This is a genomic window from Methylobacterium sp. Leaf118 (genome assembly GCF_920984675.1).
Taxonomy (GTDB): domain Bacteria; phylum Pseudomonadota; class Alphaproteobacteria; order Rhizobiales; family Beijerinckiaceae; genus Methylobacterium.
On the sequence record NZ_CAKLBV010000032.1, the window covers coordinates 1 to 49,125 of the forward strand.

41 protein-coding genes and 1 pseudogene are annotated in these 49,125 nt (G+C 70.9%); 24 read left to right on the forward strand and 18 right to left on the reverse strand.

Features of this window, described 5'->3' with window-relative positions; genetic code table 11:
* Both LW587_RS14430 and LW587_RS14435 read left to right on the forward strand, forming a co-directional pair.
* The coding region (locus LW587_RS14430) for an extensin-like domain-containing protein (RefSeq protein WP_232630288.1) at positions 1-565 on the forward strand (565 nt) is incomplete at its 5' end.
* A gap of 79 nt (positions 566-644) precedes the next feature.
* Complete coding sequence (locus LW587_RS14435; RefSeq protein ID WP_232630289.1) at positions 645-1,724, forward strand: L,D-transpeptidase family protein; 1,080 nt, start codon at positions 645-647, stop codon at positions 1,722-1,724.
* 122 nt (positions 1,725-1,846) lie between these two features.
* Here LW587_RS14435 and LW587_RS14440 read toward each other — a convergent pair whose 3' ends face one another.
* From LW587_RS14440 to LW587_RS14450, 3 genes are all read right to left on the reverse strand, one after another.
* Complete coding sequence (locus tag LW587_RS14440; protein ID WP_232630290.1) at positions 1,847-2,833, reverse strand: DUF2336 domain-containing protein; 987 nt, start codon at positions 2,831-2,833, stop codon at positions 1,847-1,849.
* A gap of 129 nt (positions 2,834-2,962) precedes the next feature.
* Positions 2,963-3,757 (reverse strand): exodeoxyribonuclease III, encoded by a 795-nt coding sequence (xth, locus tag LW587_RS14445; protein WP_232630291.1) that lies wholly within the window; start codon positions 3,755-3,757, stop codon positions 2,963-2,965.
* A gap of 66 nt (positions 3,758-3,823) precedes the next feature.
* Entirely contained in the window at positions 3,824-4,501 is a 678-nt protein-coding gene (locus LW587_RS14450; RefSeq protein ID WP_232630292.1) for a class I SAM-dependent methyltransferase, read from the reverse strand.
* A 288-nt stretch (positions 4,502-4,789) separates the two neighbouring features.
* Between LW587_RS14450 and LW587_RS14455 the strand changes: the two genes are divergently transcribed.
* The 3 genes from LW587_RS14455 to glpX all read left to right on the forward strand — a co-directional run bounded on the left by LW587_RS14455 (position 4,790) and on the right by glpX (position 8,181).
* On the forward strand, positions 4,790-5,308 hold the full coding sequence (locus tag LW587_RS14455; RefSeq protein ID WP_232630293.1) for a hypothetical protein: 519 nt from the start codon (positions 4,790-4,792) through the stop codon (positions 5,306-5,308).
* Positions 5,309-5,712: 404 nt separating this feature from the next.
* Positions 5,713-7,035 carry a homoserine dehydrogenase gene (locus LW587_RS14460; RefSeq protein ID WP_232630294.1) on the forward strand — a complete coding sequence of 441 codons (1,323 nt, stop codon included), beginning with the start codon at positions 5,713-5,715 and terminating at the stop codon, positions 7,033-7,035.
* Positions 7,036-7,185: 150 nt separating this feature from the next.
* A complete protein-coding gene (gene glpX, locus LW587_RS14465) occupies positions 7,186-8,181 on the forward strand; it encodes a class II fructose-bisphosphatase (protein ID WP_232630295.1) in 996 nt (331 codons plus the stop codon).
* Between the two features lie 52 nt (positions 8,182-8,233).
* Here the strand turns inward: glpX and LW587_RS14470 are convergent, their stop codons facing one another.
* From LW587_RS14470 to purE, 4 genes are all read right to left on the reverse strand, one after another.
* Positions 8,234-8,608: a response regulator gene (locus LW587_RS14470; RefSeq protein ID WP_232630296.1), complete on the reverse strand. Its 375-nt coding sequence runs from the start codon at positions 8,606-8,608 to the stop codon at positions 8,234-8,236.
* A 102-nt stretch (positions 8,609-8,710) separates the two neighbouring features.
* The gene (locus LW587_RS14475; RefSeq protein ID WP_232630297.1) at positions 8,711-9,580 is read right to left on the reverse strand and encodes a tetratricopeptide repeat protein; all 870 of its coding nucleotides are present in this window, start codon (positions 9,578-9,580) and stop codon (positions 8,711-8,713) included.
* 235 nt (positions 9,581-9,815) lie between these two features.
* The gene (locus LW587_RS14480; protein ID WP_232630298.1) at positions 9,816-10,940 is read right to left on the reverse strand and encodes a 5-(carboxyamino)imidazole ribonucleotide synthase; all 1,125 of its coding nucleotides are present in this window, start codon (positions 10,938-10,940) and stop codon (positions 9,816-9,818) included.
* A gap of 22 nt (positions 10,941-10,962) precedes the next feature.
* Positions 10,963-11,460 (reverse strand): 5-(carboxyamino)imidazole ribonucleotide mutase, encoded by a 498-nt coding sequence (gene purE / locus LW587_RS14485; protein WP_232630299.1) that lies wholly within the window; start codon positions 11,458-11,460, stop codon positions 10,963-10,965.
* A 267-nt stretch (positions 11,461-11,727) separates the two neighbouring features.
* On the opposite strand from purE, the gene LW587_RS14490 reads away from it, so the two are divergent.
* Positions 11,728-11,904 carry a DUF3606 domain-containing protein gene (locus tag LW587_RS14490; RefSeq protein ID WP_232630300.1) on the forward strand — a complete coding sequence of 59 codons (177 nt, stop codon included), beginning with the start codon at positions 11,728-11,730 and terminating at the stop codon, positions 11,902-11,904.
* 82 nt (positions 11,905-11,986) lie between these two features.
* On the opposite strand, the gene LW587_RS14495 is transcribed toward LW587_RS14490, so the two are convergent.
* Positions 11,987-12,208: a YdcH family protein gene (locus LW587_RS14495; RefSeq protein WP_232630325.1), complete on the reverse strand. Its 222-nt coding sequence runs from the start codon at positions 12,206-12,208 to the stop codon at positions 11,987-11,989.
* Positions 12,209-12,459: 251 nt separating this feature from the next.
* On the opposite strand from LW587_RS14495, the gene LW587_RS14500 reads away from it, so the two are divergent.
* Positions 12,460-12,639, forward strand: a complete 180-nt coding sequence (locus tag LW587_RS14500) for a YdcH family protein (protein ID WP_232630301.1) — start codon at positions 12,460-12,462, stop codon at positions 12,637-12,639.
* A 200-nt stretch (positions 12,640-12,839) separates the two neighbouring features.
* The gene (locus LW587_RS14505) at positions 12,840-14,765 is read left to right on the forward strand and encodes a propionyl-CoA synthetase (RefSeq protein ID WP_232630302.1); all 1,926 of its coding nucleotides are present in this window, start codon (positions 12,840-12,842) and stop codon (positions 14,763-14,765) included.
* Between the two features lie 12 nt (positions 14,766-14,777).
* Here the strand turns inward: LW587_RS14505 and LW587_RS14510 are convergent, their stop codons facing one another.
* The 3 genes from LW587_RS14510 to LW587_RS14520 all read right to left on the reverse strand — a co-directional run bounded on the left by LW587_RS14510 (position 14,778) and on the right by LW587_RS14520 (position 16,527).
* Complete coding sequence (locus tag LW587_RS14510) at positions 14,778-15,659, reverse strand: DUF6456 domain-containing protein (RefSeq protein WP_232630303.1); 882 nt, start codon at positions 15,657-15,659, stop codon at positions 14,778-14,780.
* 138 nt (positions 15,660-15,797) lie between these two features.
* On the reverse strand, positions 15,798-15,992 hold the full coding sequence (locus LW587_RS14515) for a hypothetical protein (RefSeq protein ID WP_232630304.1): 195 nt from the start codon (positions 15,990-15,992) through the stop codon (positions 15,798-15,800).
* A gap of 97 nt (positions 15,993-16,089) precedes the next feature.
* Positions 16,090-16,527 (reverse strand): MucR family transcriptional regulator, encoded by a 438-nt coding sequence (locus LW587_RS14520; protein WP_232630305.1) that lies wholly within the window; start codon positions 16,525-16,527, stop codon positions 16,090-16,092.
* A gap of 384 nt (positions 16,528-16,911) precedes the next feature.
* On the opposite strand from LW587_RS14520, the gene LW587_RS14525 reads away from it, so the two are divergent.
* Positions 16,912-19,065: a S9 family peptidase gene (locus LW587_RS14525; RefSeq protein ID WP_232630306.1), complete on the forward strand. Its 2,154-nt coding sequence runs from the start codon at positions 16,912-16,914 to the stop codon at positions 19,063-19,065.
* A gap of 167 nt (positions 19,066-19,232) precedes the next feature.
* Positions 19,233-21,434 carry a calcium-binding protein gene (locus tag LW587_RS14530; RefSeq protein WP_232630307.1) on the forward strand — a complete coding sequence of 734 codons (2,202 nt, stop codon included), beginning with the start codon at positions 19,233-19,235 and terminating at the stop codon, positions 21,432-21,434.
* 176 nt (positions 21,435-21,610) lie between these two features.
* On the opposite strand, the gene prfB is transcribed toward LW587_RS14530, so the two are convergent.
* The 3 genes from prfB to gntA form a co-directional block, all read right to left on the reverse strand.
* Positions 21,611-22,739 (reverse strand): peptide chain release factor 2 gene (prfB, locus tag LW587_RS14535; RefSeq protein ID WP_232630308.1). Its coding sequence is split into 2 segments (ribosomal slippage): positions 21,611-22,669 and positions 22,671-22,739, totalling 1,128 coding nucleotides; the frame shifts between segments, so codons are not numbered across the junction.
* Positions 22,740-22,905: 166 nt separating this feature from the next.
* Complete coding sequence (locus tag LW587_RS14540) at positions 22,906-23,523, reverse strand: DUF1989 domain-containing protein (protein WP_232630326.1); 618 nt, start codon at positions 23,521-23,523, stop codon at positions 22,906-22,908.
* Between the two features lie 199 nt (positions 23,524-23,722).
* Positions 23,723-24,463, reverse strand: a complete 741-nt coding sequence (gntA, locus tag LW587_RS14545) for a guanitoxin biosynthesis heme-dependent pre-guanitoxin N-hydroxylase GntA (protein ID WP_232630309.1) — start codon at positions 24,461-24,463, stop codon at positions 23,723-23,725.
* A 420-nt stretch (positions 24,464-24,883) separates the two neighbouring features.
* On the opposite strand from gntA, the gene LW587_RS14550 reads away from it, so the two are divergent.
* On the forward strand, positions 24,884-27,034 hold the full coding sequence (locus tag LW587_RS14550; protein ID WP_232630310.1) for a molybdopterin-containing oxidoreductase family protein: 2,151 nt from the start codon (positions 24,884-24,886) through the stop codon (positions 27,032-27,034).
* A 65-nt stretch (positions 27,035-27,099) separates the two neighbouring features.
* On the opposite strand, the gene LW587_RS14555 is transcribed toward LW587_RS14550, so the two are convergent.
* Positions 27,100-29,427, reverse strand: coding sequence for a Tex family protein (locus LW587_RS14555; RefSeq protein WP_232630311.1), 2,328 nt, complete (start codon positions 29,425-29,427; stop codon positions 27,100-27,102).
* 225 nt (positions 29,428-29,652) lie between these two features.
* The gene (locus tag LW587_RS14560; RefSeq protein ID WP_232630312.1) at positions 29,653-30,390 is read right to left on the reverse strand and encodes a hypothetical protein; all 738 of its coding nucleotides are present in this window, start codon (positions 30,388-30,390) and stop codon (positions 29,653-29,655) included.
* A gap of 200 nt (positions 30,391-30,590) precedes the next feature.
* Here LW587_RS14560 and LW587_RS14565 point away from each other — a divergent pair, with 200 nt between their 5' ends.
* The 6 genes from LW587_RS14565 (at position 30,591) to LW587_RS14590 (ending at position 38,183) form a co-directional block, all read left to right on the forward strand.
* Positions 30,591-30,884: a hypothetical protein gene (locus LW587_RS14565; protein ID WP_232630313.1), complete on the forward strand. Its 294-nt coding sequence runs from the start codon at positions 30,591-30,593 to the stop codon at positions 30,882-30,884.
* On the forward strand, positions 30,881-31,507 hold the full coding sequence (locus tag LW587_RS14570) for a TetR/AcrR family transcriptional regulator (RefSeq protein WP_232630314.1): 627 nt from the start codon (positions 30,881-30,883) through the stop codon (positions 31,505-31,507). The genes LW587_RS14565 and LW587_RS14570 overlap by 4 nt, the downstream gene beginning before the upstream one ends.
* On the forward strand, positions 31,504-32,727 hold the full coding sequence (locus LW587_RS14575) for an efflux RND transporter periplasmic adaptor subunit (RefSeq protein WP_232630315.1): 1,224 nt from the start codon (positions 31,504-31,506) through the stop codon (positions 32,725-32,727). The genes LW587_RS14570 and LW587_RS14575 overlap by 4 nt, the downstream gene beginning before the upstream one ends.
* A gap of 40 nt (positions 32,728-32,767) precedes the next feature.
* Positions 32,768-35,899: an efflux RND transporter permease subunit gene (locus LW587_RS14580; RefSeq protein ID WP_232630316.1), complete on the forward strand. Its 3,132-nt coding sequence runs from the start codon at positions 32,768-32,770 to the stop codon at positions 35,897-35,899.
* A gap of 234 nt (positions 35,900-36,133) precedes the next feature.
* Positions 36,134-37,810 carry an adenylate/guanylate cyclase domain-containing protein gene (locus LW587_RS14585; protein ID WP_232630317.1) on the forward strand — a complete coding sequence of 559 codons (1,677 nt, stop codon included), beginning with the start codon at positions 36,134-36,136 and terminating at the stop codon, positions 37,808-37,810.
* Positions 37,811-37,937: 127 nt separating this feature from the next.
* The gene (locus tag LW587_RS14590) at positions 37,938-38,183 is read left to right on the forward strand and encodes a hypothetical protein (protein ID WP_232630318.1); all 246 of its coding nucleotides are present in this window, start codon (positions 37,938-37,940) and stop codon (positions 38,181-38,183) included.
* 196 nt (positions 38,184-38,379) lie between these two features.
* Here LW587_RS14590 and LW587_RS14595 read toward each other — a convergent pair whose 3' ends face one another.
* Positions 38,380-38,925, reverse strand: a complete 546-nt coding sequence (locus LW587_RS14595; protein ID WP_232630319.1) for a TetR/AcrR family transcriptional regulator — start codon at positions 38,923-38,925, stop codon at positions 38,380-38,382.
* Between the two features lie 108 nt (positions 38,926-39,033).
* Between LW587_RS14595 and LW587_RS14600 the strand changes: the two genes are divergently transcribed.
* The 4 genes and pseudogenes from LW587_RS14600 (at position 39,034) to LW587_RS14615 (ending at position 42,709) form a co-directional block, all read left to right on the forward strand.
* Complete coding sequence (locus tag LW587_RS14600) at positions 39,034-39,822, forward strand: SDR family NAD(P)-dependent oxidoreductase (RefSeq protein WP_232630327.1); 789 nt, start codon at positions 39,034-39,036, stop codon at positions 39,820-39,822.
* A 40-nt stretch (positions 39,823-39,862) separates the two neighbouring features.
* Positions 39,863-40,882 carry an NADP-dependent oxidoreductase gene (locus LW587_RS14605; protein ID WP_232630320.1) on the forward strand — a complete coding sequence of 340 codons (1,020 nt, stop codon included), beginning with the start codon at positions 39,863-39,865 and terminating at the stop codon, positions 40,880-40,882.
* Positions 40,879-41,742: pseudogene (locus tag LW587_RS14610) on the forward strand (alpha/beta fold hydrolase); the annotation flags it as partial. The gene LW587_RS14605 and the pseudogene LW587_RS14610, both read left to right, overlap by 4 nt.
* A 19-nt stretch (positions 41,743-41,761) precedes the next feature.
* Complete coding sequence (locus LW587_RS14615) at positions 41,762-42,709, forward strand: hypothetical protein (RefSeq protein ID WP_232630321.1); 948 nt, start codon at positions 41,762-41,764, stop codon at positions 42,707-42,709.
* A 134-nt stretch (positions 42,710-42,843) separates the two neighbouring features.
* Here the strand turns inward: LW587_RS14615 and LW587_RS14620 are convergent, their stop codons facing one another.
* Positions 42,844-44,976, reverse strand: coding sequence for a sodium-translocating pyrophosphatase (locus LW587_RS14620; RefSeq protein ID WP_232630322.1), 2,133 nt, complete (start codon positions 44,974-44,976; stop codon positions 42,844-42,846).
* Positions 44,977-45,426: 450 nt separating this feature from the next.
* On the opposite strand from LW587_RS14620, the gene ybeY reads away from it, so the two are divergent.
* The 3 genes from ybeY to lnt are packed head-to-tail and all read left to right on the forward strand — an operon-like array spanning position 45,427 to position 48,786.
* Complete coding sequence (gene ybeY / locus LW587_RS14625; protein ID WP_232630328.1) at positions 45,427-45,864, forward strand: rRNA maturation RNase YbeY; 438 nt, start codon at positions 45,427-45,429, stop codon at positions 45,862-45,864.
* Positions 45,865-45,909: 45 nt separating this feature from the next.
* Positions 45,910-47,061, forward strand: a complete 1,152-nt coding sequence (locus tag LW587_RS14630) for a hemolysin family protein (protein ID WP_232630323.1) — start codon at positions 45,910-45,912, stop codon at positions 47,059-47,061.
* 39 nt (positions 47,062-47,100) lie between these two features.
* A complete protein-coding gene (lnt, locus tag LW587_RS14635; RefSeq protein ID WP_232630324.1) occupies positions 47,101-48,786 on the forward strand; it encodes an apolipoprotein N-acyltransferase in 1,686 nt (561 codons plus the stop codon).
* Positions 48,787-49,125: the final 339 nt, after the last annotated feature.

Consider the following 49,125-nt stretch of genomic DNA (forward strand, 5'->3'; position numbering starts at 1 on the left):
GGCGCTCGCCCTCGCCGTGTCGGCGCCCGACGACACCGCCTGCCTGCGCCGGCTGGAACGCCTCGGCGCCCGCTTCGCAACCGCGACGGCGCTTGCCAGCGGCCAGTGCAGCGCGCCGCGCCCGCTGACCGTGACGGCCCTCGCCGACGGCATCGCCCTGGAGCCCGCCGCGACCCTGACCTGCGGCGCCGCGGAGGCGCTCGCCCGCTGGACGACGGAGGTGCAGGCCGCGGCGCAGCGGGAACTGGGGGAGGGGCTGACAAGTCTCGCGCTCGGCGGCACCTATGTCTGCCGCGGGCAGAACCACGACGCCGACGCCAAGCTCAGCGAGCACAGCTTCGCCAACGCCATCGACGTGATGGGCTACGGCTTCGCCAAGCGCGGGCCGCTCAAGGTGACCGCCGCGACGGCCGGAACGCCGGAGGCCGCTTTCCTGGCCGCGACCCGGACGAGCGCCTGCCGGTTCTTCCGCACGGTGCTGGGCCCCGGCAGCGACGCCGCCCACGGCAACCATCTGCATCTCGACGAGCGCGAGCGCACCGCCGGCCATCGGCTTTGTCAGTGAGCGACCGCGCGTCCGGCGGAACGGCGATGCTTCCTCGGCGCTTCTCCTGCCTCATGGCGGCGGGAGCTACGGGCGGAAAATGGTGGGGATCTGGGTGCGGAGCGGCCTCGCGGCGCTCGTTCTCGTCGGTGCAGGCGGGCTCGCCCGGGCAGAGGACGGCCCGGCTTTGACCCGCGACGCGATCAACGGCGCGACGTTTCGCGAAAGCGAGGGCGAGAAGCCATCGGGGACGAGCAGGAAGAAGGAAGGGGCCAAGGACACCGCAAAGGCGGCGTCCAAGCGACCGGACCCGCTGCTGGTGAAGGTCCAGGTGCTGCTCGACCGGGCCCGCTTCTCCCCCGGCGCCATCGACGGGCGCGACGGCGAGAACCTGCGCGGTGCGCTGAAGGCCTACGCCCTGGCCCAGGGGCTGCCCGCGGAGGGCCAGCTGACCCGCGCGATCTTCGAGAAACTCCAGGCGGGCAGCGCCGAGCCGGTGGTGACCGAGGTCACCCTCACGGAGGCCGACGTGACCGGCCCGTTCGTGGAGCGGATGCCGGCCAAGATGGAGGAGCAGGCCGAGGTCGGGCCGATGCGCTACACCAACACCCGCGAGATGCTGGCCGAGCGCTTCCACATGCAGCGCGACCTCCTCTCGGCGATGAATCCCGACGTGCCCCTCGACAAGGCGGGGGGCCGGTTGATCGTCGCGGCGGTGCCGCCGACGGGCGCGGGCAAGGTCGAGGGCGCGCCGCTCGAGCCCAGGGTCACCCGGATCGAGGTCGACACGCGGACGAAGCGGGTGCGGGCCTTCGCCGGCGATGGTCGGCTCACCGCCGATTACCCCGCCTCGATCGGCAGCGAGGAGAAGCCGGCGCCCGACGGCGAGGCGAAGGTCAAGGCGGTGGCCTTCGACCCCTGGTACACCTACAACCCGAAATACCGCTTCAAGGGCGTCAAGGCGACCAAGAAGTTCTCGATCCAACCCGGGCCGAACAACCCGGTCGGCCTCGTCTGGATCGACCTTTCGATCGAGTCCTACGGCATCCACGGCACGCCCGAACCGGAAAAGGTCGGCAAGACCGAGTCGCACGGCTGCATCCGCCTGACCAACTGGGACGCGCGCGACCTCGGCAGCCGGACCGCCAAGGGGGCAAAGGTGACGTTCCTCGACAAGTGAGCGGCGCCGTGCGGCCCGCTCAGAGCCGTGCCCGGTCACGTTGAAACGTGAGCACGGCTCTCAGTCTTTGTTTTGTGGCGCTCTCTTCAGCCGAACCGGTTTCCACTTCGGCGGAAAGCGCTCTAGCTCGTCCGGCGCAGGCGGGTCGAGAAGATCGAGCGCGCAGCGCCGCGCTCGGCCGACGGGGTGCGGGGCTTGGCGGTCTCGGGGCCGTGGAAGGGCCGGTGCTCGCCGCCCGAGCGCTCCAGCACGGGTGCGTCGAGGATGGCCCCGAGGAGGTCGCGGGCGCAGGCGCGGCTCGTCTCGCGGAACAGGGTGACGAGGGCGAAGACCCGCTCGACCGAGCGCGCCACGGCGTCGTTCAGGGTCAGGAACACGAACACCGCCTCGCCCTCGCGCAGGTCGGCGGCGCGGAGCGCGAGGGTCAGGAGCTCGTAGCGGGCCGCCGGGTCGGGGGCGGCGTTGAGGTAGTCGTCCGGCAGGCCGAGGCCCCGCCCGAGGGCGGCGATGAAGCCCCCCACGTCGCGGGCATGGGAGCGCTCGACGAGTTGCGAGGCGAGGGCCCGCGGCGCGGGCGGGCAGGGGCGCAGGGCCGCGGTGGGTTCGAGAGCCACGGCGATCGCCCGGCGGGCCTCCGCCTCGGCATGCAGCCAGAGCGGCGCGAGGTCGGCGGGGGGGATGTCGGGCCGGGCCAGCAGGATGCGGGCGAGGTCGGGCTCCCGGCGGGCCTGTTTCAGCAGGCGCTCCAGCACCCGCGTGCCGATCAGCGCGCCGGGATTCGCGGCGAGCGCCCGGTCGGCCTCCGCCTCGCTCACCGGCGGCGCCACCGCGATGCCGCGGGCGGCGAAGGCGGCGCGCACGCCGTCGGGAAGGTCGGGGCAGCCGTCGAGCTTGGTCGCCACGGTCCGGGCGGTCGCGTCGTCCACGGTCGGGATCAGGCCGGAGGCGAGGGCGTCGAAGGCCTGGATCATGGCGCGGTCGCGGCCGGGGGCGGCGACGAACATGTCGGTCTGCACCCGCAGCACCACGGGCTTCAGGTCGAGCGTGGGATCGCGCGACAGCGCGGTGAGGCCGGACAGGTCCGGCGCGTCGGCGACCGATGCGGGCATGGGACTCGTTTACGCAGAACGCTACGGGTTCGGAGTAAACCGGGTCTGCGTGAATCGACCTTTAAGGGCGGCCTCCGCGACCTGTCCCGGGATCGGGAAGGGGGACGGGATAAGAGTCGGGATCTCGGCTCAGCCGTCGCTGAGTTCCACCGTCACCGGCACGTGGTCGGACGGCTTCTCCAGTCCGCGCAGGTGGCGCTGCACCGAGGCCGAGACGAGACGGTCGGCGGCCTGGGGCGAGAGCAGCAGATGGTCGATGCGGATGCCCTGGTTCCGGGGCCAGCAGCCCGCCTGGTAATCCCAGAAGGTGTAGAGGCCGGGGCTCGGATCGCAGGCGCGCAGGGCCTCCGTGAGCCCCTCGGCCAGGAGGGCCCGGAAGGCCTGTCGGGTCTCGGGCAGGAACAGGGCGTCCTGGGTCCAGGCGGCCGGGTCGGCGGCGTCGAGCGCCTCCGGGATCACGTTGAAGTCGCCCGCGAGCACCAGGGCGTCCTCGGCCGCCATCAGGGCACGGGCATGGGTCCGCAGGCGCTCCATGAAGGCGAGCTTGTAGGCGTATTTCGGCCCCGGCGCGGGATTGCCGTTGGGCAGATAGATCGAGGCGATCCGCACCGGCGCGACGCCCTCGCCGTGCACCAGCGCCTCGATATAGCGGGCCTGCACGTCGTCGGACCCGCCCGGCAGGCCGCGCAGGACCTGGGTGTGCAGGAGCGGCGCCCGCACCAGCAGGGCGACGCCGTTATAGGCCTTCTGCCCAAGGGTCTCGACCGCGTAGCCCGCCGCCTCGACCTCGGCGCGGGGGAAGGCCTCGTCCTGGCATTTCAGCTCCTGCAGGCAGATCACGTCGGGCCGCGCCTCCTCCAGGAAGCCCAGCAGGTGGCCGATCCGCTGCTTGATCGAGTTGACGTTCCAGGTGGTGATCCGCATGGGGCCTTTTCGCGGTTCGCGAGGATGAGGCGGCGTCCCGCCGAGCCACCCGGAGAGGGGCCGGCCTCAGGCCGGCCGCAGCGCGCCGTCCGGGTAGAGCTGCCGCTTCCGGCGCGACAGCTTCGAGAGGAAATAGCCGTTGTGCCAGTCCCCGTTCTCGCCGGAGGCTTCCGCGTGGGAATTGTCGAGGGTGGTGCGGATCTCGATCGCGTAGTCGATGGCGAAGCCCGCCGCCTCGATGGCGTCGAAGGTGCCGTGCCGGACCGGCTGCCAGTTCCAGTCGTCGACGATGAAGTAGACGTCGTCGTCGAGCGCCGGATCGTAGAGGGCGAGGCCGTCATACTGGTCCTGGCGCTCGTGCGGCCCGTCGAACAGGTAGATGTTGTAGCGGCCGATCTGGGTGGTCTCGACCGCCCGGAAATCGTTCTCGATGAAGCCGAACTGGATGTCGTTCGTCATCACCGAGGCGACGTTGTGCATGAAATGGTCCTTGGGCCCGCCGAACTGCGACCAGTTGTCGATGCAGGTCACCCGGGCGACGTTCCGGTGCATCGCCGAGCAGGCGGTCGAGCCGGCCCAGGAGCCGACCTCGAGGTAGCGGGCCTCCGGCGTCATCCGCACGAGGTTGTTGATGAACATCCGGTAGCAGCGGCCGGACATGCCCGGCATCGCCAGGACCGCCTCGCCGACACAGCTCCGGCGCGCCACGGCGCGGTCGAAGGCGATGGCGAGGACTTGCGTCATCTCGTCCCTGCTCGCGAACCCCGTCCGCGTCACTTGCAGAACGTCCGCCATGCCGATCCCCCCGGGCGCCCGCCACCGCTCCGGCGCCACTCCGGGCGTGCGCGCGTTCCGGATGTGTAGTGCAAGCCCGCCCTCCGAGGTAGCGCCCTCGCCGCGGCGGCGGCGCCCGCCGCACCCCTGGTGCCCGCGGGCCACACCGGCTGCCGGCACGCGGGATCGGCAGATGGGATCGGCAGATGGGATCGGCAGGTGGGATCGGCAGGTGGGATCGGCAGGTGGGATCGGCAGGTGGGATCGGCAGGTGGGATCGGCTCCTTCCTGTTCCACACCCTGGCCAACCGCTGGTCGATGCTGGCCGACGTGATCCCGATTGCCGTGTTCATTCACGGCTATTTCGGGCTCGCCATGGTCCGGTTCTTCGGCTTGCCGATCGGGACGGCGGCGCTCGCGACGCTGGCCTTCGCCGGACTCGGCTTCGGCCTGTCCCCGGCCCTCGACGCGCTGACCGGACTGGACAGCGCCGCGCGGACCAACGGCTCGATCGATTATCTCCCGGCGGTGCTGGCGCTCCTCGGCGTCGGGCTTGCCCTGGTCCCGCGGTCCCCCGCGGCCGGCCGCGCGCTGCTGGCGACGGGGGCCCTGTTCCTCGTCTCGCTGGCCTTCCGCACCCTCGACCGGCAGGCCTGTGCCGGGCTGCCGCTGGGCACCCATTTCCTGTGGCACGGGCTCAACGCCCTCGTGCTCTACCGCCTGCTCGCGGTGGCGACCCGCCTGCGAGGTTCCGTCGGGCCCCCGGCGAGGGCGTGAATCTCCTTCCGGCGGCCTCTCCGGGCGTGCCGAGCGGGCCGCCCCGTGACAATCCCCGCGTCGCGTCATGCCGGGGCACGGGGAGACCTCGCGATCGCTCGGGGCCGACCTCCCCCGGGACGCCCGGCCCGGACCCGGGCGCCCCCTCGCGGGCCGGATGCCCGCGGAGCCTCGCGTCCCCGGCACGGCGAGGCGGCCCGACCGACCGGGGCGGCCCCGTTCCGAGGCCCGGAGCCGGGCCCCGTTTTCTTGCGCCCCTGCCGAAATCGTTGCAGAACGACGCGCCGTTTCCGGACACGCCCCGTGCCGCCCGCGGCCTCCCCCCCGAGGGCTCTCGGAGGGAGGTGCGCGGATGACACCGACCGCCGGTCCGGCGGTTCCGAGACAGCCAGGTTGCCAGACCCATGACCCAGACCCTTCGCCTCGGCATCGCCGGGCTCGGCACCGTCGGCGCCGCCGTGGTCGGCATGGTCGCCCGCCGCGCCGAGGCGCTCGCCGCCGCCACCGGCCAGAGCGTGCGCGTCACCGCCGTCTCCGCCCGCGACCGCGGCCGCGACCGAGGCTTCGACGCGTCGGGGCTGGACTGGTTCGACGACGCCGTCGCCCTGGCGCAATCCGAGACGATCGACGTGTTCGTCGAGCTGATCGGCGGCGCCGAGGGCACCGCCAAGACCGCGGTGGAGGCGGCGATCGCCGCCGGCAAGCACGTGGTGACGGCCAACAAGGCGCTGCTCGCCCGCCACGGCGCGGCCCTGGCCGCCGCCGCGGAGGCGAAGGGGGTCGTGCTCGCCTACGAGGCCGCGGTGGCCGGCGGCATCCCGGTCATCAAGGCGATTCGCGAGGGGCTGTCGGGCAACGCGGTCTCCCGCGTCTACGGAATCCTCAACGGCACCTGCAATTACATCCTGTCCCGCATGGAGGCGGAGGGGCTGACCTTCGAGGCCTGCCTCAAGGACGCCCAGGCGCTCGGCTACGCCGAGGCCGACCCGACCTTCGACGTCGAGGGCTTCGACACCGCCCACAAGCTCGCGATCCTGACGAGCCTCGCCTTCGGCATCGAGATCGACGCCGACGGGGTCTCGGTGGAGGGCATCTCGGCGATCCAGCCCCTCGACCTCACCATGGCGGACGAGCTCGGCTACCGCATCAAGCTGCTCGGCGTCGCCCAGGCGACCGAGACGGGCATCGAGCAGCGGGTCCACCCGACCATGGTGGCCAAGGCCTCGGCCATCGCCCAGGTGATGGGCGTCACCAACGCCGTCACGGTGGATGCCGACGCGGTGGGCGAATTGACCCTGATCGGCCCCGGCGCGGGCGGGCAGGCGACCGCCTCGGCGGTGGTCGCCGACATCGCCGACATCGCCGCGGGCCTGCGCCGCCCGACCTTCGGCCGGCCCGTCGCCGGTCTCGCGGCGCCCCGCCGGGTCGAGATGCAGCGGCACGAGGGCGGCTACTACATCCGCCTGACCGTCCACGACCGCACCGGCGTCGCCGCCGGCGTCGCCACCCGGATGGCCGAGGCCGGCATCTCGATCGAGAGCATCGTGCAGCGCCGCTCCGCCAAGGCCGCCTCGACCGACCCGCAGGGGCTCTCGGGCCAGCCGGTCCCCCTCGTCCTCATCACCTATGCGGCGACCGAAGGCAGCGTGCGCGAGGCCCTCGCCGCCATCGACCGCGACGGCCTGCTCGCCGAGGCGCCCCAGCTGATCCGCATCGAGCGCGACTGAGCCCAGCAAATATGGGGGACGCGGAACCGGCAGAATCGTGCCAGGGCTTGCGGCGGCCGGAACTTACTCCATGAACTCTTTGTCATTGGGGGAGGGCCCGGCACCGGCTTAAGAACCGGCCGTGTCTCGTCAAACGGGGAAACAAGCGCGATGTCGGTGGCCAATACCGGGATCTTCAGCGATCCGACGGCGCGGGGCCTGACCCTCGAGCTCGTGCGGGTCACGGAGGCCGCCGCCATCGCCGCGGCCCGCCTGCGCGGCCAGGGCCGCGAGAAGGAGGCGGACCAGGCTGCCGTCGACGCCATGCGGGCGGAGCTGATGGTCCTGCCCATCGACGGCTGCGTCGTGATCGGCGAGGGCGAGCGCGACGAGGCGCCGATGCTGTATATCGGCGAGCCGGTCGGCACCGGCGCGGGGCCCTCGGTCGACATCGCCGTCGATCCCCTGGAGGGCACGACCCTCTGCGCCAAGGACATGGCGGGCGCCATCGCCGTGATGGCCCTGGCGGAGCGCGGCACGCTGCTGGCCGCCCCCGACGTCTACATGCAGAAGATCGCCATCGGCCCCGGCTACCCGCCCGGCACGGTCGATCTCGACTGGAATCCGGCCCAGAACATCGCCTCGCTCGCCCGCGCCAAGGGCGTCGAGCCCTCGGGCCTCACGGCGATCATCCTCGACCGTCCCCGGCACATGGACCTGATCGCCGCCGTCCGCGACACGGGGGCGGGCATCCGCCTGATCTCCGACGGCGACATCGCCGCGATCATCCATTGCACCCAGCCCGCCGAGACCGGGGTGGACATCTACATGGGCACGGGCGCGGCCCCCGAGGGCGTGATCGCGGCCTCGGCCTTGCGCTGCATCGGCGGCCAGATGCAGGGCCGCCTGATCCTCGATTCCGCCGACAAGCGGGCGCGGGCGACCAAGATGGGCATCACCGATCCGGGTCGGAAATACGACATGCACGACATGGCCCGCGGCGACGTGATCGTGGCGGCGACCGGCGTGACCACGGGGGCGCTGCTCACCGGCGTGCGCTTCCACCCCAACCGGATCGAGACCGAGACGGTGGTCTACCGCTCCAACACCGGCACCGTGCGCCGCATCGCCAGCGTGCACCGGAGGAGCGAGAACCGGGCGGGGTAAGGACGCCGCCGACGGCCGCCCCCGTCGCGGGGGCGATCCGCATCGAGGGGGATCAGGCCGCGCTCGATCCGAACAGGATCTCGGCCAGGCGGGTCGCCTCGACCGGCTTCTCGCAATGGACCGCGTCGCGCAGATGGGGCGGGATCGCGGTCTCCTCGTAGCCGGTGGCGAACACGAACGGCACGCCGCGCGCCCGCAGGGCCTCGGCCACCGGAAACACCATCGTCTCGCGCAAGTTGATGTCGAGGATCGCCCCGTCGATGCGCGGGGATTCCGAGATCACCGCGAGAGCGTCGTCGACGCTGCCGACGGGGCCGAGCACCTGGGCCCCGTTCCGCTCGAACACGCGCCGCATGTCGTCGGCGATGAAGTACTCGTCCTCGACCACGAGCACGGTCCGTCCGTCGAGCAGTCCGGATCGGTTCATCGGGCAATCTCCGCGTCCCTTGGCCGCCTCGACACTACAGCGGATCGGGCCGGTGTCACGAACCATCCCGCGCCTGTCGCGAAGCCGTGACCGCGGGGGCCGTCAGAACAGGCCGCCGCCGCCCTGGGTGCGGCCGATGCCTTGCTTCGCGAGGGCGTTGTTGGGGTCGAGCCGCGCCGCCTGCTGGTAGCTCTCGGTGGCTTCCTTGCGGCGGTTGGTCTTCTCGTAGGCGAGACCCCGATAGGCCCAGGACGCGGAATCCTTGGAGTTCACGTTGAGGGCCGCGTTGAAATCCTCGATCGCCTTGTCGTACTGCGACTGGGCGATCAGGCTCTGGCCGCGGGCGGCGTAGGGGGCGGCGACGAAGGGGTTGCGGTCGATGGCGGCGGCGAAATCGCCGATCGCCTCGCCGTGGTGCCCCTGCTTCTGCCGCACGAGGCCGCGGGCGTGATAGGCCTCGGCCGATTCCGGCGCGAGGCGGATCGCGGTGTTGAGGTCGTTGAACGCGCCGTCGAGGTCGCCCTGGGCGCGGGCGAGATTGGCCCGGCCGATATAGGCGGCGGAGAAATTCGGATCGGTGGCGATGGCCTTGGAGAAGTCCTGCATCGCCGCGTCGCTGCGGCCCGTCTGGCGATAGGCCAGGGCGCGGTTGTTGTAGGCGGAGGCCGAGCTCGGATCGAGCTGGATCGACTTCGAGAAGTCGCCGATCGCGTCGCCGAACTGGCCGGAGCGGGCATAGGCCGCGCCGCGGGTGTTGTAGGCCCCGGCATCCGACGGGTTGCGGGCGATCACGTCGCTGAGCGAGGCGATGTTGACGTTGGTCGCCCCGGTCGTGTCGGTCTCGACCACCGCGAATTGCCGCGGCGCCGACGTGGCGGAGCCATAGGTCTCGCAGCCGCCCAGCGCCGCGGCCGTCAGAGCGACGGCGCCGACCAGCCTCGCCTTCGGTCCCTGCAGCGTCATCCCGATCATCCTCGTCACTCCCCCGCGCCCGCTGCGCGGATCCCGGCCCCGGCCCGAGCCGGTTCCCTGTCCGGCGCGCACGCTGCCGCATCACAGTGAACGGGCCCTTAAGGCGATCCCGCCTCGTCTGCTGAAACGGCGCGATGTGGCGAAGGTGTGGCCCGTCCGGTCACCGGTCCGTGGGATGGCCCGAAGCGGGCCCGTGCGCGCGCCGCTGTGGCCGACGGGAGACAGATTTGCCGGGTTATGCGCCGGCGGCATCCGGCGAGAAGAGCCGGGTGACGTGGCCCATCTTGCGGCCGGGCCGCGCCTCGGCCTTGCCGTAGAGGTGCAGATGGGCGCCGGGCTCGGCGAGGAGTTCGGCCCAGCATTCGGCCTCGGCGCCGATCAGGTTCTCCATCGCCACCGCCATGCCGCCGGTGCGGGCGGTATCGCCCAGCGGCCAGCCGCAGACCGCGCGCACCGCTTGTGCGAACTGGGAGGTCAGCGCGCCCTCGATCGTCCAATGCCCGGAATTGTGGACCCGCGGCGCGATCTCGTTGACGACGAGACGGGCGGCCCCCTCGGGACCGTCGATCTCGAACAGCTCGACGGCGAGCACGCCCACATAGTCCAGCGCCTCGGCGATGGCGCGGGCGATCGCGAGAGCGGCCTGCGCCGTCTCCGCCGAGAGGCCCGGCGCGGGTACGCGGGTGAGCGCCAGGATGTGGTCGCGATGCTCGTTGGCGCAGGGCTCGTAGGCCGCGAAGGCGCCGTCCGGCCCGCGCGCGGCCACGACCGAGATCTCGCGCAGGAAGGGCACGAAGCCCTCGAGGATGCAGGGGACGCCGCCGAACTCGGCCAGGACCGCGTCGGCCGCGTCGCCCTCCCGGATCATGCGCTGGCCCTTGCCGTCGTAGCCGAAGCGGCGCGTCTTGAGCACGGCCGGGCGGCCGAGGGCGTCGAGGGCGCGGGCGAGGTCGTCCGCCGTGTCGACCATCCGGTAGGGGGCGGTGGGGATGCCGAGGCCGTTGACGAAATCCTTCTCGACGAGGCGGTCCTGGGTGGTCAGCAGCGCGGTCGCGCTCGGGCGCACGGTGGCGTGCTCCGCCAGCACCGCGGCGGTCGCGTGGGGGATGTTCTCGAACTCGTAGGTGACCACGTCGCAGGCATCCGCGAAGGCGGCGAGGGCCTGCGCGTCCTCGTAGGGCGCCACCGTCCGGGCGGCGGCGGCGTCGAAGGCGGGGCTGTCGGCGTCGGGCGCGTAGATGTGGACCTTGAGGCCGTACTCGGCCGCCGCCAGCGCGATCATGCGGCCGAGCTGGCCGCCGCCGACGATGCCGAGGGTGCCGCCGGGCCGGACCTGCGGCGAGGACGTGGAGGAGGTCATCGGGCTTGCCGCGAGAGATCGGTTACGGTTGGGACGAGTCGGGCCGCTCGGCGACGCTCTCGGACTGGCGGGCGCGCCACGCATCGAGCCGGGCGGCGAGCGCCGGGTCGGTCAGGGCCAGCACCGCGGCGGCGAGCAGGGCGGCGTTGACGGCGCCGGCCCGGCCGATGGCGAGCGTCCCGACCGGGATGCCGGCGGGCATCTGCACGATGGAGAGCAGGCTGTCCTGGCCCGAGAGCGCCTTCGACTCGACCGGCACGCCGAAGACCGGCAGCGGCGTCATCGCCGCCGCCATGCCCGGCAGATGCGCCGCGCCGCCCGCACCCGCGATCACGACCTTGAACCCGGCCTCCCGCGCGCCCTTGGCGAAGGCGACGAGCCGGTCCGGGGTGCGGTGGGCCGAGACGATGCGCGCGTCGTGAGGCACGCCGAGCGCGTCGAGCGTCTCGGCGGCGTGCCGCATGGTGGCCCAGTCCGACTGGCTCCCCATGATGATCGCGACCGGGGTCGCTCCCGCCATCGTCGTCAAGATCCGTTCCGTGCCGCTGAGCCGGGCCGTCGCGCCCGGAAAGCACGTCGCATATCAGGCGCCCGTGCAAGGCGGCAAGGCGGGCCGGCGTCGGGGCGAGGCCGGTTCGGGGTGAAAAAGGAACCTCGAGGGGGCTTGCCGTGAAAAATTCTGCGCATGGAGGGATCCGGGGCCGGAGCCGAACCCGGTGATCCGCGTTGAGAGCGAAACGGCCCGGATGATCCCCGGCGCCCTTACCTCAAACCAGCGAGCCTCTCGATGTCCGTTCAGGACCCGTCCACGCGCGCCCGCACCCCGACCCATATCGACATCTACGACACCACCAGCCGCCGGCACTGGGCCGACCTGCTCCAGGTCTCGGACGAGCGCCTGCGCCGGGCCGTCCGCATGGTCGGCACCCGCGTCTCCAGCGTCGCCGCCTACCTCGCCAAGTAGACGGCCGGACCCAGTCGCCACCCGCGCCGGTGGCGCCCACCTTCGTGACGCTGGCCCCTCCGGGCGAGGGGCCGGCACCGCCTCAGGCGATGATGTCCGGGGTAATCTGATCTTCGAGATGGGTGATGCGGTCGCGCAGGACCAGCTTGCGCTTCTTCAGCCGCTGGATCTGGAGCTGGTCGCCCGCCATGCTGAGCTTCAGCGCCTCGATCGCTTCGTCGAGGTCCCGGTGCTCCTCGCGCAGGCGGCTGAGTTCGCCGGCCGGATCCGGCGCGGCATCATTGGCAACATCGTCCGCCATCATCGCTTGCAACACGTCACCGGCACCGACCGCCGCGACCATGCGCCAAGCCCTCCGCGGGGGCAAGGCGCCGCACCCGCCGAACCCCGATTCGAGCGGGGATGGCCGAGCAGAGGAGGACCTCCGCGAATCATCCCGCGATTTGAAATCACCTTGTTAATCCGGCGTGCATTTTGCCGCCGAATCACTTCGACAGACGCGCCATCCTGTGCCAGTCTGATGGCTGTCGGAAACGATGACAGGAGCGACATCTCATGTCCTTGCAGACGCATTTGAGCCAGCTCGCCGCCAAGCACGAAGCCCTGGAGCGTGAGCTTCACGACGCGATCCACTCCCCCTCGACCAACGACGTTCGGATCGCCGAACTCAAGCGTAAGAAACTGCAACTCAAGGACGAAATCCAGCGCCTCCAGTCCGGAGAGACGCTGCACTAGCGCCGGGCAGGGGCCTGCCGCGCGCGAGGACGAGGCCGCCGGCCCCCTCATCTCCCCCGAATCGGACCGATGCGTTCGCGCCGCCGCCTGGGACACCAGCGCGGCGGTGTTTGTTCTCGCGGGCACAAGGGCGCGAAACCGCGCTATCATCCGGACCGGAGGCCGGGGAACGCCGGCCCCGAGGAAGCCCGGACACTGCCATGACGAACGCCGCCCCGCGCCGCTACGCCGACCTCCACGCCGCCTCCCTGGCGGACCGCGACGGGTTCTGGCTCGCCGCCGCCCGGGCGATCGACTGGGACGCGCCGCCGACACGCGCCTTCGATCCGGATCAGGGGGTTTATGGCCGCTGGTTTCCCGACGGCCGGCTCAACGTCTGCCGCAACGCCGTCGACCGGCACGCCGAGGGCCCGCGCGGCGATCAGGCCGCGATCATCCACGATTCCCCCGTCACCGGCACGACCCGCACGGTCACCTACCGCGCCCTGAAGGACGAGGTCGAGGTCCTGGCCGGGCTGCTGGCCGATCTCGGCGTCGGCCGCGGCGACCGGGTGGTCGTCTATATGCCGATGGTGCCCGAGGCGCTGTTCGGGATGCTCGCCTGCGCCCGGATCGGCGCGATCCATTCGGTGGTGTTCGGGGGCTTCGCCGCCAACGAACTCGCCGCCCGGATCGAGGATGCGGCGCCGAAGGTGATCCTGGCCGCCTCCTGCGGCATCGAGCCGGCCCGGGTGGTGGCCTACAAGCCGCTGCTCGACGCGGCGATCGCCCGCTCGGCGCACAAGCCCGATGCCTGCCTGATCCTCCAGCGCCCGCAGGCCGTCGCCGCGATGACCGAGGGGCGCGATCACGACTGGGCAGAGGCCACCGACCGGGCCCGCGCGGCGGGGCGGCGCGCCGCGTCGGTTTCGATGGCGGCGACCGATCCGCTCTACATCCTCTACACCTCCGGCACGACCGGGCGGCCCAAGGGCGTGGTGCGCGACGGCGGCGGATACAGCGTCGCCCTCACATGGTCGATGACGCATCTCTACGGGGTCGCCCCCGGCGAGGTCTATTTCTGCGCCTCCGACATCGGCTGGGTCGTCGGCCATTCCTACATCGTCTACGCGCCGCTGCTGCACGGCTGCACCACGGTGCTCTACGAGGGCAAGCCGGTCGGCACGCCCGATGCCGGCGCGTTCTGGCGGGTCGTGGCCGAGCACGGCGCCGCCACCCTGTTCACGGCGCCGACGGCGCTACGCGCGATCAAGAAGGAAGACCCGCGGGCGGAGACCATCGCCGATTACGACCTGTCGCGGTTCCGCGCCCTGTTCCTGGCGGGCGAGCGGGCCGACCCGGATTCGGTCGCCTGGGCCGAGCGGGCGCTCGACCGCCCGGTGATCGACCATTGGTGGCAGACCGAGACCGGCTGGGCCATCGCCGGCAACCCGATCGGGGTCGAGCGGCTGCCGGTGAAATACGGCTCCACCACCAAGCCGATGCCGGGCTACGACCTCCACGTCCTCGACGAGGCGGGCCAGCCCGTGCCCCCCGGCACCATGGGCACCATCGCCCTCAAGCTTCCCCTGCCACCCGGCTGCCTGCCGACCCTGTGGGGCTCGGACGAGCGCTTCCGGGCGAGCTATCTCACGACCTATCCGGGCTATTACGACACCTCGGATGCCGGCGTGGTCGATGCGGAGGGCTACGTCACGGTGCTGGGCCGGACCGACGACATCATCAACGTCGCCGGCCACCGGCTCTCGACCGGCGGGATGGAGGCGGTGCTGGCCTCCCATCCCGACGTGGCGGAATGCGCCGTCATCGGCATCCGCGACGCGCTCAAGGGCGAGGCGCCCTGCGGCTTCGTGGTGCTGAAATCCGGCGTCGCCCGGGAGGCCGGGATGGTGGAGCGCGAACTCGTCGCGAAGGTGCGTGACGAGATCGGCCCCGTCGCCGCCTTCAAGCTGGCGCTCACCGTGAACCGCCTGCCCAAGACGCGCTCGGGCAAGATTCTGCGCGGCACCATGAAGCGCATCGCCGACGGCGAGGATTTCGCCATGCCCCCGACCATCGAGGATCCGGCGGTGCTCGACGAGATCGGCGCGAGCCTCAAGGAGAGGGGGATCGGGTCCGCGCCCTGACCGGACGAGCGGTCAGACCCGTCCCCCTGCCGGCCCCTCGGCAAGTCCCTTGGCAAGTCCCTCGGCAGGCCCTTCGACCGGCCCCTCCACCGGCGCCCGCCACAACCGGGCGCGGGCGCGGTCCGGCCCCCGCGCCTCGCGCGCGATGCCGTAATGCTCGGCCAGCCGCCCCAGGGCGATGCGGGCCACCACCTTGGCCGAGCGGGCCGGCCATTTTCGCTCCGACTCGATCCGCTCCAGGCCCTTGAGGAAGCCGCACAGGTCGATCAGCAGGCCGGACAGGTCGAAGCCCACCGCGGCCAGGGCCCGATCGACCCGCTGGCGGGCCGCCACCGCCCCGTCGGATGCCGAGGCCGGATCGCGCGCGCCGCCGCCATCGACCCGCTGCGCGGACCAGTCGGCGGTGACCTTCGGCAGCATCTGCGCCGCCTCGAGATCGTGGCGCAACCGCTCGCCCGCGGCGAAGGCCGCCGCGTCGATCATCGGCGCGCCGTCGCGCCCGCGCCGCCGCGCCATCCAGGCGAGCGGACTCTCGGCGGTGTCGCGCAGCCGCGCGCCCGTCCCCTCCGGCACGGGCGCGAGGTGCTGCATCCGGAAGGCATCCCCGTCCGGCCCGTCCACCCGCCGAAGCCGGGCCCGTCCGGCCGCACCGATGACGAGGCGGTTGCGACGGCTGTCGTCCCGCGCCGCGAGGTCGGCGGCGAGCAGCGCCTCGCCGGCCCCCGCCGGGAACCGCCCGGCCCCGAGCGAGACCCCGGCTCCGCCCCGACGCACGATCAGCGTGCCGGGCGCGGAGGGATCGGGAAAGGCGTAGGCGCCCTCGGGCGCCAGGGCCGCGAGCAGCCGCTCGGCCTCGCGGCCGAGGCCCTCGCCGTCCCGACCCTTCTTGTTCATGTTTTGTTCTCTCGCCATCGCGTCACCAAGCCCCACCGACCGGACTCAGGCTAGAGGACAATGATCCTAATACAAGTCTTGACATCGTGCCGATGCGCCCAGGGGTTGCGGCGTCACGCTCCGAGCCGCCGGTTTCCCCTACTTGTCCACAGGCCGGGTCGGGGGATGCTTGAGCACCTCGGCGATCGCGTCCGCCGACTTGCCGCGCACGTCGTAGCCCATCCGGGCTAAGCGCTCGATCAGTGCCTCGCTGTCGGCGGCCGTGCGGGCGGCCCATTCGGCCAGCACGGCGTTCGCTTTCTCCAGACGCTCGGACGCGGATGGATCGCTCATGCCCGGTGAATGCCCAGGGTCGGATTCCGTTCCGTCCGGAATCTGTTGATATCGCGATTAGGCCGCGCGCCGGCGCGGGCGCGCGGCCGAGGGCGGCTCAGGCCGCCGCGTCGTAGTCGCCGGTGCGGACCTGGCCGAGACCGATCGCCTTGGCGAGGTCGGAGCGGGCCTTGGCGTAATTCGGCGCGACCATCGGATATTCGGGCGGCAGATCCCACTTGGCGCGGTACTGCTCCGGCGAGAGGTTGTACTTGGCGCGCAGGTGCCGCTTGAGCGACTTGAAGGTGCGCCCGTCCTCCAGGCAGACGATGTAATCGGGCTGGATCGACTTCTTGATCGGCACGGCCGGCTGCTGCGGCTCCGCCGGCTCGACCTTCGGCGCGACACGGCCGGTGCCGACCTGGAGCAGGGCACCGTGGATGCTGCCGATCAGGTGGCCGAGCTCGCCCGCCGGGACCGGATTCTTGCTGACGTAGGCCGCCACGATGTCGGCGGTGAGGACGACGTAGTCGACCGGCGTCTCGGTTTCGTTCATGATTCGCAATTGTCCCTCGATGCGGTGCCTCGCGCACAATCGTCCTCCAGCGACCTCGGGTCGCGTGGACGAATTGACCAGGCAAGTGCGGCTGTGCGCGCTTGGCCCGCAGGTTTTCACTTATGGCGTGACGCCCCCGCCGTCACGCGATCTACCTAGAACATCGAAATTAGACGGGCAAGACAGGGCCGGTATGCAGCCCGTGTCCTACGCAGACTTTCGGCTGCTGAATCGAGGACGCGCCAAGGGTTCCGCTCATCGGGTTTCGCAGGGCCGCGCGGTGGGGGCGGAGCGCGTCGCCGCGACCGTGGGTGCCTTGCGGGCCGGGGCCCGGCACGGCACATGCGCGGCAAGCCCCGCGGATCGATCCGACCGGAGTCCGGCATGACCCTTCCCTCCCCCGCCATCCCTTCCTTCACCCTGCCGGACCGGCCGCCGGAGGCCGAACGGCGCCCCCACGCCGTCACGGTCCACGGCCGACAGATCGAGGATCCCTATGCCTGGCTGAAGGCGCAGACCTGGCGCGACGTGCTCAAGGACCCGGCCTCCCTGCCGGCCGATATCCGGGCCGTGCTCGAGGCCGAGAACGCCTATGCGGACGCGGCCCTGGCGGGCGCCGGCGCCCTGCGCAAGGCGCTGGTGGCCGAGATGCGCGGGCGCATCCGCGAGGATGACGGCTCGGTCCCTGATCCGGACGGGCCCTTCGCCTATTATACCCGCCACCGCGAGGGCGGGCAGCACCCGCTGGTCTGCCGCCGCCCGCGCACGGTCCACCGCATCGCCGACGCGCCCGAGGACGGCGAGACCGGCGAGGAGATCCTGCTCGACGGCGACCGGGAAGGCGAGGGGCTCGCCTTCTTCGAGATCGCGGGGGCGGCCCATTCCGACGACCACCGCCTGCTCGCCTGGGGCGCCGACACCAAGGGCTCCGAACTCCATACGATCCGCGTGCGCGACCTCGACACGGGCGAGGACCGCCCCGAGCGGGTCGAGGACACGGCGGGCGAGGCGATCTGGAACGCCGCCGGCACCGCCTTCTTCTACGTGGCGCTCGACGAGAACCACCGCCCCGCCCGCGTCCTGCGCCATCGCCTCGACACCGAGCAGGCGGAGGACACAGTGGTCTACGAGGAGGCCGATCCGGGCTTCTTCGTGTCGCTCGGCCGCACCCAGTCGGGCACCTATCTCACCATCACGGCAAGCGACCACGAGACCGCGGAGGTCCATCTCCTCGACCGCGCGAACGATACGGCCCCGCTCACCTGCGTCGCGCCCCGCACCCCGCAGCTGATCTATTCCGTCGAGCATTGGGGCTCGCACCTCGTCCTTTTGACGAATGCCGACGGGGCGGTGGACTTCAAGGTCGTCACCTGCCCCCTCGACGCCACGGGCCGCGAGCACTGGCACGACGCCGTGCCTTACCGGCCGGGCGTGATGATCCGCCACCTCCACGTGCTCGGGAATCACCTCGTGCGGCTGGAACTGGAGAACGCCCTGCCGCGCCTCGTGGTGCGCGACCTGAACGGCGAGGAGCACACGGTCTCCTTCGCCGAGGAGGCCTATTCCCTCGCGATCCTGTCCGGCTACGAGTTCGAGACGGCGCGCATCCGCTTCGTCTACTCGTCGATGACGACGCCCGCCGAGACCTACGATTACGACTGCGTCACCCGCGCCCGCATCCTGCGCAAGCGCCAGAGCCTGCCGAGCGGCCACGAACCCGCGGATTACGTGACCCGGCGCCTGTTCGCGACGGCGTCCGACGGGGAAACGGTGCCGATCTCGCTGATCCACCGCCGGGACCTCGCCCTCGACGGCACGGCGCCGCTGCTCCTCTACGGCTACGGCTCCTACGGCACGCTGATGCCGGCCGCCTTCCGCACCAACCTGTTCAGCCTGGTCGACCGCGGCTTCGTCTACGCCATCGCCCATGTCCGCGGCGGCACCGAGAAGGGCTGGAACTGGTATCTCGACGGCAAGCGGGAGAAGAAGCCCAACACCTTCACGGATTTCGTCGCCTGCGCCCACGCCCTGATCGAGGCGGGCTACACCGCGCAGGGGCGCATCGTGGCCCATGGCGGCAGCGCGGGCGGGATGCTGATGGGAGCCGCCGCCAACCTCGCCCCGGCGCTGTTCGCCGGCATCGTGGCCGACGTGCCCTTCGTCGACGTCCTCAACACCATGCTCGACGCCGACCTGCCGCTCACCCCACCGGAATGGCCCGAATGGGGCAATCCGGGGGAGAGCCTCGCGGCCTTCGAGACCATCCTGGCCTACTCGCCCTACGACAACGTGGCGGCCCAGGCCTATCCGGCGATCCTGGCGCTCGGCGGCCTCACCGACCCGCGCGTCACCTATTGGGAGCCGGCCAAGTGGGTGGCCCGCCTTCGTGCCACCATGACGGGCGGCGGCCCGGTTCTGCTCAAGATCAACATGGAGGCCGGCCATGGCGGCGCGGCGGGCCGTTTCGACCGCCTGGAGGAGGTCGGCCTGATCTACGCCTTCGCCCTGATGGCGGCGCAGGCCGCCCGAACCGGCTGAGCCCCGCGCGGCTCCCCGCCACCGCCCGGCCCGGGGCGGGCGGTGGCGGGGGGCCTGCACACGCCTGAATCGGCGGCGATCCCGCCGGCCGTCAACCGGCAAATGCCGGTACCGAGCCACGAGCCCGGGTGCCACAAGTCGATCATCCGTGATTCGGGAGGTCGGCCATGGCTGTCATCAACGGAAACGACGAAGACAACAAGTATTTCTACGGCATCGGCCTGCCTGGGCCGAACGGAAACGATCCTCTGATCGGAACCTTTGCAATCGATACGATCCACGGCTTGGGTGGAGACGACGACATCCTCGGCCTGGATTCCTTCGACCGGCTCTACGGCGACGGCGGCAACGACTACATCGAGGGTGGCCGCGGCGGGGACATCATCGACGGCGGCACCGGCGACGACTACATCCGCGGCGGCGCCGATCCGGACGAGATCCACGGCGGCGCCGGCAACGACACGATCTTCTTCGGCCGGAGCGCCCGGCAATTCGGCAGCCATGGCGGCGTCGGCGACGACCAGGGCTCGGATGTGGGCGTCATCGTCACGCTCGCCAGCCGCAACTCCGCCTCGGGCGGGACCGGCCAACTCGGCGACGCCGAGGGCGACACCTACGACTCGATCGCCAACGTCTCCGGCACCGACGGCAACGACATCATCCGCGGCACCAACGGCTATATCGGGTTTCTCGGAACGCCGGGTCAGCCCGGGCGCATCGTCACCCTCGACGGCGACAACGAGCTCCGGGGCAATGGCGGCAACGACCAGCTCAGCGGCCTGGGCGGCAACGACACCCTGCGGGGCGGCAACGACCAGGACACGCTGACGGGGGGCAACGGCGACGACAAACTCTACGGCGAGAACGGCGACGACCGGCTCATCGGCGGGGCCGGGGCCGACCGGCTGAGCGGCGGCAACGGCATCGACACGGTCTCGTACCAGGCAAGCGCGGCCGGCATCTACATCTCGCTCGCGGGCGACATGACCGGGACCGGGGGTGACGCCCAGGGGGACACCTTCATCGCCCAGAGCGGCAGCGAGTTCAGCCCGGTCGATTACATCGAGAACGCCGAAGGCTCCGAGTACACCGACGTCATCATCGGCAACACCTACGCCAACACGATCCGCGGCGGCGGCGCCGGCGACTACCTCTACGGACGGGACGGGAACGACACGATCTACGGCGACGGGACCGGCTTCTCGGGCGGCAACGACATCATCTGGGGCGGCCGGGGCGCCGACCGGCTGATCGGCGGCTTCGGCACCAACACCGCGAGCTACTCGGACAGCGCGAGCGGCGTGACCGTGAACCTCGCGACCAACGTGGCCTTCGGCGGCGACGCGCAGGGCGACACCTTCTCGGAGATCCAGAACGTCACCGGCTCGGAATTTTCCGACACCCTGACGGGCGCGGCGACCCTGCCCCTGTTCGGCACGTCCTATGTCGGCAGCGGCCTCAACGGGATGGGCGGCAACGACACGCTCAACGGCTCCGCCGAGGCCGATTTCCTCAACGGCGGCGCGGGCGCCGACCGCATGGTCGGCGGCGCCGGCGACGACGGCTACTCCGTCGACAATCTCGGCGACGTCGTCATCGAGGCAAGCGGGCAGGGGACCGACCGGGTGACGGCCTCCATCAGCTACGCCCTGACTGCGAATATCGAGAACCTCGACCTGTTCTACGAGGCCGGCTCGATCAACGGCACCGGCAACAACCTCGCCAACGTCATCACCGGCAATGGCGGCCAGAACGTCCTCAACGGCCTCGGCGGCGTCGACACGATGAAGGGCCTGTACGGCAACGACACCTACATCGTCGACAATGCCGGCGACCAAGTGATCGAGGGCAAATCCGGCGGTCAGGACGCGGTCGCGGCGGGCGTGAGCTACACCCTGACGGCCGGCCAGGAGATCGAGGCGTTGCGCGTGCTCCAGTCGGTCGGCGACGGGGCGATCAACCTGACCGGCAATTCCTACTCCCAGGCCCTGGTCGGCAACAACGGCGCCAACGTCCTGAACGGCGGCTGGGGCAACGACGTGCTGACCGGCCAGGGCGGGGCCGATACGTTCGTGTTCGCCAACGGGCTCTATACGGACAACGTCGACCGGATCACCGACTTCAGCAGCGTGGACACGATCCGCCTGTCGGACGACATCTTCACGGCGCTGGCGCCCGGCCCGCTCGCCGCGAGTGCCTTCAAGAACATCACCACCGGAACGGTCGATGCGAGCGACCGCATGCTCTACAAGCAATCGACCGGCGAGCTGTTCTACGATTCCGACGGCTCGGGCAGCGCGGTGAAGGTGAAAGTCGCCGTGTTCGACAACAAGGCCGCGCTCACGGCCGACGACTTCTTCGTGGTCTGAGACCGGATGGCGATGGGGGGCCCCATCGCCATCCGCTTCCCGGGAGGAAGGAGAGAGGCGCCGAACGCCTCATACCAAATCCGGTTGATCCCTTCGGGATGGCGGATTTGGGCTTCGCTCAAACGCCGCGCGGGCTCGCCTGATCCGGGCTCCGCTTTGATCAAGCGGAGCCCGTCTCAGTCGATATCCTCGACCGCCTCGACGCCGCCGTAGACGCGCTGGGCCAGCGAGGCTTCCATGAACGGGTCGAGGTCGCCGTCCAGCACCTCGTCCGGATCGGTCGATTGCGTGCCGGTGCGCAGGTCCTTCACGAGCTGATAGGGCTGGAGGACGTAGCTGCGGATCTGGTGGCCCCAGCCGATCTCGGTCTTCGAGGCCGCCTCGGCGTTGGCCTTCTCTTCCCGCTTCTTCAGCTCGGCCTCGTAGAGGCGGGCGCGCAGCATGTTCCAGGCGGTGGCCCGGTTCTTGTGCTGCGAGCGCTCCTGCTGGCAGGCCACGACGATGCCGGTCGGGTTGTGCGTGATGCGCACCGCCGAGTCGGTCGTGTTGACGTGCTGGCCGCCCGCGCCCGACGACCGGTAGGTGTCGATGCGGCAGTCGGATTCCTTGATCTCGATCTCGATCCGGTCGTCGACCACCGGATAGACCCACACGCTCGCGAAGCTGGTGTGGCGCCGGGCGTTCGAATCGTAGGGCGAGATGCGCACGAGCCGGTGCACGCCGGATTCGGTCTTGAGCCAGCCATAGGCGTTGTGGCCCTTGATCAGGAGCGTGGCGCCCTTGATCCCGGCCTCCTCGCCGTCGGTCATCTCGACGATCTCGACCTTGTACTTCCGCCGCTCGGCCCAGCGGGCATACATGCGGTGAAGCATGTTGGCCCAGTCCTGGCTCTCGGTGCCGCCCGCGCCCGCATGGACCTCGAGATAGGTGTCGAAGCCGTCGGCCTCGCCCGAGAGCAGGGTCTCGACCTGACGGCTCGCGGCCTCCTTCTCGACGGCGCGGATCGCCGCCTCGCCCTCGGCGATGGAGGCCTCGTCGCCCTCCATCTCGCCGAGTTCGATCAGCGTCGCGCCATCCTCGAGATCCCGCTCCAGCTTGCGGATGGCCGAGACGGCCTCGTCCAGTTGCTGGCGCTCGCGCATGACCTTCTGCGCGGCCTCGGCATTGTTCCAGAGGTCGGGGTCCTCGGAGGCGGCGTTCAGCTCCGCGAGGCGTTTATCGACAGTATCCCAGTCAAAGATGCCTCCTCAGCAGCCCTATAGACTGCTTGGCGGCATCCGAGGCTTGCTCGATCTCGGCGCGCATCTGGTGTGGAACTCGTGTGCGGTTTGGGCCGGGGTGATAGCGGCAGGCGGGGGGCGTTGTAAACCGAGACGGTGTGCGGGGCAGGGCTTTGGAAGACGTCACAGGCGATGATCAACGGCCATGAGGCCGCGCATACCCGGGTTCCGTTCCCCGGCGGCCTGCCTCCTCACCCGTCGATGCGGTAGTGGATCGGCTTGAAGCGTCCGTTGTTCGATTGCAGCGCCGAACAGGCGGTGAGCCCGATCACGAGGTCGCATTCCGCCTCGAACACGATGCGGTCGCCGGCCCGGCTCAACGGGGGCTCGACGGTGAGGCGGCCGGTCTCGGAATCCACCGGCACGTTCATGAAGCAGTTGAAGGCGACCGGGATGTGGTCGGGCGCGATGCCGTAGGGCGCCAGCGCCGCCGCGAGGTTGCCGAAGCAGCCGCGATGGGGCTGCGCGTCCCCGTAGAGGATCCGGAACGTATCGGCCGAGCACGGCGTCAGCAGGAAGTCGTGGCGCCCGACCGTGTCCTCGACGATCCGCAGGAGCACGTTCGAGCGGTTCGAGTAGAGCGGGTCGCCGGTGGTGAGGTAGATGCGGCTGGCATAATCGAGGGTGCGGCCGGACGAGAGCACCTCGCCGAGATCGTGCCGGTTGAAGGCCAGAAGATCCGCGACCTGCTCGCCCCGCGGATCGATCACCGTCAGGCGCTGGCCGCGATCGAGGGTGAAGGCCGCGCCCGAGCGCGGCGCGATCTCCACGACACCGCTCCCCACGACACCGCTCTCTTTCGACTCCATGCTCATCTCGGCTCTCGTCGTTCGGGCAGGTAGGCCCCGGGCCACGTCGCCCAGAGCCCCAGGACAGGGAAGGGGGGACGGCGTCCCGTGGCTCATACCAAATCCGGTTGATCTCTTCGGGATGGCGGATTTGGGCTTCGCTCAAACGCCGCGCGGGCTGGACTGATCCGGGCTCCGCTTTGATCAAGCGGAGCCCGGATCAGACCCCTGGCAGGCCGAACGGCTCGGACGGGCAGAACGCCTCGTCGCGGACGCGAACGACGTCGCGCCGCGGCTGCATCGGGCAGCGCCAGTCGGGCCCGACGGCGCGCCCGCTGTATTGGCGCGCCTCGGACATCTCGCCGTGGCGGGCGAGCATCGGGTTGGGCGAGCCGGCGAGCCGCTCGTCCCGCTCGATGATCGAGGCCCGCAGGGTCTCGTAGCGGCCCTGCGCCCGCAGCCGTTCGAACTGGTCGTGCAGGTTGAACACGAGGACCGGCGAGGAGAAGCGGCGCGCGGGCCGGCTCGCATGGGGATGCAGCCCGACCACGAAGAAGCCCTCGCCGCCGAAGCTGAGGGAGAAGTGCGGGCTGTCGGGGTCGCCTTCGACCCGCGCATCGTGGGCGTGCCCGATCCAGCTGTCCTTGTCCGACAGGGACTGGGCGCGGGCCCAGAGATGCCGCTCGAATCCCTCCTCGGTGAGGTCGCCCGGCCCCTCGAACACCACGGCAAAGCTCTGGAACAGGTCCGGCTGGCGTCGATAGCGGGCGATGAAGGCGAGCAGCGCCGGAAAGATGCGCATGTCATCCCAGCCCGAGGTGATGTCGCGCGCCACCACGATCGACAGGCGCCCCCGCGAGAGGGCGGATTTCGCACCCACGCATGGGAAGGGCGGGTTCTTGATGAAGTCGCGGAATGCCTGCGCGCGGGGATGCGTGCGGTCGTCCGAAGGAAGCTGCATGTCGGAAGATATGCCTAACTGATACGCGGTGCGGCGCCGGGGGGCGCCGCGTTGGAGCCCCGGGGCGGGGGATCGGGAGGGCGAACCCCATCGTCCGACCGATGTTCCTGGCTGCGACGCGCCGTCCCCAGGGATCGCGCTCCAGGGATCGAGCCCCCAGGGATCGCGCTTCAGGGATCGCGGCCGGACGACCCGTTTCGCGCGACGGGGGGCGAAGGAAGGCGGGGCGCCGTGAGCGGGGCTTCGTCCCGAGCGGCGGCTTCGGGCGGCCGGAACGGGACGATGCGCGGATGCGCGATCGTGCCATTCCCACCCTCGCAGGGATTCGATTTTGAATTATTCTGAGGATGAGGCATCCTTCCGCAGCGTCGAAGCCGGGCCCGCCGAAAGAGGTCTGCGCTCGCACGCGGAGGAACGCGCATGAACGAGATCGTCAACCCGGAAGCACTTCTCGAGGACGCGTCGGAGACCTTCTTCGGTGGCTGCCCGCACGATTGCCCCGATACCTGCTCGATGCTGTTCGAGGTGAAGGGCGGCGAGCTGCTCAGCGTGCGCGGCAACCCGGACCACCCGATGACCCGGGGTGGTCTCTGCGTGAAGCTGAAGGATTACGAGAAGCGCCACTACCATCCCGACCGGCTGCTCTATCCGATGAAGCGCGTCGGGCCCAAGGGCTCGAAAGCGTTCGAGCGCATCAGCTGGGACGAGGCGCTGGACACCATCGTGACGCGCTGGAAGGGCATCATCGACCAGTACGGTCCGCAGGCTATCGCGCCCTACAGCTACCTCGGCAATCAGGGCCTCGTGCATGGGCTGAACGGCGGCGACGCCTTCTTCAATCGTCTGGGCGCCACCGTAACCGAGCGCACCTTTTGCGGCGAGGGCTCCTGCACGGCCTGGCTCCTCACCGTCGGCCCGACCGCGGGCCTCGACCCCGACAGCTACATTCACTCCAAGTACATCGTCATCTGGGCCTGCAACTCGGTCAGCACCAACCTGCACCACTGGGCCATCGTGAAGGATGCCCAGAAGAAGGGTGCCAAGGTCGTCGTGATCGATACCTACGCCTCGCGCACCGCCAAGGCCGCCGACTGGCACATCGCCCCCAAGCCCGGCACCGACGGCGCGCTCGCCATGGCGCTGATCAATTCGATCATCGAGCAGGGCCTCGTCGATCAGGACTACGTCGACAACTACACGGTCGGGTTCGAGGACCTGAAGGAGCGCGCCAGCACCCGCACGCCCGAATGGGCCGCCGAGATCACCGGCGTCTCGGCGCAAGACATCCGCAAGCTCGCCCGGGAGATGGCGACCGAACAGCCGGTGGGCATCCGCATCGGCGTGGCGCTGGAGCGGCATTATGGCGGCGGCCAGACCATCCGGGCGGTCGCCTGCATCCCGGCGCTGACCGGAGCCTGGCGCCATGTCGGTGGCGGCATCACCCAGTTCGGCGTCTGGGAACACCCCTACAAGTTCGACGTCATCTGCCGCCCGGACCTCATCCCGGAGGGCACACGCGTCGTCTCGAACCTGCAGATCGGACGCGCGCTCACCGGCGAGCTGCAGCTCGACCCGCCGATCATGTCGATGATGTGCTGGAACTCGAACCCGGTCACGCAGGCACCCGAGACCGACAAAATCGTCGAGGGGCTGATGCGCGAGGACCTGTTCATGGTCTCGGCCGAGCACTTCATCTCGGACACCGCCTCCTACGCCGACATCCTGCTGCCCGCGACCATGGGGGCGGAGATGGAGGACATGATCCTGTCCTGGGGCCACCTCTACCTCACCTACAACACCAAGTGCGCCGAGGCGCCCGGCGAGGCGATCCCGAACAACGAGATCTTCCGCCAGCTCGCCGGCCGGCTTGGCTTCGAGGAAGAGAACTTCAAGTGGAGCGACAGCGAGTGTCTGGAGCACTACGTCGATTGGAACGCGCCGGCCTGCGAGGGCATCGACCTTCAGTATATGCGCGAGCACGGCTTCGCGCGTCTCAAGGTCGGCACGCCGGACGACCGCGCACCCCACCGGGAGGGCAATTTCCCGACGCCGACCGGCAAGTGCATGTTGAAGGTCGAGGGCGCCACCAACTTCGTCGCCCCGCCGTTCCGGCAGATGTATGAGGGCTTCCAGCCTGGCGAGGCGCTCGATCCGCTACCTGATTACCTCGGCCCGCGCGAGTCCCACGCCAACGATCCCGAGCTCGCCAAGCGCTTCCCGTTGAACATCGTCTCGCCCAAGAGCCACTACTTCCTGAACTCCTGCTACGCGAACATGGAGGACAAGCAGAAGGGCCAGGGCGAGCAGTTCGTGATGATCAACCAAGCCGACGCCGACGCCCGTGGTATCCGGGATGGGGACAAGGTGCAGGTCGCCAACGATCGGGGCGCCTTCAAGGGCGTGGCGCGCATCACCGACGACGTGAAGGCCGGCATCGTGGTGGCGACGCTGGGCTACTGGCGCCAGCTCAACGAGGGCACGGTCAACAGCATCTCGTCGCACGCCTTCACCGACATGGGCCACGCGCCGTCCTTCTCGGACAACCTCGTCGAGGTCGCGCGGGCGAACTGACGGACCGTCCCGAGGGAGACGTTGCCGCGCATCCCCCCTTCCCGCATGCGGGGAGAGGGGGAGCCTCACCGCCCCGACGAAGGGCCTTTGGCTCTGCGAAAGGCGTCGGCCAGCGCGCCGCCCCGCTCCGGCTGTGGTTGCGGCGCGGGCGTCCGCGGCGGCGGAGCCGGACGCGGGCCGCTGCTGCGCGGCGCGCTGGACGTCCCGTCCACCGGATCGTCGAGGCGCATCGACAGGCCGATGCGCTTGCGCGGCACGTCGACCGAGAGCACCAGCACCCGGACCACGTCGCCCGCCTTCACCACCTCGGACGGGGTGGCGATGCGGCGGCGGGCCATGGCCGAGATATGGACGAGCCCGTCCTGATGAACGCCGATATCGACGAAGGCCCCGAAGGCCGCGACGTTGGTGACGACGCCCTCCAGCTGCATCCCGGGCTTGAGGTCGGAGAGCGTCTCGACGCCCTCCTGGAAACTCGCCGTCTTGAAGGCGGGGCGCGGGTCGCGGCCGGGCTTCTCCAGCTCGGCGATGATGTCGCGCACCGTCGGCACGCCGAAGCGCGCGTCGGCGAAGCGCTCGGGTGAAAGCCCACCGAGCACGGCCGCATTGCCGATCAGCACGGTGATGTCGCTCTTGGTCACCTCCAGGATGCGCCGCACCACCGGATAGGCCTCCGGATGGACGCCGGAGCGGTCGAGCGGATCGGCGCCGTCGGGGATGCGCAGGAAGCCGGCGGCGAGTTCGAAGGTCTTGGGCCCCAGCCCCGGCACTTTCTTGAGCGCGGCGCGGGTGCGGAAGGGGCCGTGGCCGTCGCGATGCGCCACGATCTTGGCCGCCACCGCCTCGCCGAGACCCGAGACCTGAGCCAGCAGCGGCACGGAGGCGGTGTTCACGTCGACGCCCACCGCGTTCACCGCGTCCTCGACCACGCCATCGAGGGAACGCGACAGCTTCTGCTCGCCGAGATCGTGCTGGTACTGGCCGACGCCGATGGATTTCGGATCGATCTTCACGAGTTCGGCGAGCGGATCCTGCAGCCGCCGGGCGATCGAGACGGCGCCGCGATGCGACACGTCGAGGTCGGGCAGTTCCTTCGAGGCGATGGCGGAGGCGGAATAGACCGAGGCGCCGGCCTCCGAGACCATCACCTTCGTCATCTTCAGATCGGGGTTCGTGGACAGGATCTCGGCGGCGAGCCGGTCGGTCTCGCGGGAGGCGGTGCCGTTGCCCACCGCGATCAGCTCGACGCCGTGGCGGCGGCAGAGCTTGCCGAGTGACGCCACCGCCTCGTTCCAGCGCCGCTGCGGCTCGTGCGGATAGGTCGTCTCGACGGCGACCACCTTGCCGGTGGCGTCGACCACCGCCGCCTTCACGCCGTTGCGATAGCCCGGATCGAGCCCGAGAGTCGGGCGGCCCCCGGCGGGGGCGGCGAGCAGCAGGTCCCGGAGGTTGCCGGCGAACACCGTCACCGCGGCGTCCTCGGCCCGCTCGAACAGGCGGGCCCGCAGATCCGCCTTGAGGCCGGTGCGGATCTTGGTGCGCCACGCCACCCGCACCGTCTCGAGGAGCCACGCATCGGCCGCGCGCCCGCGGGAGGCGACGCCGTGGCGGCGGCACACCGCCAGCTCGAACGGGCCGGGGATGCCCGGCGCCGCGTCCTCACCCTCGGCCTGGAGCGCGAAGTCCAGAATCTCCTCCGCCTCGCCGCGGAACAGCGCCAGGACCCGGTGCGAGGGCATCTTGTCCAGGCGTTCGCGCCAGTCGAAGTAATCGGCAAACTTCTGGCCGGCCTGCTCCTTGCCCTTGCGGACGCGCGAGACGGCCTCGCCGATCCGCCAAAAATCCTCGCGCAATCGCCCGATCAGGTCGCCGTCCTCGGCGAAGCGCTCGATCAGGATGGCGCGGGCGCCCTCGAGCGCTGCCTCGACAGTCTCGATGCCCTTGTCCGCCGCGACGTAGCCCTGCGCCGCCCGCTCCGGATCCGTCTCGGGCCGGGCGAGCAGCAGGTCGGCGAGCGGCGTCAAGCCGGCCTCGCGGGCGGTCAGCGCCTTGGAACGGCGTTTCGGCCGGAACGGAAGGTAGATGTCCTCCAGCCGCGCCTTGGTCTCGGCCCCCGCGATGGCGGCCTGCAAGTCCGGCGTCAGCTTGCCCTGGGCCCGGATGCTCTCGGTGATCGCGGCGCGGCGCTCACTCAGTTCGCGCAGGTAGCCGAGCCGCTCGGCGAGCATGCGCAGTTGCGCGTCGTCCAGCGAGCCGGTCGCCTCCTTGCGGTAGCGGGCGACGAAGGGGACGGTGTAGCCGCCGTCGAACAGCGCGACCGCCGCCGCCACTTGCCCCTCGCGCACCCCGAGTTCCTCGGCGATGAGCCCGGTCACGCTCGTCGTCACGGCCATCAAGAGGTCTCCATCGCGGCGCCAAGGGGATGGGGCACGGGGATAAAGCGGCGGCCGTCAGACGCAAGGCTCGAACGGGTCCTGGTCTGGGCAGCAGACACCCGCAAGCCCTCCAGTGAGGCGCGACACTGGGCGGCGTCGCGCCCCGTCAGGAATTTTGGGTGCGCTGATCAACGCCCCGGGATGACGGCGAGAATCGTCTTCACCTTCGAAAAAACGCCCCGATCAGGGCCCCTCATCGTCGGGTGCGAGGACCCGTGCATCCCGCCTCACGGCGGCCCTCTCGTCCGCCTCCTCGCGGCACTTCGACAGATGGCCGGCACGGTTGATGACCTGGAGGTTCGGCGTGCCCCAATAGGCCAGCAGGAACGGCCAGGGCAGGTCGCGCTCCTCGCGCCAGACCCGGTAGAGCGGCAGGCGGTGATCGACCTCCGAGCCTCGCAGCAGCCGCTTGCCCGACACGGCGCAGCGATGGCCCTGGCGCGCCTTCAGGGTCTTGAGGTGGTCGCTCGGCGCGCACCAGAACTCCCAGGCCACCACGCAGGCGGCATGCCATCCCGCCCGCCGGTTCGGCGCGCCATCGCCCGCCAGATCCCGGTGCCAGCCGAAGCGGTAGACCGGCCCGCCGCAGATCCGGCAGGCGCCGGGGCCGAGGGCGTGGCGTGCCTCGCGATAGGGCGCCGGAGGCACCCGGAAATGCGTCGGCAGACCCTCGCCGGGGCCGACCTGCCAGGTCCAGCCCTCCGGCGCTCCGGTGCGGGCGGCGAGCGCCCGGGCGAGACGGTCGGCGCGCAGGACGTGATGGCGCCAATAGCTCGCGACCGCGCGGCCCGGTGTCGGCGGGATCAGCGGCCGGGTCAGCGCATGCTGCAGGACATGGGCCGGAAAGCCCGGCCGCAGCGCCCGTTCGAGCCGTGCCCGGGCCGGCCCATTGCGGGCGGAGCGCCATTCCGATGTCGCCATCCTAGTGACGTAGCCCGGCCAAGCGGCCCGCGGGAAGGGGAGGGCGGCCCGGTCCGGCTGTCCGGTTGCCGCCCGCGGCCCGCCTGTCGCGGAAGGGCCACAGCGCCCCCGATCCCACCGCCGCGGCGTCGATGAGAATGAACGTTCATTGACATGAGAATGAACGTTCACTATCCCTTTGGCCAAGGCAGGAGTTACCGATGCGCGCGTCGCTCGATCATCGTTGGGAAGGGGACCGGGCCGCGGACCGGCCGGTCCGTCGGAACGGGCGGGTCCTGGGCGCGCTGCGCCAAGCCTGCACGCCGGGCAACCTCGCCCTCTGCGCCGTGGTGGCCTTCGGCTGGTTCGCCCTCATCGGCTGGACCGGAGCCGGCCCCAAGGGCTGGCAGGCGCGGCTCTGCGCCGATCTCGCTCTGCAGCCCCGCGCCTGCGCGATCCTTCCGGCCGCGGAGGCCGACCGGGCGAGCCTCGCCCCCATGGGGTCGGCGTCGTGAGCGCGGGCGCCGTCGCCGAGGCCCGGATCGAGCCGACCTCCGCGCAGGCCGCCCGGCAGGCGCATATCCTCGACGCGGCGGAAGCCTGCTTCGTGCGCAACGGTTTCCACCGCACCACGATGCAGGACCTCGCCCGCGAGGCGGCGATGAGCCCGGGCAACATCTACCGCTACTTCGACTCCAAGGAGGCCGTCGTCGTCGGCCTGGCCGAGCGCGACCGCGAGCGCGGCGCCGCCCTGGTCGAGGCGATGGAGCGGACGGGCGACCGGCGCGGCGTCCTGATGGGCATCCTCGGCCGCTACTTCTCCGAGATTCCCCGCGAGGCGGCGATCCTGCGCGTCGACCTCTGGGCCGAGGCGACCCGCAACCCGGCCATCGGCGCGCTGATCGAGCACGGCGACGAGGACGGCCGGACCTGGCTCATCGAGACCTTCGTGTCGATCGCCCCCGCCTGCGACGCCCCCGGCCTGTTCGCGACGGTCGCGCCGCTGATGAAGGGCATCATCGTCAGCCGGGCGGTGGTCCCGGATTACGATCCCGGCCCGGCCGTCGCCCAGTTGCTCGCCTCGATCGATGCCGGGCTGACCGGCATGGGCCCCCACGAGGGAAAGACCGCTCGATGAGTGCCGTCCTGCGCCTCACCCTCTTCGCGCTGGCGGCGCTCGCCGTCGCCGCCGCGCCGGCCGCCCGCGCCGAGACCGTCGCACCGAAGGTCGCCCCGGCGCCCGCGGTGAGCGTGATCGAGGCGGCGCGCCGGGAGGTCGTCGAGAGCGTCATCGTCACCGGCACGCTGGTGCCGCGCGACGAGATCCTCGTCAGCCCGGAGATCGACGGCACCCGCATCGTCGAGCTTCTGGTGGAGGAGGGGGCCCGGGTCACACGGGGCCAAGTGCTCGCCCGGCTCAACCGCGACCTCATCGACCGCCAGCTTGCCCAGCAGGCCGCGCTGGTCGAGAAGGCGCGCGCGGCGGTGCCGCAGGCGCAGGCGAGCATCGAGCAGGCCGAGGCCGCCGAGACGGAGGCGCGGCTCGCCTTCGAGCGCGCCCGATCGCTCATGCAGACCGGCAATGCCACGGCCGCGGTGATGGAGGGCCGCACCGCCGCCCTGCGGCAGGCCGAGGGCAAGCTCACATTTGCCCGCAACGGGCTCTCGATCGCACGGGCGGACCTCGCCCAGGCGCTGGCCGTCAAGGCCGAACTCGACCTGCGCCTCGCCCGCACCGAGATCCGCGCCCCGGAGGACGGCATCGTCAGCCGCCGCACGGCCCGGGTCGGGATGGCGACCTCCGCGGCGGCCGAGCCGCTGTTCCGCCTGATCGCCCGGGGCGAGATCGAGCTGGAGGGCGAGGTCATCGAGACCAAGCTGCCGCTCCTGCGCGAGGGCGCGCCCGCCTTCATCGAGATCGGCGAGGGCGAGCGCGTCGCGGGCAGCGTCCGCGTGGTCTATCCGGAGGTCGACCGGGCGAGCCGGCTCGGCAAGGTGCGCGTGCGCCTCGATCCTGATTCCCGCCTGCGTATCGGCACCTTCATGCGCGGCTCGGTCGAACTCGCCCGGACCCGCGGCGTCACCGTGCCCCAGGCCGCCGTGCTCTACGGCGGCGGCAAGCGCAGCTCCGTCCTCGTCGTCGCCGACGACCGGGTGGAATCCCGCGAGGTCCGCACCGGCCTGTCCGACGACGACGACATCGAGATCCGCGCGGGCCTCGCCGACGGCGAACGGGTCGTGGCCCGCGCCGGCAGCTTTCTGCGGGATGGCGACCGGGTGCGTCCGGTGTTCGTCCCGGGCCGCGCCGCCGCGGTCGCCGCTGCGCCCTCGCCGCGCTCCACCGCCGACGCGCGCTGACGCGCCGGCTCCCTCCTGATTCCATCAGCGGGTCGCCCCGATGCGCCTGAACGTCTCCGCCTGGGCGATCCGCAACCCGATCGCCCCCCTCGTCCTGTTCCTCGTGCTGATGGTGCTCGGCCTCGTCAGCTTCCGCGCCCTGCCGGTCACCCGGATGCCGAACGTGGACGTGCCGATCGTCTCGGTCTCGATCACGCAATCGGGCGCTGCGCCCTCCGAGCTGCAGACCCAGGTCACCAAGTGGGTCGAGGATTCGATCGCGGGTGTGCGCGGGGTCAAGCACATCACCTCGGCGATCACCGAGGGCTCTTCCGTCACGACCGTCGAGTTCCGGCTGGAGGTGAACACCGACCGCGCCGTCAACGACGTGAAGGACGCGATCTCGAAGATCCGCATCAACCTGCCTCGCACGATCGACGAGCCGGTGATCCAGCGGGTCGAGATCACCGGTCTGCCGATCCTGATCTACGGCGTCACGGCCCCGGCGATGACGCCTGCCGAGCTGTCGTGGTTCGTCGAGGACAAGGTCGCCCGGACGCTCCAGGGGGTGAAGGGCGTCGGCGGCGTCGAGCGTGTCGGCGGCGTCGCCCGCGAGATCCGCATCACGCCCCAGCCCGACCGGCTGCTCGCCCTCGGCATCACCGCGGCCGAGGTGAACCGGCAGGTGCGGGCGACCTCGGCCGACATGGCGGGCGGACGCGGCGAGGTCGGGGGACGCGAGCAGTCGATCCGGACCCTGGCCGCCGCCCGCACCATCCGCGACCTGAAGGCCACCTCCATCGTCCTGCCCGGTGGGCGCAAGGTCCGCCTCGACGATCTCGCCACCGTCGAGGACGGAATCGAGGAGCCGCGCACCTTCGCCCGCTTCAACGGCGCGTCGGTGGTCGCCTTCGCGGTCTCCCGCGGCTCCGGCGCGAGCGACGCCGAGGTCGCGGCGGGCGTCCAGAAGAAGCTCGCCGAGTTCGCCGACGCCCATCCCGACATCCGCTTCGAGACGATCGACTCCTCGGTCGCCGCGACCATCGGCAGCTACAATTCGGCCATGCACACGCTGCTCGAAGGCGCGGCGCTCGCGGTCGTCGTGGTGCTGCTGTTCCTGCGCGACTGGCGCGCGACGCTCATCGCCGCTCTGGCCCTGCCGCTCTCGGTCCTGCCGACCTTCTGGGCGATGGACGCGCTGGGCTTCACGCTCAACGGCATCAGCCTGCTCGCGATCACGCTCGTGACCGGCATCCTGGTCGACGACGCCATCGTCGAGATCGAGAACATCGTCCGGCACATGCGGATGGGCAAATCGCCCTACCGGGCGGCGATCCAGGGCGCCGACGAGATCGGCCTCGCCGTCATCGCCATCACGGCGACGCTGATCGCGGTCTTCGCGCCCGTCTCCTTCATGGGCGGGATCGCCGGCCGCTACTTCATGCAGTTCGGCCTGACCATCGCGGTGTCGGTGTTCATGTCGCTGCTGGTCGCCCGCCTCATCACGCCGATACTCGCCGCCTATTTCCTGCGCGATCACGGCCCTGCGGAGGAGCGCGAGGGACCGGTGATGCGCGCCTATGGCCGCCTCGTCGGCTGGTCGGTGCGCCACCGCTGGATCACCCTGTTCGTCGGCCTCGCGCTCTTCGTCGGCTCGCTGGCCTCGACCAAGATGCTGCCCTCGGGCTTCGTGCCCAAGCAGGACAATGCCCGCACCCTGTTCATGATCGAGCTGGCCCCCGGGGCGCGGCTGCCCGATACGGTCGCGGTGGCCGACCGGGTGGTGGAGCGCATCCGCGCCCTGCCCGAGGTGGTCTCGGTCTTCGTCGATGGCGGGCGTCAGGCCGGCGGCAAGCGGGAGACGCGGCTCGCGACGCTGATCGTCAACCTGACGCCGAAGAACGCGCGGGCGAAGCGGCAATGGACCCTCGAGGCCGAGATCGCGGCCCTGCTCGCCGATGAGCCCGACATCCGCTCCTGGACCCTGCGCGACAGCGGCCAGCGCGACCTCGCCCTCGTCGTCGGCGGCCCCGACGTCGCCGTCGTCACGGAGGTCGCCGCCCGGCTCGAACGCGACATGGCGGCGATCCCGCATCTCGTCTCGGTCATGTCGACGGCGCCGCTGAACCGGACGGAAGTGCGCATCCGTCCCAAGCCCGCCGCCGCGGCCGATCTCGGCGTCTCGACCGAGGTCATCGCCGAGACCGTCCGGGTCGGCACGATCGGCGACATCGGGCTCAACCTCGCCAAGTTCAACGCCGCCGATCGGCAGGTGCCGATCCGGGTGCAGCTGCCCGAGAGCGCCCGCGGCGCGATCTCGCGCCTCGAGAACCTCAAAGTCCCGGCCAAGAACGGCACCGCCGTGCCGCTGGCCGCCGTCGCCGATATCGAGCTCGACCAAGGGCCGGGTGCGATCGAGCGCTACGACCGCGTCGTGCGGGTCGCGGTCGAGGCCAACATGGAGGGCTCGGACGCCCTCGGCTCGCTGATCGAGCAGGCGCTCGCCACGCCGACGGCCAAAAACCTGCCGCCCGGGGTGACGATCCGCCAGACCGGCGACGCCGAGATCATGCAGGAGGTCTTTTCCGGCTTCCTCCTGGCGATGGGCGCCGGGATCATGATGGTCTACGCCGTCCTCGTTCTGCTGTTCGGCTCGTTCCTGCAGCCGCTGACGATCCTGTTCTCGCTGCCGCTCTCGATCGGCGGCGCCATTCTCGGCCTGCTGATCTTCAACATGCCGATCTCGATGCCGGTCGTCATCGGCATCCTGATGCTGATGGGGCTGGTCACCAAGAACGCGATCATGCTGGTCGATTTCGCCGTCGAGGAGATGGCCCGCGGGGTCGACCGGGTCACCGCCATCGTCGAGGCCGGCCGCAAGCGGGCGCGGCCGATCGTGATGACCACCATCGCCATGGCGGCCGGGATGGTGCCCTCGGCCATGGCCTTCGGTGTCGGCGGCGAGTTCCGGGCTCCGATGGCGGTGGCCGTGATCGCGGGGCTGATCGTCTCGACCCTGCTCTCGCTCGTGTTCGTGCCGGCGGTGTTCCTGCTGATGGACAGCCTCGGCAACGGACTCGGCCGCCTCTTCGGCCGCTTCGTCGGACCCCGCGACGAAGCGGACGCGGCCGCCTCTCCTGCAGCTGCGACCGGCCACGGATCGGACGCCGCCCCCGCCATCGCGCGCCCGTAAGGGCCGCGCGAGACACCGGCCGGTCCGCGCTTCGCCCCGCGCGCGGGCCGGCCGGGCGTCGGTCTCGGGACGGGGACCGCGATCCGCGCGCGCGGGGGCCCGCCCCCCGTCTTTTTCACGACGCCGGCCAGCACCGATCGGGGCGATGCTCTATGAGGGCCCGACGGGCGGTGATGGGGGGAGCGTTTCGCGGTGGGGCAGGCGGCAAACGGGGCGGGTGGACGCCTCTCCTTCATGCGCGCCCTGCGTCGCCCGAGCCTGCGGCAGTGGCGCCTCACCAGCGGTCTGGTTCTGTTCGCCTACGTCCTGACCCATCTCCTCGACCACGCCCTGGGCAACATCTCCCTCGCTGCGCTCGAAGCGGGGCTCGCCGTGAAGGCCGCGCTCTGGCGCAATCCGCCCGCCGTCGTTCTGCTCTACGGCGCCCTGGCCACTCATCTCGCCCTCGGGCTCGTCGCCCTGTACGAGCGGCGCTTCTTCCGGGTGCGACCCGGCGAAACCGCCCAGCTGCTGCTCGGGCTCGTGGTACCCCTGCTTCTCGTCAACCACGTCGTCGGCACGCGCCTCGCCTACACCGTCGAGGGGCTGGAACGCGGCTATCCGCAGGTGCTCTACGCCGTCTGGGTGGGCAATCCCCTGGGCAGCGGCCTGCCCCTGGGGCTGGGCCTTCTGGTGGCGTGGCTGCACGGATGCCTCGGGCTGCATTTCTGGCTGCGCCTGAAGCCCCTCTATCCGCGCTTTGCGCCCTGGCTGCTCGCGGGGGCGGTGCTGGTGCCGGTGCTGGCCCTGCTCGGGATGGTGCAGGGCGGCCGCGCCGTCGCGCTCGCCGCCGCCGATCCGGCCTGGCGGGCCCAGACCTTCGATGCCGTCCATCTCGGCGACGCCGCGCAGGCCGAGCACCTCACCGCCATCCGGCGGACGCTGTTCGGCGCCTATGCGGGCGCCCTCGCCCTCGTCCTCGTCGCCCGGGGCCTGCGCACGCGGGCCGAGACCCGCGGCGGCCTCCTGCGGATCACCTATCCGGACGGGCGCCATGTGCGGGTGCCCCGGGGCGCGAGCGTGCTGGAGGCGAGCCGGCGCGGCCGGATCCCGCATGCCAGCATCTGCGGCGGACGCGGGCGCTGCTCGACCTGCCGCGTGCGCGTCGTCGACGGCGAGCGCGGCCGCGTCCTGCCCCCGCCCGACCGCACCGAGCAGGCGGTGCTGGAGCGGATCGGCGCGAGTCCCGGCATCCGGTTGGCCTGCCAACTTCGGCCGGACCGCGACCTCACCGTAGCGCCGCTCTTCACCTCCCAGGTCCGGGGGGCGGGCCTCGCGGAGCGGGCCGGGACGGGCGAGGAGCGCTTCGTCGTGGTGCTGTTCGCCGACCTGCGCGGCTCGACCCGGCTCGCGGAGGAGCGCCTCGCCTACGATACGGTGTTCGTCATCAACCGCTTTCTCGGCGCGGTGGGCCAGGCGGTGCGGGCCCAGGGCGGCAGCGTGAACCAGCATCTCGGCGACGGGCTGATGGCCCTGTTCGGCCTCGACACCGACCCACGCCGGGCCGCCCGTGCGGCGCTCGCCACGGTCGATGCGGTGGCCGCGGAGGTGGCGCAGCTCAATCGGATGCTCGCGGGCGATCTCGGCGAGCAGCTGCGCTACGGCCTCGGCCTGCATGCCGGCACCGCCATCGTCGGCGCCCTGGGCGACGAGGCCGATGCCCGCTTCACGGCCCTCGGCGACACGGTCAACGTCGCCGCCCGCCTCGAGGCCCTGACCCGACCGATGGGGCAGGTGGCCATCGTCTCGGAGGCGGTCTACGCGGCGGCCGGCCTTGTGGCGGACGAGCTGACGGAGTTGACCCTCACGGGTCGCGCCCAACCACTCCGGGCACGGCTGATCGGCGCCGGGGCGCCCGTGGCGGTCGGGTGAGCCCCCCGCCCGGCCCCGTTTTCGTCGCGGCGGAGCGATGTTCGGAGGCTCGGATTGCGCAGATCTGGGAACGGTTGAGGTTTCCCCGCCGTTGAGAGCGCAGTTTTCACCCTCCTGGAGGAAGAACATGCGGAACTCTCTTCTTGCTGCGGCCGCCGTCCTGACCCTCACGGGCATCTCCGGCGCGAGCGCGCAGACCACCGTGATCGAGCGCGACGGGCCCGACCGCGTCGTGGTCGACCGTCCGGCCACCACCTCCTCGACCACGGTCGAGCGCCGCGAGAGCTCCTCGACGGGCTGCGCCACCAAGTCGGTGACGAAGGAGAACGAGGTCGGCGACCGCAAGACGGTCACCAAGGAGACCTGCGACTGATCCTTCCGACATCCCCGTGACCCGAAGAACCCGCCGCGGCCCGCCCGCGGCGGGTTCTTCTTTGTCGGGCGCCACCCGCCATGGTGGCGTCATACCAAATCCGGTTGAACCCTTCGGGATGGCGGATTTGGACTTCGCTCAAACGCCGCGCGGGCTTGCCTGATCCGGGTTCCGCTTTGATCAAGCGGAGCCCGGATCAAGCGCCGTGATCGATCCAGCGGCGGGTCTCGGCCAGGATCTCGTCCGAGAGCGGGGCGTCGTCGACCGCCCGCGCGAGGATCAGAGCCCCGACCATGGCCGCGGCGCTCGCGATGGCCTCCCGGCGCCGGTCCTCGGTCACGCTGTCCGGCAGCGCGGCCGCGATACGCTCGATCTGCGCGCGGATGCCGGCAGTCATGGCCGAACGCGCGGCGGCGGGCCTCAGCCGGACATCCGCCGCCAGGGCGGCCATCGGGCAACCGCCGCCGACGGCGTCCCGATGTCCCGCCGAGAGGTAGGTCGCCAGGAAGGCCGGAAGCGTCGCCTCCGCATCGGATTTCTCGGCGATCGCCTCGGCGATGGCATGGGCCAGCAGGTCCTCCTTCGAGGCGAAGTGACCGTAGAATCCCCCATGGGTGAGGCCCGCGGCCTTCATCACCTCGGCGACGCTCACCGCCTCGAACCCCTTCTCCCGGAACAGGCGACTGGCCTCCGAGAGGATGCGCCGGCGATGGGCGCGCATCTGTTCCTGAGTGACCCGCATCCCGAAAAATCCCCGTCGCAGCCGTTGACACTAATATGATGGCGATCATATTTGAGCGCAATCATGATATTGATCATGAAAAGCGACACCGTGCGCAGGGACCTCGCCATGCCGACCAAGCCCACCGTCCTCGTCACCGGGGCCTCCTCCGGCATCGGAGCCACCTATGCCGACCGGTTCGCGCGGCGGGGACATGACCTCGTGCTGGTGGCCCGCGACCGGGCCAAGTTGGACGCACTTGCCGAGCGGCTCCGTCGGGAGAACGGGGTGGCCATCGACGTCCTCCAGGCCGACCTCACGGTGCCGGATCAGGTCCGGGCCGTCGAGAAACGCCTGCGCGACGACGCCCGCGTCGGCATCCTGATCAACAATGCCGGCACGAATGTCGGGGGTTCCTTCGTCGAGCAGTCGCTGGACGACATCGATCGCCTCGTGGCCCTCAACGCCACCGCGGTGATGCGCCTCGCCCACGCGGTCGCCCCCCGTTTCGCCGCGGCGGGCGAGGGCGCCCTCGTCAATATCGGGTCCGTCGTCGGGCTGGTGCCCGAGTTCGGCACGACGGTCTACGGCGCGACCAAGGCCTTCGTGCTCTACCTGTCCCAGGGTCTGAGGCATGAACTCGACCCGCTGGGCGTCTATGTCCAGGCCGTGTTGCCGGCGGCCACCCGCACCGAAATCTGGAGCCGCGCGGGCGCGGATCCGGCCGCGCTTCCGCCGATGATGGAAGTCGACGACCTCGTCGATGCCGCCCTGGCCGGGTTCGACGCGCGCGAGGCGGTGACGATCCCGCATCTGCACGACGCCGGCCAGTGGGACGCCTTCGACGCGGCGCGACAGGCGATGATACCCGGCTTCGGCACGGTCCAGCCGGCTCCGCGCTACACGTCCGCCGCCTGACGCGGCCCCCTTCTCTTCGGCATTCGGAGTTCCCGCGCCCATGAAGGCCTTCATCCTCGACCGCTACAAGAAGAAGCAGCCGCTCCGGCTCGGCGACGTGCCCGAGCCGACGATGGGGGACGGGGACGTCCTCGTCGCCATCGAGGCCACCGCCCTGAACCCCCTCGACCTGAAGATCCGCGACGGCGACTTCAAGGTGCTTCTCAAATACCGTCCCCCCTTCGTCCTGGGTCACGATCTGGCCGGAACCGTTCTGCGGGTGGGACGTGACGTCCGGCGCTTCAAGGTCGGCGACGCGGTCTATGCGCGGCCGCGGGACGGGCGGATCGGCACCTTCGCCGAGCGGATCGCGGTCGACGAGGCGGACCTCGCCCTGAAGCCGAAGACCCTGTCGATGGCCGAGGCGGCGTCCATCCCCCTGGTCGGCCTGACGGCGTGGCAGGCCTTCGTCGAGCTGGCCCCGCTGAAACAGGGCGACAAGGTGCTGATCCACGCCGGCTCCGGCGGCGTCGGCACCATCGCGATCCAGCTCGCCAAGCATCTCGGGGCGACGGTGGCGACCACGACGAGCGCGGGCAACGCCGATCTCGTCAGGAGCCTCGGGGCCGACGTCGTCATCGACTACAAGACCCAGGATTTCGAGAAAGTCCTGTCCGGCTACGACGTCGTCCTCAACAGCCTGGGCAGCGACACGCTCCGGAAATCGCTCGACGTTCTCCGGCCGGGGGGCAAGCTGATCTCGATCTCCGGTCCGCCGGACCCGACCTTTGCCAAGGCGGCGGGCCTGAACTGGGGGGTCGTGCAGGTCATGCGCCTGCTGAGCCTCGGCATCCGGCGCAAGGCCAAGACCCGCGGCGTCGACTACGTGTTCCTGTACATGCGCGCGAGCGGGGCCCAGCTGGCGGAGATCACGGCCAAGATCGAGGCGGGCATCCTGCGCCCGGTTCTCGACCGGGTGGTCCCGTTCGAGGCGACCGACCGGGCGATGAGCGAGATCGAATCCGGCCGAACCAAGGGCAAGGTCGTCATCGCGGTGAAGCCCGAAGGCGCGGCGACATGAACCAGCCCCTCGTCTCGTCCGCGGATCCGGCGTCGCGCTGGACCGACACTCCGAACCGCACCGTCACGGCGGCGGGCACGACCTTCGCCTATCGGCGGCTCGGGCCGCCGGCCGGCGTGCCGGTGGTCCTGCTGAACCATTGGGGGGCCAATCTCGACAATTTCGACCCCCGCATCGTCGAGGGTCTGGCACGGGGCCGCCCGGTCATCGCCATCGATTACCGCGGAATCGGCGCCTCCGGGGGCGAGGTTCCGCCCACCGTGGCGGCGATGGCCAGCGACACGGTCGCGATCATCCGGGCCCTCGGGCTGGACCGCGTCGACCTGCTCGGGTTCTCCCTCGGCGGGTTCGTGGCCCAGCAGGTGATCCTCTCGCAGCCCGACCTTGTCCGGAGGGTGATCCTGGCCGGGACCGGCCCCGCCGGCGGCGTCGGCATCGACCGGGTGGGCCGCGTGTCGTGGCCGCTCATCCTGAAGGGGATTCTGACTCTCCGCGATCCGAAGACCTTCCTGTTCTTCACAGCGTCGCAGACCGGTCGCCACGCCGCGCAGGCGTTTCTGGAACGCCTGAAGGAGCGCACGACGGATCGCGGCGAGGACGTGGGCATCGGGGTGATGCTGGCGCAGTTGAAGGCGATCCACGCCTGGGGCCGGCAGCCCCCGCAGGACCTCGGGCGGGTCGCTCACCCCGTCCTGGTCGCGAACGGGGACCGGGACATCATGGTGCCGAGCGTCAACTCCGAGGATTTGGCCCGGCGGCTGCCGAACGCGGAACTCGTCCTCTACGGGGATGCGGGCCACGGCGGCATCTTCCAGAACCACGAGGCCTTCACGCGCAAAGCCGTCGCCTTCCTCGACGCGGCCCATTTCGGAGATCGCTGTGCAAACGTCACGTCCCAAGCTCGGTGCGCGCCTGCTCGGCGGCGTGGCCATGGTCATCGGGGTCAGCGTGGCCGCCTACGCCTCCGCGTTGACGGTCTCGCTCCCGTCGGCCGCGCCATTCCCCGAAGGCCTGAGCGCGACCGCCGATGGGACCCTGTACGCGAGCAGTCTCACGAAGGGCGGGATCGTCCGCGTGAAGGCCGGTTCGCAGATCGCCGAGCCCTGGATCCAGCCCGGCGCGTTCGGCACCCGCTCGACGTTCGGCGTCCTCGTCGACGAGGGGGCGGGCCTCCTCTGGGTCTGCTCCAACGATGCGACGCCCCTTGGGGTCGCAGGCCCCAACGCCATCGAGGGCGCCTTCGTGAAAGGCTTCGACCTCGCGACCGGGGAGGGCAAGGTCAGCCTCCCGCTTCCCGCGAAACCGTCGCTGTGCAACGACCTGACGATCGGCCCCGAGGGCGCCCTCTACGTCTCGAATACCCTTCAGCCCCAGATCCTGCGCCTGAGGAAGGCAGCCTCCCAGCTCGAAGTCTGGGTGCAGGACGACCGTTTGAAGGGCGGGCTCGACGGCCTCGCCTTCGGCCGGGACGGCGCGCTCTACGTCAACACCTTCCTCGGCGGCGAACTCTTCCGCATCGAGGCGAAGGGGGACGCGGCCGGCGCCATCACCAAGCTCCGGACCTCCCGGCCGCTGACGTTTCCCGACGGCTTCAAGGCGGACGGAACCGGGTTCCTCATGGTCGAAGGCAGCGGCGCCCTCTCCCGGGTGACCCTCGCCGATGACCAAGCGACGGTCGAGACGATCCAGGATTTCGCCGGGCCGACCGGCTTGGCGCGGGTGGGCGAGACCGTCTGGGTGGCGGAGGGCCAGCTCGACGTCCTGATGAATCCGGAAAAGAAGGGTCAGAGCCCGAGCTTCCAGCTGCGCGGGGTCCGCGTGCCCTGACACCGGCCACGCGACCGTCCCGGACTCCCGCGAGACGGACCAAGCCTGCAAAACGAACGCCGCCGAACCGGCATCTGGTTCGGCGGCGCATTTTTGGCGGGGCACGCAATGGACGCGCGCGGGACGGCGATCGCTCAGGCGTGGGCCAGGATCGCCAGCAGCAGCAGGGCGATGATATTGGTGATCTTGATCGCCGGGTTCACCGCGGGTCCGGCGGTGTCCTTGTAGGGGTCGCCGACGGTGTCGCCGGTCACCGCCGCCTTGTGGGCGTCGGAGCCCTTGCCGCCGTGATGCCCGTCCTCGATGTACTTCTTGGCGTTGTCCCAGGCGCCGCCGCCCGAGGTCATCGAGATCGCGACGTAGAGGCCGGTCAGGATCACCCCGAGCAGGGAGGCGCCGACCGTGGCGAAGGCCTCGCTCTTGCCGGCGATGGCCTGGATCACGAAGAAGATCACGATCGGCGAGAGCACCGGCAGCAGCGAGGGGAGGATCATCTCCTTGATCGCCGCCCGGGTCAGCATGTCGACGGCCCGGCCGTAATCCGGACGGTCGGTGCCCTGCATGATGCCGGGCTTCTCGCGGAACTGGCGGCGGACCTCCTCGACCACCGCGCCGGCAGCGCGGCCGACGGCGGTCATCGCCATGCCGGCGAACAGGAACGGGATCAGGCCGCCGAGCAGAAGGCCGACCACGACGTAGGGGTTGGAGAGCGAGAAATCGACGCTCACGCCCTGGAAGAAGCGGTACTGCGTCGGGCTCGCATTCGCGATGAAGTAGTTCAGGTCGGAGGTGTAGGCGGCAAACAGCACGAGGGCGCCGAGGCCCGCCGAGCCGATGGCATAGCCCTTGGTCACCGCCTTGGTGGTGTTGCCGACGGCATCCAACGCGTCGGTCGCCTTACGCACGTCGGAGGGAAGGCCCGACATCTCGGCGATGCCGCCCGCGTTGTCGGTGACGGGACCGAAGGCGTCCAGCGCCACGATGAAGCCCGCCAGCGCCAGCATCGCGGTCACCGCGATGGCGATGCCGAACAGGCCGGCCAGGGCGTAGGTCGAGATGATGCCCGCCACGATGACGAGGGCCGGCAGCGCCGTCGATTCGAGGGAGATGGCGAGCCCCTGGATCACGTTGGTGCCGTGACCGGTGACGGAGGCGGTCGCGATCGACTTCACGGGACGGAAGTTCGTGCCGGTGTAGTATTCGGTGATGACGACGATCAGCGCCGTGATGGCGAGGCCGAGCACGGCGCAGCCGAACAGGGCCGCGGACGAGAAGGTCAGTCCGGTATTGGTTGTGAAGGTGGCCGAGAAGCCGCCGAACAGGGCGTAGTTCACCGCCGCGATGGCGCCGACCGAGAGCACGCCCGCAGCGATCAGGCCCTTGTAGAGCGCACCCATGATCGACTGGTTGGCGCCGAGCTTCACGGCATAGCTGCCGGCGATCGAGGTGATGATGCAGGCCGCGCCGATGGCGAGCGGGTAGATCATCATGGTTTCGAGCACGGCCGGATTGCCGGCGAAGAAGATCGCCGCGAGCACCATGGTGGCGACGACGGTGACCGCGTAGGTCTCGAACAGGTCGGCGGCCATGCCGGCGCAGTCGCCGACATTGTCGCCGACGTTGTCCGCGATGGTGGCGGGGTTGCGCGGATCATCCTCGGGGATTCCGGCCTCAACCTTGCCGACGAGGTCACCGCCGACATCGGCGCCCTTGGTGAAGATGCCGCCGCCGAGACGCGCGAAGATCGAGATCAGCGAGGCGCCGAAGCCGAGCGCCACCAAGGCGTCGATGACCTCGCGGCTGCCCGGCGCGAGGCCCGCGCCGCGGGTGAGATAGAGGTAGTAGAGGGCGACCCCGAGCAGCGCGAGGCCCGCCACCAGCATTCCGGTGACCGCGCCGGACTTGAAGGCGACGTCGAGCCCGCCGCCGAGCGACTGGGTCGCGGCCTGGGCGGTGCGGACGTTGGCACGCACCGAGACGTTCATGCCGATGAAGCCGGCCATGCCCGAGAGCACGGCGCCGATCAGGAAGCCGACCGCGACCTTGATGCCGAGGAAATAGGCGAGGAGGACGAAGAGAACGACGCCGACGAGGCCGATGGTGAGATACTGGCGCTTGAGATAGGCCTGGGCCCCTTCCGCGATGGCGCCTGCGATCTCCTGCATGCGCTGGGTGCCCGCGTCCCGTCGCATGACGTCGCGGATGGTCACGACCCCGTAGGCGATGGCGCAGAGCCCGCCCACGATGATCAGCAAGAGTGCGGTCATTCGTGCGTCCTTGCGATTTTGATGGGATGGCCGAGCGGTGGCCGGGATGGCCACGGGACGTGCTGCTCGGCTCTTGCGGCGTCCTCCCTGGACAGGCGGCATTTGATTGCCAAACTTCGGCGTGAAGCGCAAACGCCGCGTGCTGCTGAAAGCGGGACGAAACGCAGGTTCGAAAGATACGGACGGGAAACTGATTGTTGCATTGCAATATTTGCATCGCACAAGGCACGCCGAATCCTATCGTTTGCTGGATTCACCCGGGAGGGACCGGCCAAGCCGGCCCCGGCGCGGACGGCGCTCCCCTCCCGCACCGGCGGCATGCGCCGCCCGTCGCGCCGTGGCCGCGCCGGTGCTAGAAGGCGCCGCCCCTGCATGCGCGATGAGAGCGAGCGTTCCTTGAGCCGACCCGAAGCCGAGATCGAGGTCAGCGTCGAGGACCCGCGCTGGGAGATGGCGGTGCCGGATCTCGAAGCCCTGGCGGTCCGCGCGGTCGAGGCCGCCCTGGCGTTCGGCCCCGGCCTCTCCGCCGACCCGGTCGAGGTCAGCGTCCTCCTCACCGACGACGAGGCGGTCCGGACGCTGAACCGCACCTGGCGGGGCAAGGACCGGCCCACGAACGTCCTCTCCTTCCCGGCCGCGCCGCAACCCCTCCCGCCGGGCCTGGCACGCCCGCTCGGCGACGTCGTTCTTGCGTATGACACGCTCGTGCGCGAGACTGGCGAGCAGTCGAAGCCGCTCGCGCATCATCTCGCCCACCTCCTGGTCCATGGCACCCTTCACCTTCTCGGACAGGACCACGAGACCGGCGAGGCCGAAGCCGATGCCATGGAAGCGCTCGAGATCGAGGCGCTTGCCACCCTCGGCATCCCGAACCCCTACGATTCCTGATTCGCGGCCATCCCGGCCCTCCCGTCCCATCCAACTCAGAGACCGATGAGCAACGACCGAAGTCGCGGCGCGGCCCTTGCCGCGCCGACCGCAGACGCCGAGCCGCCTCCGCGCGAAGCGTGGTACGATCGTCTGCTCAACGTGTTCCACCTGCGCCAGCGCGACTCCCTGCGCACCGGCCTCGAGGAGGCGCTGGCGGAGCCCGACACCGGCGAGGACGCGTTCTCGCCCCTCGAGCGGGCGATGCTCAAGAACGTGCTGGGCCTGCACAAGGTGCGGGTCGACGACGTGATGGTGCCTCGCGCCGACATCGTGGCGGTGGGGATCGACACCAATCTCGGCGATCTGCTCAAGCTCTACCGCACCGCCGGCCATTCACGCCTGCCGGTCTATGGCGAGACCCTCGACGATCCCCGGGGCATGGTCCACATCCGGGACTTCGTGGAGTACCTCGCCACCAAGGCCGAGGCCGCGCCGCGCCGCCCGGCCACGCCCCCGGCAGCTGCGGCCGCGCAGAGTTCCGGGCTCGACGCCGCCGCGGATCCCAAGCCCGTGCCGCGTCCCCGCCGCCAGCCGGCCGCGCGGGCCCTGCGCGGACTCGACCTCGGCAAGGTCGATCTCTCGGCGACGCTCGCCTCCACCCGCATCCAGCGCCCGGTCCTGTTCGTGCCGCCCTCCATGCCGGCGATCGACCTGCTGGTGCGGATGCAGGCGACGCGCACCCACATGGCCCTCGTCATCGACGAGTATGGCGGCACCGACGGGCTGATCTCGATCGAGGACCTGATCGAGATGGTGGTCGGCGACATCGAGGACGAGCACGACGTGGCGGAGGGCCAGCTCGTCCACCGCCTCGAGGGCGATCAGGAGGCCTTCGTGGCCGATGCCCGCGCCGGCCTCGCCGAGGTGTCCGAGACGACCGGGGTCGATCTCGTGGCGGCCGTGGGCGAGATGGCCGAGGAGATCGACACGATCGGCGGCCTGATCGTGACTCTGGCCGGCCGGGTGCCCTCCCGGGGCGAGGTGATCGCCGGGCCGGGCGATATCGAGTTCGAGGTGCTCGACGCCGATCCCCGGCGGGTGAAGCGGATCAAGCTCCAGCGCGGGCCCGCCAAGATCGCCGCCGTGGTGCCGCTCGCCTTGCCGCCGCCGCGGACCGCCCCCGAGCCGGGACCGGCGGCCGATCCCGGCCCATGACCGCCGAGCCCGCAGCCCCGCTCGCATGATCCTCCGTTCATGACCGCCTCCTCCGGCCGCGCCCCCGGGGCCGGACCGCCTCCGGCCGCGTTGCGCGTCGGGCCCCTCGACGCGCTCGCCCACCGGGTCATCCTCAGCCATGGCTGGCGGCGCCTCGTCCTCGCCGCCGCCGCGGGGGCCGCCGGCGCTCTGGCGATGCCGCCCTTCGGGCTGTTCCCGGCCCTGGTCGTCTCGCTCACCCTCGCGGTCTGGCTGATCGACGGGGCGACGGTGGGCGGATCCCTGCGGCGGACGCTCGGCGCCTGCGCCGGGATCGGCTGGGCCTGGGGTTTCGGCTACTTCACCGCCGGCCTGTGGTGGCTCGGGGCCGCCTTCCTGGTCGAGGCGGATCAGTTCGCCTGGGCGATGCCGCTGGGCGTCCTCGGCCTGCCCGCTGGGCTCGCCGTGTTCTTCGCCCTGGGTTTTGCCGCCGCCCGCCTCGTCTGGTCGCGGGGCGCGGCCCGGATCGCCGCGCTCGCCTTCGGCCTCGCGAGCGCCGAGTGGCTGCGCGGGCACCTGTTCACGGGCTTCCCCTGGAACAGCCTCGGCATGGCGTTGGGCACCAACCTCTGGACCATGCAGGCCGCCGCGCTGATCGGGCTCTACGGCCTGACCCTGCTCGCCGTCCTCGTCGCCGCCGCGCCTGCGACCCTCGCCACCGGGACGGGCCCCCGCGCCCGCTGGACCCCCTCCCTCGCGGCCTTGGCCGCCCTCACGCTGCTGGCCGCCTACGGGGTCTGGCGGGTGCCCGCCGCGCCCGATCCGACCGTCGCGGGCGTGCGGCTCCGCCTGATCCAGCCCAACGTGCCCCAGGATGCCCGATTCCGGGCCGAGATGCGCGACAAGATCGTCGGCAAGTATCTCGACCTCAGCGACCGCGCCGCCTCGCCGGATCGCACCGGCATCGGCGACGTCACCCACCTGATCTGGCCGGAATCCGCCTTTCCCTTCCTGATCCAGCGCGATCCGCAGGCCCTCGGCCGGATCGGGGCGGCCCTGCCGGCGGGCAAGCAGCTCGTGACCGGCGCGGCGCGGGGCCGCGAGCCGCTGACCCGCGAGACCGCGGTGTTCCACAACTCCATCCTGACGATCGGCCCCGGCGGCCGGATCGGCGAGATCTACGACAAGGTGCACCTCGTCCCCTTCGGCGAGTATCTGCCGGCCCCCCTCGACGCGGTCCTGCGGGCCATCGGCCTGCGCCAGTTCGTAGCGGTGCCCGGCGGCTTCACGGCCGGCCCCCGCGAGGGCCAGCGCATCCTCGCGGTGCCCGGCCTTCCACCGGTCGCGGCGACGATCTGCTACGAAGCGATCTTTCCCGGCGCGATCCGGCCGCCCGCTCCCGCGGACGGCGCTCCGGCGGTGCCGGGCCTGATCCTCAACCTCACCAACGACGCGTGGTTCGGCGACACGCCGGGGCCGCGCCAGCACTTCGCGCAGGCCCGCCTGAGGGCGGTGGAGGAGGGGCTGCCGCTGGTGCGCGACGCCAATTCCGGCATCTCCGCGGTGGTCGATCCCCATGGCCGGATCGTCGCCAGTCTGCCGCTGGGCGTGGAGGGCGTGCTCGATGCGAGCCTTCCCGCGCGGCTGCCGGGGCTCACGCTCTACGCGACGCTCGGCGACGCGCCCTTCGCCGCCGGGCTCCTCGCCTGTCTCCTCGTGGCCCTGGTCGGCCGACGCAAGGCCTGACGACGGGCGCCGAGCCTGCCCGCCCCTCCGCTGCGGGGGCTCCGAAGCCGACACGTGCGAGAAGACTTTCCGAAATCGAGACACTTAGCCGTGGGAGCTAGCCGTCATCTCGAACGTTCGCCCTTCATGATGGAGGCTCGGCCGGTCGCAGGATCGGCGCGCCGGCCTCCGATGGAGGAATGACACGATGAAGCGGATTCTCATGGCCTCGGCCGCCCTGGTCGGCGCCCTGGCCTTCCTGCCGGCGAGCGCCGATGCCCGTCCGGGCGGATTCGGCGGCGGCGGCATGCGCGGCGGCGGTGGTGGCTTCGGCGGGGGCGGCGGCATGCGGGCCGGCGG

Excerpts from the sequence above, each read along its gene's own strand:
- LW587_RS14435 (WP_232630289.1), top strand. The coding sequence starts at position 645 with ATGGTGGGGATCTGGGTGCGGAGCGGCCTCGCGGCGCTCGTTCTCGTC.
- LW587_RS14440 (WP_232630290.1), bottom strand. The coding sequence starts at position 2,833 with ATGCCCGCATCGGTCGCCGACGCGCCGGACCTGTCCGGCCTCACCGCG.
- xth (WP_232630291.1), bottom strand. The coding sequence starts at position 3,757 with ATGCGGATCACCACCTGGAACGTCAACTCGATCAAGCAGCGGATCGGC.
- LW587_RS14450 (WP_232630292.1), bottom strand. The coding sequence starts at position 4,501 with ATGACGCAAGTCCTCGCCATCGCCTTCGACCGCGCCGTGGCGCGCCGG.
- LW587_RS14460 (WP_232630294.1), top strand. The coding sequence starts at position 5,713 with ATGACCCAGACCCTTCGCCTCGGCATCGCCGGGCTCGGCACCGTCGGC.
- glpX (WP_232630295.1), top strand. The coding sequence starts at position 7,186 with ATGTCGGTGGCCAATACCGGGATCTTCAGCGATCCGACGGCGCGGGGC.
- LW587_RS14470 (WP_232630296.1), bottom strand. The coding sequence starts at position 8,608 with ATGAACCGATCCGGACTGCTCGACGGACGGACCGTGCTCGTGGTCGAG.
- LW587_RS14475 (WP_232630297.1), bottom strand. The coding sequence starts at position 9,580 with ATGATCGGGATGACGCTGCAGGGACCGAAGGCGAGGCTGGTCGGCGCC.
- LW587_RS14480 (WP_232630298.1), bottom strand. The coding sequence starts at position 10,940 with ATGACCTCCTCCACGTCCTCGCCGCAGGTCCGGCCCGGCGGCACCCTC.
- purE (WP_232630299.1), bottom strand. The coding sequence starts at position 11,460 with ATGGCGGGAGCGACCCCGGTCGCGATCATCATGGGGAGCCAGTCGGAC.
- LW587_RS14490 (WP_232630300.1), top strand. The coding sequence starts at position 11,728 with ATGTCCGTTCAGGACCCGTCCACGCGCGCCCGCACCCCGACCCATATC.
- LW587_RS14495 (WP_232630325.1), bottom strand. The coding sequence starts at position 12,208 with ATGATGGCGGACGATGTTGCCAATGATGCCGCGCCGGATCCGGCCGGC.
- LW587_RS14500 (WP_232630301.1), top strand. The coding sequence starts at position 12,460 with ATGTCCTTGCAGACGCATTTGAGCCAGCTCGCCGCCAAGCACGAAGCC.
- LW587_RS14505 (WP_232630302.1), top strand. The coding sequence starts at position 12,840 with ATGACGAACGCCGCCCCGCGCCGCTACGCCGACCTCCACGCCGCCTCC.
- LW587_RS14510 (WP_232630303.1), bottom strand. The coding sequence starts at position 15,659 with ATGAACAAGAAGGGTCGGGACGGCGAGGGCCTCGGCCGCGAGGCCGAG.
- LW587_RS14515 (WP_232630304.1), bottom strand. The coding sequence starts at position 15,992 with ATGAGCGATCCATCCGCGTCCGAGCGTCTGGAGAAAGCGAACGCCGTG.
- LW587_RS14520 (WP_232630305.1), bottom strand. The coding sequence starts at position 16,527 with ATGAACGAAACCGAGACGCCGGTCGACTACGTCGTCCTCACCGCCGAC.
- LW587_RS14525 (WP_232630306.1), top strand. The coding sequence starts at position 16,912 with ATGACCCTTCCCTCCCCCGCCATCCCTTCCTTCACCCTGCCGGACCGG.
- LW587_RS14530 (WP_232630307.1), top strand. The coding sequence starts at position 19,233 with ATGGCTGTCATCAACGGAAACGACGAAGACAACAAGTATTTCTACGGC.
- LW587_RS14540 (WP_232630326.1), bottom strand. The coding sequence starts at position 23,523 with ATGGAGTCGAAAGAGAGCGGTGTCGTGGGGAGCGGTGTCGTGGAGATC.
- gntA (WP_232630309.1), bottom strand. The coding sequence starts at position 24,463 with ATGCAGCTTCCTTCGGACGACCGCACGCATCCCCGCGCGCAGGCATTC.
- LW587_RS14550 (WP_232630310.1), top strand. The coding sequence starts at position 24,884 with ATGAACGAGATCGTCAACCCGGAAGCACTTCTCGAGGACGCGTCGGAG.
- LW587_RS14555 (WP_232630311.1), bottom strand. The coding sequence starts at position 29,427 with ATGGCCGTGACGACGAGCGTGACCGGGCTCATCGCCGAGGAACTCGGG.
- LW587_RS14560 (WP_232630312.1), bottom strand. The coding sequence starts at position 30,390 with ATGGCGACATCGGAATGGCGCTCCGCCCGCAATGGGCCGGCCCGGGCA.
- LW587_RS14565 (WP_232630313.1), top strand. The coding sequence starts at position 30,591 with ATGCGCGCGTCGCTCGATCATCGTTGGGAAGGGGACCGGGCCGCGGAC.
- LW587_RS14575 (WP_232630315.1), top strand. The coding sequence starts at position 31,504 with ATGAGTGCCGTCCTGCGCCTCACCCTCTTCGCGCTGGCGGCGCTCGCC.
- LW587_RS14580 (WP_232630316.1), top strand. The coding sequence starts at position 32,768 with ATGCGCCTGAACGTCTCCGCCTGGGCGATCCGCAACCCGATCGCCCCC.
- LW587_RS14585 (WP_232630317.1), top strand. The coding sequence starts at position 36,134 with ATGCGCGCCCTGCGTCGCCCGAGCCTGCGGCAGTGGCGCCTCACCAGC.
- LW587_RS14590 (WP_232630318.1), top strand. The coding sequence starts at position 37,938 with ATGCGGAACTCTCTTCTTGCTGCGGCCGCCGTCCTGACCCTCACGGGC.
- LW587_RS14595 (WP_232630319.1), bottom strand. The coding sequence starts at position 38,925 with ATGCGGGTCACTCAGGAACAGATGCGCGCCCATCGCCGGCGCATCCTC.
- LW587_RS14600 (WP_232630327.1), top strand. The coding sequence starts at position 39,034 with ATGCCGACCAAGCCCACCGTCCTCGTCACCGGGGCCTCCTCCGGCATC.
- LW587_RS14605 (WP_232630320.1), top strand. The coding sequence starts at position 39,863 with ATGAAGGCCTTCATCCTCGACCGCTACAAGAAGAAGCAGCCGCTCCGG.
- LW587_RS14620 (WP_232630322.1), bottom strand. The coding sequence starts at position 44,976 with ATGACCGCACTCTTGCTGATCATCGTGGGCGGGCTCTGCGCCATCGCC.
- ybeY (WP_232630328.1), top strand. The coding sequence starts at position 45,427 with ATGGCGGTGCCGGATCTCGAAGCCCTGGCGGTCCGCGCGGTCGAGGCC.
- LW587_RS14630 (WP_232630323.1), top strand. The coding sequence starts at position 45,910 with ATGAGCAACGACCGAAGTCGCGGCGCGGCCCTTGCCGCGCCGACCGCA.
- lnt (WP_232630324.1), top strand. The coding sequence starts at position 47,101 with ATGACCGCCTCCTCCGGCCGCGCCCCCGGGGCCGGACCGCCTCCGGCC.